This window comes from Pseudomonas sp. 18175, assembly GCF_050432925.1.
GTDB lineage: Bacteria > Pseudomonadota > Gammaproteobacteria > Pseudomonadales > Pseudomonadaceae > Aquipseudomonas.
The window spans coordinates 1-48355 of the sequence record NZ_JBKFTO010000037.1 but is presented as its reverse complement, the minus strand read 5'-3'; the positions used below and the strand labels follow the sequence as shown (position 1 = coordinate 48355).

General features: G+C 62.7%; 42 protein-coding genes and 2 pseudogenes. 35 read left to right on the top strand and 9 right to left on the bottom strand.

Annotation, left to right across the window (positions count from 1 at the left end):
* Nucleotides 1-426 precede the first annotated feature (426 nt).
* The 8 genes from ACLD1Y_RS30380 (at nucleotide 427) to ACLD1Y_RS30345 (ending at nucleotide 11134) form a co-directional block, all read left to right on the top strand.
* Nucleotides 427-1260 carry a class II aldolase/adducin family protein gene (locus ACLD1Y_RS30380; protein ID WP_429481340.1) on the top strand — a complete coding sequence of 278 codons (834 nt, stop codon included), beginning with the start codon at nucleotides 427-429 and terminating at the stop codon, nucleotides 1258-1260.
* Nucleotides 1261-1270: 10 nt separating this feature from the next.
* Nucleotides 1271-2227, top strand: a complete 957-nt coding sequence (locus tag ACLD1Y_RS30375) for an ABC transporter substrate-binding protein (RefSeq protein WP_429481339.1) — start codon at nucleotides 1271-1273, stop codon at nucleotides 2225-2227.
* A gap of 6 nt (nucleotides 2228-2233) precedes the next feature.
* Entirely contained in the window at nucleotides 2234-4678 is a 2445-nt protein-coding gene (locus ACLD1Y_RS30370; protein ID WP_429481338.1) for a TonB-dependent receptor plug domain-containing protein, read from the top strand.
* A 13-nt stretch (nucleotides 4679-4691) separates the two neighbouring features.
* Complete coding sequence (locus ACLD1Y_RS30365; protein WP_429481337.1) at nucleotides 4692-6035, top strand: LLM class flavin-dependent oxidoreductase; 1344 nt, start codon at nucleotides 4692-4694, stop codon at nucleotides 6033-6035.
* Entirely contained in the window at nucleotides 6032-7606 is a 1575-nt protein-coding gene (locus tag ACLD1Y_RS30360; RefSeq protein ID WP_429481336.1) for an ABC transporter substrate-binding protein, read from the top strand. The genes ACLD1Y_RS30365 and ACLD1Y_RS30360 overlap by 4 nt, the downstream gene beginning before the upstream one ends.
* Nucleotides 7603-8553: an ABC transporter permease gene (locus ACLD1Y_RS30355; RefSeq protein ID WP_429481335.1), complete on the top strand. Its 951-nt coding sequence runs from the start codon at nucleotides 7603-7605 to the stop codon at nucleotides 8551-8553. The genes ACLD1Y_RS30360 and ACLD1Y_RS30355 overlap by 4 nt, the downstream gene beginning before the upstream one ends.
* The gene (locus tag ACLD1Y_RS30350; RefSeq protein ID WP_429481334.1) at nucleotides 8550-9524 is read left to right on the top strand and encodes an ABC transporter permease; all 975 of its coding nucleotides are present in this window, start codon (nucleotides 8550-8552) and stop codon (nucleotides 9522-9524) included. Before ACLD1Y_RS30355 ends, ACLD1Y_RS30350 begins: the two co-directional genes overlap by 4 nt.
* Nucleotides 9521-11134, top strand: coding sequence for a dipeptide ABC transporter ATP-binding protein (locus ACLD1Y_RS30345; protein ID WP_429481333.1), 1614 nt, complete (start codon nucleotides 9521-9523; stop codon nucleotides 11132-11134). The genes ACLD1Y_RS30350 and ACLD1Y_RS30345 overlap by 4 nt, the downstream gene beginning before the upstream one ends.
* Before the next feature lie 150 nt (nucleotides 11135-11284).
* Here ACLD1Y_RS30345 and ACLD1Y_RS30340 read toward each other — a convergent pair whose 3' ends face one another.
* Both ACLD1Y_RS30340 and ACLD1Y_RS30335 read right to left on the bottom strand, forming a co-directional pair.
* The gene (locus tag ACLD1Y_RS30340) at nucleotides 11285-11770 is read right to left on the bottom strand and encodes a hypothetical protein (RefSeq protein WP_429481332.1); all 486 of its coding nucleotides are present in this window, start codon (nucleotides 11768-11770) and stop codon (nucleotides 11285-11287) included.
* Nucleotides 11767-12681 (bottom strand): NAD synthetase, encoded by a 915-nt coding sequence (locus tag ACLD1Y_RS30335; RefSeq protein ID WP_429481331.1) that lies wholly within the window; start codon nucleotides 12679-12681, stop codon nucleotides 11767-11769. Before ACLD1Y_RS30335 ends, ACLD1Y_RS30340 begins: the two co-directional genes overlap by 4 nt.
* 185 nt (nucleotides 12682-12866) lie before the next feature.
* Between ACLD1Y_RS30335 and ACLD1Y_RS30330 the strand changes: the two are divergent.
* Both ACLD1Y_RS30330 and ACLD1Y_RS30325 read left to right on the top strand, forming a co-directional pair.
* Nucleotides 12867-13145, top strand: a pseudogene (locus ACLD1Y_RS30330) (Hcp family type VI secretion system effector); the annotation flags it as partial.
* 171 nt (nucleotides 13146-13316) lie between these two features.
* Nucleotides 13317-13532: pseudogene (locus ACLD1Y_RS30325) on the top strand (type VI secretion system tube protein Hcp); the annotation flags it as partial.
* Between the two features lie 162 nt (nucleotides 13533-13694).
* On the opposite strand, the gene ACLD1Y_RS30320 reads toward ACLD1Y_RS30325, so the two are convergent.
* Both ACLD1Y_RS30320 and ACLD1Y_RS30315 read right to left on the bottom strand, forming a co-directional pair.
* Entirely contained in the window at nucleotides 13695-14516 is an 822-nt protein-coding gene (locus tag ACLD1Y_RS30320; RefSeq protein ID WP_429481330.1) for a 5'-nucleotidase, lipoprotein e(P4) family, read from the bottom strand.
* Between the two features lie 88 nt (nucleotides 14517-14604).
* Nucleotides 14605-15501: a LysR family transcriptional regulator gene (locus ACLD1Y_RS30315; RefSeq protein ID WP_429481329.1), complete on the bottom strand. Its 897-nt coding sequence runs from the start codon at nucleotides 15499-15501 to the stop codon at nucleotides 14605-14607.
* 350 nt (nucleotides 15502-15851) lie between these two features.
* Between ACLD1Y_RS30315 and ACLD1Y_RS30310 the strand changes: the two genes are divergently transcribed.
* From ACLD1Y_RS30310 to ACLD1Y_RS30255, 12 genes are all read left to right on the top strand, one after another.
* The gene (locus ACLD1Y_RS30310) at nucleotides 15852-18245 is read left to right on the top strand and encodes a TonB-dependent receptor plug domain-containing protein (protein ID WP_429481328.1); all 2394 of its coding nucleotides are present in this window, start codon (nucleotides 15852-15854) and stop codon (nucleotides 18243-18245) included.
* A complete protein-coding gene (locus ACLD1Y_RS30305; protein ID WP_429481327.1) occupies nucleotides 18239-19837 on the top strand; it encodes an ABC transporter substrate-binding protein/permease in 1599 nt (532 codons plus the stop codon). Before ACLD1Y_RS30310 ends, ACLD1Y_RS30305 begins: the two co-directional genes overlap by 7 nt.
* Nucleotides 19834-20514 carry an amino acid ABC transporter permease gene (locus ACLD1Y_RS30300; RefSeq protein WP_429481326.1) on the top strand — a complete coding sequence of 227 codons (681 nt, stop codon included), beginning with the start codon at nucleotides 19834-19836 and terminating at the stop codon, nucleotides 20512-20514. The genes ACLD1Y_RS30305 and ACLD1Y_RS30300 overlap by 4 nt, the downstream gene beginning before the upstream one ends.
* A gap of 3 nt (nucleotides 20515-20517) precedes the next feature.
* The gene (locus tag ACLD1Y_RS30295; RefSeq protein WP_429481325.1) at nucleotides 20518-21264 is read left to right on the top strand and encodes an amino acid ABC transporter ATP-binding protein; all 747 of its coding nucleotides are present in this window, start codon (nucleotides 20518-20520) and stop codon (nucleotides 21262-21264) included.
* Complete coding sequence (locus ACLD1Y_RS30290) at nucleotides 21261-22505, top strand: FAD-dependent oxidoreductase (RefSeq protein WP_429481324.1); 1245 nt, start codon at nucleotides 21261-21263, stop codon at nucleotides 22503-22505. Before ACLD1Y_RS30295 ends, ACLD1Y_RS30290 begins: the two co-directional genes overlap by 4 nt.
* Nucleotides 22502-23215, top strand: a complete 714-nt coding sequence (locus ACLD1Y_RS30285) for an SDR family NAD(P)-dependent oxidoreductase (protein ID WP_429481323.1) — start codon at nucleotides 22502-22504, stop codon at nucleotides 23213-23215. Before ACLD1Y_RS30290 ends, ACLD1Y_RS30285 begins: the two co-directional genes overlap by 4 nt.
* Nucleotides 23216-23217: 2 nt before the next feature.
* Nucleotides 23218-24582, top strand: a complete 1365-nt coding sequence (locus tag ACLD1Y_RS30280; RefSeq protein ID WP_429481322.1) for an MmgE/PrpD family protein — start codon at nucleotides 23218-23220, stop codon at nucleotides 24580-24582.
* Complete coding sequence (locus ACLD1Y_RS30275; protein ID WP_429481321.1) at nucleotides 24579-25790, top strand: dipeptidase; 1212 nt, start codon at nucleotides 24579-24581, stop codon at nucleotides 25788-25790. Before ACLD1Y_RS30280 ends, ACLD1Y_RS30275 begins: the two co-directional genes overlap by 4 nt.
* A 41-nt stretch (nucleotides 25791-25831) precedes the next feature.
* Nucleotides 25832-26563 carry a response regulator transcription factor gene (locus tag ACLD1Y_RS30270; protein WP_429481320.1) on the top strand — a complete coding sequence of 244 codons (732 nt, stop codon included), beginning with the start codon at nucleotides 25832-25834 and terminating at the stop codon, nucleotides 26561-26563.
* A complete protein-coding gene (locus ACLD1Y_RS30265) occupies nucleotides 26563-27906 on the top strand; it encodes a histidine kinase sensor domain-containing protein (protein WP_429481319.1) in 1344 nt (447 codons plus the stop codon). Before ACLD1Y_RS30270 ends, ACLD1Y_RS30265 begins: the two co-directional genes overlap by 1 nt.
* Before the next feature lie 97 nt (nucleotides 27907-28003).
* Nucleotides 28004-30226, top strand: coding sequence for a TonB-dependent siderophore receptor (locus ACLD1Y_RS30260; protein WP_429481318.1), 2223 nt, complete (start codon nucleotides 28004-28006; stop codon nucleotides 30224-30226).
* On the top strand, nucleotides 30226-31092 hold the full coding sequence (locus ACLD1Y_RS30255) for an alpha/beta hydrolase (RefSeq protein ID WP_429481317.1): 867 nt from the start codon (nucleotides 30226-30228) through the stop codon (nucleotides 31090-31092). The genes ACLD1Y_RS30260 and ACLD1Y_RS30255 overlap by 1 nt, the downstream gene beginning before the upstream one ends.
* A 153-nt stretch (nucleotides 31093-31245) precedes the next feature.
* Here the strand turns inward: ACLD1Y_RS30255 and ACLD1Y_RS30250 are convergent, their stop codons facing one another.
* Both ACLD1Y_RS30250 and ACLD1Y_RS30245 read right to left on the bottom strand, forming a co-directional pair.
* On the bottom strand, nucleotides 31246-31731 hold the full coding sequence (locus tag ACLD1Y_RS30250; RefSeq protein WP_429481316.1) for a DUF6392 family protein: 486 nt from the start codon (nucleotides 31729-31731) through the stop codon (nucleotides 31246-31248).
* A complete protein-coding gene (locus ACLD1Y_RS30245) occupies nucleotides 31728-33179 on the bottom strand; it encodes an S-type pyocin domain-containing protein (protein ID WP_429481315.1) in 1452 nt (483 codons plus the stop codon). Before ACLD1Y_RS30245 ends, ACLD1Y_RS30250 begins: the two co-directional genes overlap by 4 nt.
* A gap of 453 nt (nucleotides 33180-33632) precedes the next feature.
* Between ACLD1Y_RS30245 and ACLD1Y_RS30240 the strand changes: the two genes are divergently transcribed.
* Nucleotides 33633-33884, top strand: coding sequence for a DUF6124 family protein (locus ACLD1Y_RS30240; RefSeq protein ID WP_429481314.1), 252 nt, complete (start codon nucleotides 33633-33635; stop codon nucleotides 33882-33884).
* Nucleotides 33885-34025: 141 nt separating this feature from the next.
* Here the strand turns inward: ACLD1Y_RS30240 and ACLD1Y_RS30235 are convergent, their stop codons facing one another.
* From ACLD1Y_RS30235 to ACLD1Y_RS30225, 3 genes are all read right to left on the bottom strand, one after another.
* Nucleotides 34026-35357 carry an OprD family porin gene (locus tag ACLD1Y_RS30235; RefSeq protein WP_429481313.1) on the bottom strand — a complete coding sequence of 444 codons (1332 nt, stop codon included), beginning with the start codon at nucleotides 35355-35357 and terminating at the stop codon, nucleotides 34026-34028.
* A 63-nt stretch (nucleotides 35358-35420) separates the two neighbouring features.
* Complete coding sequence (locus ACLD1Y_RS30230) at nucleotides 35421-36953, bottom strand: MFS transporter (RefSeq protein ID WP_429481312.1); 1533 nt, start codon at nucleotides 36951-36953, stop codon at nucleotides 35421-35423.
* 10 nt (nucleotides 36954-36963) lie between these two features.
* The gene (locus tag ACLD1Y_RS30225; RefSeq protein WP_429481311.1) at nucleotides 36964-38172 is read right to left on the bottom strand and encodes an aspartate transaminase; all 1209 of its coding nucleotides are present in this window, start codon (nucleotides 38170-38172) and stop codon (nucleotides 36964-36966) included.
* 428 nt (nucleotides 38173-38600) lie between these two features.
* Between ACLD1Y_RS30225 and nac the strand changes: the two genes are divergently transcribed.
* From nac to ACLD1Y_RS30165, 12 genes are all read left to right on the top strand, one after another.
* Entirely contained in the window at nucleotides 38601-39506 is a 906-nt protein-coding gene (gene nac / locus ACLD1Y_RS30220; RefSeq protein ID WP_429481341.1) for a nitrogen assimilation transcriptional regulator NAC, read from the top strand.
* A 114-nt stretch (nucleotides 39507-39620) separates the two neighbouring features.
* Nucleotides 39621-40037: an acetyl-CoA carboxylase biotin carboxyl carrier protein gene (locus ACLD1Y_RS30215; RefSeq protein WP_429481310.1), complete on the top strand. Its 417-nt coding sequence runs from the start codon at nucleotides 39621-39623 to the stop codon at nucleotides 40035-40037.
* A 27-nt stretch (nucleotides 40038-40064) separates the two neighbouring features.
* Entirely contained in the window at nucleotides 40065-41417 is a 1353-nt protein-coding gene (gene accC, locus ACLD1Y_RS30210; RefSeq protein ID WP_429481309.1) for an acetyl-CoA carboxylase biotin carboxylase subunit, read from the top strand.
* The gene (gene pxpB / locus ACLD1Y_RS30205) at nucleotides 41414-42070 is read left to right on the top strand and encodes a 5-oxoprolinase subunit PxpB (protein ID WP_429481308.1); all 657 of its coding nucleotides are present in this window, start codon (nucleotides 41414-41416) and stop codon (nucleotides 42068-42070) included. Before accC ends, pxpB begins: the two co-directional genes overlap by 4 nt.
* A complete protein-coding gene (locus tag ACLD1Y_RS30200) occupies nucleotides 42067-43041 on the top strand; it encodes a biotin-dependent carboxyltransferase family protein (protein ID WP_429481307.1) in 975 nt (324 codons plus the stop codon). Before pxpB ends, ACLD1Y_RS30200 begins: the two co-directional genes overlap by 4 nt.
* Nucleotides 43038-43433 carry a hypothetical protein gene (locus ACLD1Y_RS30195; protein ID WP_429481306.1) on the top strand — a complete coding sequence of 132 codons (396 nt, stop codon included), beginning with the start codon at nucleotides 43038-43040 and terminating at the stop codon, nucleotides 43431-43433. Before ACLD1Y_RS30200 ends, ACLD1Y_RS30195 begins: the two co-directional genes overlap by 4 nt.
* A complete protein-coding gene (locus ACLD1Y_RS30190; protein WP_429481305.1) occupies nucleotides 43430-44203 on the top strand; it encodes a LamB/YcsF family protein in 774 nt (257 codons plus the stop codon). The genes ACLD1Y_RS30195 and ACLD1Y_RS30190 overlap by 4 nt, the downstream gene beginning before the upstream one ends.
* Before the next feature lie 93 nt (nucleotides 44204-44296).
* The gene (locus ACLD1Y_RS30185; protein ID WP_429481304.1) at nucleotides 44297-45049 is read left to right on the top strand and encodes an SDR family oxidoreductase; all 753 of its coding nucleotides are present in this window, start codon (nucleotides 44297-44299) and stop codon (nucleotides 45047-45049) included.
* Between the two features lie 110 nt (nucleotides 45050-45159).
* Nucleotides 45160-45861, top strand: coding sequence for an amino acid ABC transporter permease (locus ACLD1Y_RS30180; RefSeq protein WP_017737198.1), 702 nt, complete (start codon nucleotides 45160-45162; stop codon nucleotides 45859-45861).
* A gap of 6 nt (nucleotides 45862-45867) precedes the next feature.
* Nucleotides 45868-46611 carry an amino acid ABC transporter permease gene (locus ACLD1Y_RS30175; protein WP_429481303.1) on the top strand — a complete coding sequence of 248 codons (744 nt, stop codon included), beginning with the start codon at nucleotides 45868-45870 and terminating at the stop codon, nucleotides 46609-46611.
* 23 nt (nucleotides 46612-46634) lie between these two features.
* A complete protein-coding gene (locus tag ACLD1Y_RS30170; protein ID WP_193557565.1) occupies nucleotides 46635-47363 on the top strand; it encodes an amino acid ABC transporter ATP-binding protein in 729 nt (242 codons plus the stop codon).
* Nucleotides 47364-47421: 58 nt separating this feature from the next.
* Nucleotides 47422-48255 (top strand): ABC transporter substrate-binding protein, encoded by an 834-nt coding sequence (locus tag ACLD1Y_RS30165; RefSeq protein WP_017737201.1) that lies wholly within the window; start codon nucleotides 47422-47424, stop codon nucleotides 48253-48255.
* The last annotated feature ends 100 nt before the right edge of the window (nucleotides 48256-48355 follow it).

The following is a 48355-nucleotide window of genomic DNA, read 5'->3' as shown; positions in this document are numbered from 1 at the left end:
GGTTAGCCGTCCTGGGCCATGGATGGCCCATGACGGCGGCCCACGGATTCAAGCCTGCGTTCGGGCATGCCGAGCCTAGGCGAGGCACCGAGTGGTGGGGCAAGAGCCCTTTTGGTTACTTTTGGGGCTCTTTTCCAAAAGTGACCCGCCGTAAGGGCGGAACCATAAGCCGCCGTTACCCAAATAACGGATATGTACTCAGACCCCCCCATCACGAACAACCCCAATCTCAATTCACGCTAGTCTGGAAAATGCAATTCCCTGATCACCCAATAAATAAATATTAAAAAACCTGATTATTAGCATATGACTACAAAGCCTTTTACAGACGTTTCTTAGACGAATACCTTCCAGTACAGACAAGACCCGACCCCTCGCATGGTGGAGGTGAACACTCACTCAACCCAACTGCGAGGCGCCTACTGTATGAGCCATTCCACGCTGTTCCCCCAAACCATCTACACCTTGCCCTACGACAACAACCGCCTGGCCCTGGGCGCCGTGCCCAAACACGATGACCCCTTGCAAGAGCGCCTGGACCGTAAGCAAAAACTCGCCGCCGCCTATCGCCTGTTCGGTCGCCTGGGTTATGAGGTGGGCGTAGCGGGGCACTTCACCGCCCGTGACCCGATCCACCCCGAGCAATACTGGATCAACCCCCTCGGCGTGCCGTTCTCGCAAATCACCGTCTCCCACCTGCTGCGGGTCGACAGCCACGGCCAAGTGGTCGAGGGCGAAGGCCTGCTCAACACCAGTGCCCTGGAACTGCACCATGACCTGCAACAGGCGCGGCCGGAGGTGGTGGGCATCGCCCATTTGCACGGTTTTCATGGCCGGGTGTGGTCGTCGTTGGGCCGCTTGTTCGACCCCATCACCGCCGAGTCCGGCGCGTTCCTTGATGACCAAGTGATCTTCCCGCGCCACGCCCTGCGTACCGCCAGCGGCGCCCTGGAGCAAGATCGCAAAATCGTCGCCCAGGCCTTTGTCGAAACCTTCGCCCAGAACAACCTGCTGGTGTGGCAGAACCACGGCCTGTGGGTCACCGGCCAGACGGTGGAAAGCGCCGCCTGGCGTTTCATCCTCGCTGAAGACACCGCCCGTGTGCACCTGCTGGCGCACTCGGCCGGGGCGCCGCTGATTCCGGCGCCGGATGCGCTGGAAGGCGGTGTCGACAAGGCGCGCCACGAGTTCTTTGCCTGGCTCAACTTCCTGCCGCTGTGGGACCAGATCCGCACTGAAGAACCCGACCTGTTCAACTGAGGCACCCACCATGCACAGTCTTTCCCGACGGCAATTGCTGCTCGCCGGCGGCGTTCTCGTGGCCGGCTCCCTACTCGGAGCCCAGGCGCCAGAGCCGCTGCGGGTGTGGCGCTACAAGGGCACCGCCGCGTCGTTCCTCGCCGATGCCGGCCAGGCGGATACGCCGTACCCGGTGGAGTGGGTGGATGTCAGTGGCGGCAACCTGGTACTCGAAGCCTTGCGCAGCGGCCATCTGGACTACGCGTTCATGAGCGAAATCCCGCCGATTTTCGCCTCGATTGCCCAACTGCCGATTGCGCTGGTGGCGGTCTATCAGGGCGACAGGAACGACACCAGCCTGGTGGTGAAAAAGGACAGTGGCATCCGCACGGTCGCGGACCTCAAGGGCAAGACCATCAGCTATGTGCGCGCCACCAATACCCACTATTTCGTGTTGAACATGCTCGCGCAAAACGGCCTGTCCCTGGCTGATGTGACGGCGGTGCCGCTGCCGATGCAAGACGCGCTGACGGCCTTTCGCAACGGCCATGTGGACGCCATCGCCACCGGCGGCATCAGCGCGTTGCAGGCCACCAGCCTGATGGACGGCGAGCTGCTGGCGGATGTCAGCCGCTACTACTCCGGCAATTACGTGATTGCGACCACGCAACAGGTATTGGCCGACCCTCAACGCCGCAGCCAGGTAGGCGATTTTTTGCGGCGTGAGCAAGCCACCTGGGCCTGGGTCAATGCCCATCCCGAACGCTGGGCCGAGCGCAGTGAAGCGCTGACCGGCATCGACCGCGGGTTGTACCTGCGCCAGTTCCAGCAGCGCAGCCGCCCCGGCCGCCTGGTGGGCATCGATGCCGACACCATCCGTTCCCAGCAGCAGGTGGCCGACCTGTTCTACCAAAACCATTTGATCAGCCAGAGCGTCGATGCAACGCCGCTGTGGCGCGACGACTTCAACCCTATTCTGAACAGTTGACCTGCCATGAAACTCACTGCCTACCGTTCCACCTTGCAACTTGCGCCGCTGATGTTCGCTGGTTTCTCTATGCTGCCGGCCTATGCCGCGACCACCGATGACACCCTCGACACGGTGATCGTCACCGGCTCCCGGGGCAGCGAAGCGCGCACCGTCACCAGCAGCCCGGCGCCCATCGATGTGATCAGCGCCCAGCAACTGGAAAAAACCGGCGACAGCAGCCTGCGGGCGGCGTTGCAGAAAACCCTGCCGTCGTTTTCCCAGCGCCCGTCCGGCTCGTCCAACGACAGCATCGCCCGGCCCTACAGCCTGCGCGGCCTCAACGGTTCCAACGTGCTGGTGCTGGTCAACGGCAAGCGCCGCCACAACAGCGCGGTGATCAACCTCGATTCCACGGCGGCCTACGGCACCAACCCGGTGGACCTGGACATGATCCCGGTGAGCGCCATCGACCATATCGAAGTGCTGCGCGACGGTGCCTCGGCCCAGTACGGTTCGGATGCGATTGCCGGGGTGATCAATATCATCCTCAAGCAGAACGACCATGGCGGCTCGGCCAGCACCTCCTATGGCGAATACACCAAGGGCGACGGCGGCATCATTCGGCAAACCCTGAACAGCGGTTTTGCCTTGCCCAACGACGGCTTCTTCAATTTGTCCCTGGATGCCAAGTCCCAGCAGACCGCTGTACGTGCGCGGGACGCGACGGGTTCGTTCTACTACCGCCAGCCCGACGGCTCCGCCGACCCGCGAGAGGCCAACGACAAGGACGTGCAGAAAAACGGCCTGCCGAAAATCAAGGCGATCAACGTCGCCTACAACGCCGAACTGCCCCTGGACGATGTGACCCTGTACTCGTTCTCGACCCTCAGCAACCGCGACGCTCGGGGCGGGCAGAACTACCGCAGGCCCAACTCCACCAACATCATCCCGTCGATCTACCCGGACGGCACCGCGCCGTTCTACACCCTGCGCGAAACCGACTACCAAGTGGCCGCCGGCGGCAAGGGCAAGGTGGCCGAGTGGAACTGGGATTTAAGCTCCACCTTCGGCCGCGACAAGGGCGTGGCCGGTGCCGACGAGACCCTCAACGCCTCGCTGGGTCCGTCGAGCCCGACCCACTTCACCACCTACACCAACTACTTCGACCAGTGGACCAACAACCTCGACCTCACCCGCGCCTTCGACGTGGGCCTGAGCAAACCGCTGCAAATATCCGGCGGCCTTGAGCATCGGCATGAGCGCTACAAGACCGAGTCCGGCAACCCGCTGTCGTACATCAATGGCGGCTATATCTACCCCAGCGGCCCGTTGGCCGGGCAGCCTGGCGCCGTGGGCGCCCAGGGCGCGATTACCCTGACCCCGGAAGACGAAGGCCAGGCCAGCCGCAACAGCTACGCCAGCTATGTGGACGTGGGCGTCAACCCCACGGAAAAACTCTACGTCGGCGTGGCCGGGCGCTTTGAGCATTACGATGACGATTCCGGCAACACCCGCAGCGGCAAGCTCTCACTGCGCTACGACCTCACCCCGGAATTCGCCCTGCGCGGCACCCTGAGCAACGGCTTCCGTGCGCCGTCGCTGTCCCAGTCGGTGTATGCGCAAACCGCCAACCAGTACACCTCGGTCAATGGCGTGGCGCAGTTTGTCGAGGCCAAGTCGGTGCGGGTGGATTCGGTGCTGGGCCAGGCCCTGGGGGCCGAGGCGCTCAAGCCGGAGAAGTCGCGCAATATCAGCGTCGGGTTTGCCTGGAAGCCGCTGCCGGAAGCCAACGTGACCCTGGACGCCTACCAGATCGAGATCCGCGACCGCATCGCCCAGACCGGCTTTTTGTATGGCACCGGGGTTGACCAGATTCTGCAAGCCAACGGCTACCGGCCTGGCTATCGAGTGAAGTACTTCACCAACGCCGCCGACACCACCACCCGTGGCATCGATCTGGTCACCGACTACCGCGTCGATTACGGCGCCCTTGGCACGGTCAAATACGGGGTGGCCGCCAACTACAACAAAACCACCATCGACAGTATCAAGTCCACGCCAGCCTCGCTCACCTCGGCAGGCAGCAACCTGGTGCTGTTCGACCGCGTCGCTCAGGGTTACCTGACCGTGGCCAACCCCAAGACCAAGCTGATCCTCAGCGCCAACTGGAAGGTCGACAACTTCGACGTCAACGCCGGCCTCACGCGCTACGACAAGGTCATCGCCCGCGACGCCAACCCCGCCTACGACGTGACCTACGGCGCTAAATGGCTGACCGATCTTGAGGTGGCCTACAACTTCAGCAAAAACCTCAACCTGGCGGTGGGCGGCAACAACATCCTCAACGTGCGCGCCGACAACAACGCCTTCCCCCAAGGCGACGTCAACGGTTTTCCGAAGTTCGGCAGCATCTCGCCGTTCGATCCCTACGGCGCGTTCTGGTACACCCGCGCCACCTACACCTTCTGATGAGGACTGCGACATGAGCCAACAAGACCGCCAAATCCTGCTCGGCGCCTTCATCCCCAGTGCCGGCATCATGGGCTCGGCGTGGCGCCATCCGAGCGCGGCCAAGGACTCGTTCAGCGACTTCGGGCACTACCGCTGGATCGCCGAAAAGCTCGAAGCGGCGCGCTTTCATGCGCTGTTTTTCAACGACTCGGTCAACGTCGATCTCGACCCGCTGGCCCTGGCGCGCGGCCCCAACAGCGTGCGCTGGGACCCGCTGGTGTTGCTGCCGGCGCTGGCCTTGGCCACGCGACATATCGGCTTGATCGCCACCGCCAGCACCACCTACAACGAGCCGTATAACATTGCGCGCAAGTTCGCCAATATCGACCACCTGAGCGGCGGCCGAGTGGGCTGGAATTTGGTCACGTCGTTGGGCGGCGGCGAGAACTTCAACCGCGACGACCACATCCAGCACGCCGACCGCTACGAGCGTGCCGAGGAGTTCTACGACGTGGTCACCGGCCTGTGGGACAGCTGGGCCGACGATGCATTTATCCAGGACAAAGCCAGCGGGCAATGGCTGGACACCGACAAACTGCATGTGCTCAACCACCACGGCAAACACTTCCAGGTGCAAGGCCCGCTCAATGCCTCGCGCCCGGTGCAGGGCTATCCGGTGATTGCCCAGGCCGGTTCTTCCGATGCCGGTCGGCGATTGGCGGCGCGCGCCGGGGAGTTGATTTTCACCGCCCAGCATACGGTGGAGCAGGGCCTGGCGTTCTACCAGGAGATCAAGCAAACCGCCGCCGCGTTGGGGCGCAACCCCGAACACCTCAAAGTGCTGCCGGGGGTGTCCACGGTGATCGGCCGCACCCAGGCCGAAGCCCAGGCCAAATACGACCAGCTGCAGGAGCTGCAAGACCCCAAGGCCTTCCTCAGTTCCATCTCGCGCTTTACCAGCCTGGGTTTTGATCTGTCGGAGTTGCCGTTTGATTCCCTGGTGCCGCTGCCACCGGAGCACTTCGACACCAACACCCACAAGAGCCGGCAGAAACTGGTATTCGACCTGATCCGCCGCGAACGCCCCACGGTGCGCGAGCTGTTCAACAAACTCACCGCCGGTGGGCATCGCATCCTGATCGGCACGCCGCAAAGCGTGGCGGATGACTTCCAGGAATGGTTCGAAAGCGGCGCGGCCGATGGCTTCAATGTGATGTTTTCCGGGCTGCACCAGGGCGTGGCGGATTTTGCCGAGGGCGTGGTGCCCGAGTTGCAGCGCCGAGGGCTGTTCCGCACCGAATATCAGGGCCAGACCCTGCGGGAAAACCTGGGTTTGCCATTTATTGCCAACCGGCATCAGGGAGCGCGTGCATGAAGCAGCTTTCAGTCGCGTTGCTGGCGTTGCTCCTGGCGGCGTGCGGCGGGCCGTCCGAGCAAGCGCCTCAGGCAGATACCAGCCAACCCCTGAGCGGCGGTACCTTGCGCGTGGCCTTGGACGGCGACCCGCAATGCGTCGACCCACAGCAGGCGGGGAACAACACGGCGTTGAACGTGGGGCGCCAAGTGGTGGATTCGTTGACCGATCAAGACCCAGTCACCGGTGAAATCGTGCCGTGGCTGGCCGAGCGCTGGGACGTGGACGCCGACTCGCGGCGCTTCACCTTTGTGCTGCGCCAGGGCGCCACCTTCAGCGATGGCGCGGCGGTGGACTCGGCGGCGGTCAAGGCCAACCTGGAAGGCATCGTGGCCCTGGGCGCGCGTTCGATCCTGGGGTCAACCTACCTGGCAGGCCTGCAAAGCATCGATACGCCGGACACCCACACCGTGGTGGTGGCGTTCAAGCAACCCAACGCGCAATTCCTGCAAGCCACCTCCACCATGACCTTGGGCCTGTTGTCACCGGCCAACCTGGCGCTGCCTTCGGCGGATCGTTGCCAGGGCCAGTTGGTGGGCTCGGGGCCGTTTGTGCTCAAGTCGTTCGTGCATAACCAGAAGGTTTCCCTGGTACGCCGTGACGATTACGCCTGGGGTTCATCCCTGGCAGCGCACAAGGGCAAGGCGTGGTTGGACGGCATCGAGTTTTTGATCATCCCCGAATCCGGTGTGCGCCTGGGCAGCCTGGCCTCTGGGCAGATCGAGGTGAACACCAGCGTGGCGCCTCAGGATGAACCGAGCATCGAGGGCCAGGGCCTGGTGTTGTTGACCCGCGCCAACCCCGGTGTGGTGTTCAACCTGGCGCTGAACGAATCGACGCCTTTGTTCGCCGATATCAAGGTGCGCCAGGCGTTGAGCAAGGCGATTGATCGCGCCGAGTTGCAGCGCATTATTTCGCGCTATCAGAAACCGGCCACTGCGCTGCTCGCCACCAGTACGCCGCTGTACCGGGACTTTTCCACGCTGTTGGCGTATGACCCGGACGGCGCACGCAAACTGCTGGACGAAGCCGGTTGGCAGGTGGGCGCCGATGGGGTGCGGGTCAAGGACGGCAAGCGGTTGTCGTTTCGTCTGGACTACTGGCAGCAGACGCCGATCCTGGAACTGGTGCAGCAGCAATGGAAGGCCGTTGGCGTGGACTTTCAGCTGAATAAATCCACCATCAGCCAGGTCACGGCGCTCCAGGCGGCAGGGGATTTCAGTGTGCGCTTCCTCAACCTGACCCGCGCCGACCCGGATGTGTTGCGCACGGTGTATTACGCCCAGGGCTACAACATCAACCAGCGTCAACCGGGGGAGGTGGACCGGCTGTTGCGTGAGTCCTCCGAAACCCTCGACACCGCCAAGCGCCAAGTACTGATCGACCAGGCCAGCGAGTTGCTGTTGCGCGACGGCCACGCGATTGCCCTGGTGGAACTGGCAACCGTGCTGGCCCACGGCAAAAACGTGCAGGGCCTGCATTACGAAGCGTCGTCGCGGTTGCAGTTCTTCGACACCTGGTTGCAGCCATGAAGGGCGCGGCGTTCTACCTGTTGGCCAGGGCCGGGCAGGCGTCGCTGGTGTTGTGGGCGGCGTTCAGTTTGTCGTTTGTGATCCTGTACGCGCTGCCCAGCGACCCGGTGAGCATCATGCTCAACCAGAGTGGCGAGCAGACCACCGTCAACCAGCAGCAAGTGGCCGAGCTGCGGGCGCACTACCACCTGGATGAGCCGCTGGCGGTGCAGTACGGCATTGCCCTGTGGCATGCGCTGCAACTGGATTTTGGCGATTCGATCCAGAGTGGCCAGTCGGTGTCGGCGTCGCTGGCCGAGGCGTTGCCGAAGACGGCGGCGTTGGCACTGCTGTCGCTGGCGGTGTCGCTGGTGTTGGGGGTGGGGTTGGCGTTGCTGGCCAGCCTGACCCGCCAGCGTTGGTTGCGGGATTTATTGCTGGGCTTGCCGGCGGTGGCGGTGTCGTTGCCGACGTTCTGGGTGGGGCTGTTGCTGTTGCAGTGGTTTTCGTTTGGCTGGCACCTGTTCCCGGCCATGGGCAATCAGGGCTTGGCCTCGTTGGTGTTGCCGACGCTGACCTTGGCGATTCCCACCAGCGCGGTGATCGCCCAGGTGTTGTCGCGTTCCCTGGCGGCCACCTCGCGCCTGCCCTTTGTCGATGCGCTGCGGGCCAAGGGCTTGAGCCCGTTGCGGGTATTGCTGAGCCATGTGCTGCATAACGCGGTGACCCCGATCTTGAGCCTGAGCGGGGTGATTGTCGGCTCGTTGCTGGCCGGCTCGGTGGTCACCGAAACCGTGTTCTCCCGCGAAGGCATTGGCCGCTTGGCCCAAGGCGCAGTGAGCAGCCAGGACATTCCGGTGGTGCAGGGCGTGGTGGTGTTGGCCGCGCTGATTTTTATCGGCGTCAACCTGCTGGTGGACCTGCTGTATCCGTTACTCGACCCCCGTATTCGCGCAGGTGCCCGATGAGCTTAGCCTTGACCGCCGTGTTGCCACGGCCGCGTTATTTCACCCTGCTGCGGCGGCGGCCGTTGTTGCCGCTGGGGGTGTTGGTGTTGTTGCTGGTGCTCGGTTGGGCGCTGTGGCCGCAGCTGTTTACCCATTTCGACCCGTTGCTCGGCGTGCCCGCCAACGCATTGCAAAGCCCTTCGATGGCCCATTGGTTTGGCACCGATCACCTCGGCCGCGACCTCTACAGCCGTACGGTGTACGGCGCTGGCTTGTCGTTGCGCGCAACCTTGTTGGCGGTGTTGATCGCCTTGTTCAGCGGCATTGTATTGGGCGTGCTGGCCGGGTTTTTCGGCGGCTGGGTGGATGCCGTATTGATGCGCTTGGTGGAAGTGCTGATGGCCATCCCCGCGCTGTTGCTGGCGATGGCGGTGATCACCGTGCTGGGGTTTGGCACGCTGAATATCGCGCTGGCGGTGGGCTTGTCGTCGGTAGCTACCTTCGCCCGGCTGGTGCGCGGTGAAGTGCTGCNGCTGTTGCTGGCGATGGCGGTGATCACCGTGCTGGGGTTTGGCACGCTGAATATCGCGCTGGCGGTGGGCTTGTCGTCGGTAGCTACCTTCGCCCGGCTGGTGCGCGGTGAAGTGCTGCGCTGGCGCGCCAGCACCTTTGTCGAAGCGGCGTCGGCCTGCGGCGTGGGGCCGTGGAGGATTATCGTGCGGCACATCCTGCCCCATGCCAGCGCGCCGGTGCTGGCGTTGGCGGCACTGGAATTTGGCAGCGCCGTGCTGTCGGTGTCGGCCTTGAGTTTTCTCGGCTTTGGCGCGCCGCCGCCGCAACCGGAATGGGGTTTGCTGGTGGCCGAGGGGCGCAATTACATGATTGCTGCGTGGTGGTACACCAGCCTGCCGGGCCTGGTGGTGGCAGCGGTGGTGGTATCGGCCAATCAACTGGCGCGGGCGTTGCAACAGGATCAAGGAAGCAATCGATGAGCGAGCAGTATTTGCTGGCGGTGCGTGACCTGCGCATCGCCTACCACGGCCGCGACGGGCGTACCGAAGGCGTGGCCGGGATTGATTTTCAACTCAAGGCCGGGGAGATCCTGGCGATTGTCGGCGAGTCCGGCTCGGGTAAATCCACCACCGCTGCGGCGCTGGTGGGCTTGCTGGCGGGCAATGCGACGATTGAGTCCGGCAGCATTCGTTTGGCCGGGCAAGAACTGACCACGGCCAGCGAGCGCCAGTGGCAGAGTATTCGCGGGCGCACCGTGGGCTTTGTACCCCAAGACCCGGCGTTGTCCCTGGACCCGGTCAAGCGCATCGGCCAGCAGTTGGTGGAGGCGCTGACCTTGCACGGCGTGCCCAAGGCCCTGGCGCGCCAACGCAGCCTGGCGTTGCTGCGGGAAGTCGGGCTGGTGGAGGCCGAGCGTGTGGCGCGGGGTTATCCCCATCAGTTGTCGGGCGGTATGCGCCAGCGCGTGCTGATCGCCATCGCCCTGGCCAACGACCCGCCGCTGGTGATCGCCGACGAACCCACCAGCGCTCTGGATGTGGGGGTGCAGCGCCAGATTCTCGACCGCCTGCAATCCCTGGCCCGCGAGCGCGGCACGGCGGTGTTGTTGATCACCCACGACCTGGGGGTGGCGCTGGACCGGGCGGATCGGTTGTTGGTGATGCACCAGGGCCGCATCGTCGAGACCGGCCCGGCCCGCCAGGTGTTCCAGGCACCGCAGCACGCCTACACGCGGCAACTGCTCGCAGCGGCGCCGAGCCTGTTGGTGCAACAGCGGCGCCAGGCTAGCGCGGTGCAGGCCGAGGCGACGCCACTGCTGACGGTGCAAGGCTTGAGCAAAGACTTCTCCACCTGGCGCCAGCCGGGGGCTTTGGCGGTGGATGCGGTGTCATTCCACCTGCCACGCCACGGCACCACCAGCCTGGTGGGCGAGTCGGGCTCGGGCAAATCCACCACGGCGCGTTTGATCCTGGGGCTGGAGCGGTTGGACAGCGGCAGTGTGCTGTTTGACGGGCAAGACATCAGCCGAGTGTCGCGGCGCGATTGGCTGGCGCTGCGGCGGCGGATCCAGGTGGTCTATCAGAATCCCTATGCGTCGCTGAACCCACGGTTGAGCCTGGAGCAAATCATCAGCGAGCCGTTGCAGGCGTTTGATATCGGCGACGTGGCATGGCGGCGACAGCGCGCGGCGACTTTGCTGGAGCAGGTTGAGTTACCGGCGCGGTTGCTGGGCAGCCGGCCAGTGGAATTATCTGGTGGGCAACGCCAGCGCGTCGCCATTGCACGGGCGTTGGCGTTGGAACCGCAGCTATTGGTGCTGGATGAACCGCTGTCGGCGCTGGATGCGTCGATCCAGGGGCAGATCTTGAAACTGCTGGCGGATTTGCAGGAACGCTTGGGGTTGAGCTACCTGTTCATCTCCCACGACTTGGCGGTGGTGCGGCAGATTTCTGATCACGTGGTGGTGATGCGCACGGGCAGGGTGGTGGAGCAGGGGGATTGCGAGCGGATTTTCACCGCGCCGACTAGTGAGTACACGCGCAGTCTGTTGGCGGATATTCCGGGGCGGTTGTTGGAGGCATGCTGTTAACACTGTAGGAGCGAGCTTGCTCGCGAAAAACGTCAACGATAACGCGTGAAACCTGGCTGAACGTGGTGTATTCGAGTTCTTCGCGAGCAAGCTCGCTCCTACAGTTTGATCCTCATACGTCAGGTGGATAGCAGCGGCATTGAGGGAGGCTCACCACCACTTCCATTTGCCCTGTTTTTTCAGGGTGGTGATGAGGGCTTCGCGTTTGTGGCGGACTTCAAACATCGTTCGACGCATTTCCCGTTGGCGTTTGCTGTTCAGGCACAGCATTCCGATTAATGGGCTCAGGAGAGCCAGGCTAAACAGGGCGCGGTCGGGGTTATAAGTGATCGTTGGGATAACAGTCAGAAAATAACTCACGAACACACCCGCCTGTAGCCAAACCCACTTGGAGTAACCGTAAAGTACTGCGCTCTGCGCGACGCCGAATAGTGTGCAGGCTACTGCGCTGCTAGTGAAAAACATCCCCGTTGCAAATTCATCAGAGGCATCGGCGAAGTAGGTTAGGTTCATCAACGTGCCTGCCGTGCCGATTGAAAAGCACATGGCTAAAACCCCGCCAAACAACGCGAGTCGGTGACGAATCCAAAGCGGGCGCAGATCAACGATGTAGGGGGAGGCGCGGCGGTTTTTCATTCGCTGAGCTCCTCGTAGATCCCGACAGCCAGTATTCGGGTATTTCCTGAGATTATGCTGCTGGTGAGGCCTAGCCCGGCTGCGGCAACATCTTTGAGGTGCATGTGTGTGATGGGTTTTATTTGTGTCGCTTGAAAGCGCTTAGACAAATCTCCAGCGGCTTGCTTGAGCTTTAGTAGTTTTGGCGTCATTCGCGGGTCTTGGATTCTAAGTAGTTCATCCGTCAATTTGGCCCGCTCTTGGCGGCTTAACCCACGGAGTACTTCTCGAAGTGGTTTTCCTGTAGCCCTATTGGATAGGTTGATCACTCTAACGGTGGTCAATGCCGACGTACCTACCCCCAGTAGAGAAACGCCGTCCAGGGCGATCATCATCCCTTCGTACCACGCGTTATTGTCCAGGTAATCATTTCTCCGTGGATCCCAAACTTCGTTTACGGTTTGATTGACACCTGCGGCGCACTGGAACAAACCGGCTACGACAGCGGCAGTACCTATGAATGAGACGACAACACTAGCGCCAGCAGTAAATGGCATCAGCGCTATACCGCTGTAAACAACATGCCAGCTCAAGAGCGCCCCAGCACAGGTCAAAGTCGTCTTCGACGCCTCCGCCACCCACCCCGACTCCCGCGGTTCCTGCTCCAGCATCCGGTGAAACTCCACCGCCCCCACAGCCCGTGGCGCCTCACGCAACACCACCTTGATCGGCTGCACCCTGCACACCGGCTGAAAATCACGCAGCGTCACCACGGCGAAATCCCCATCGATATACACCACCCCCGCACCAATCAGCGCCGGGTCGGCATCGATGGCGGCAAACAATCGGCGCAGGTCGATGCTGCTTTCAATGCGTTGGCGCGTGGTGCGATGGGCCGAGGGGAATCCGTCCTTGAACAGAGCGCTGGTCATTCCTTAACTCCTGGTTTTTGGGAGTCGAAAGAGTAAAGACGCCGTGACGCAGATGAGTGTCGGAAGTTTCGCTTTCTCAAGACAGGTACTTCCCGATCCCGCCTTGGCGACTTGTTGACACCGTGTCAGATCGGGAAAAGTTCGCCCCGCGTCACTTCCGATGCATACCAGGACAGGGAGCCAACATGGCCGTCGATATGTTTTTGAAACTGGGCGATATCAAGGGTGAGTCACGGGACCAGGCCCATCGCGATGAGATTGATATCACCGAGTGGGCTTGGGGGCTGGCGCAGACCGGTTCCATGCACAGTGGTGGCGGCGGCGGGGCGGGCAAGGTCAATGTGGCCAACCTGAACCTGACCAAACCGTTGGATAAATCCAGCCCCAACCTGATGATGGCCTGCGCCAGCGGCAAGCATTACCCCGAGGCGCGGTTGGTGGTGCGCAAGGCCGGCGGGGCTAGCCCCAATGCCAGTCAGTTAAGGGTTAGAAAGAGTAAAAGCTAACCTGTGGCGAGGGAGCTTGCTCCCGCTGGACTGCGCAGCAGTCCCATCTTTGGGGCCGCTACGCGGCCCAGCGGGAGCAAGCTCCCTCGCCACACTGACGGTGTTTGCCCTTAACTGACTGGCATTAGGGCTAGCCCGGTGGAGTACCTGGTGATCACCTTGAAGGAGGTGATGGTGGTGTCCTACGGCACCGGCGCGCAACCGGGCGCCGATGTACTGCACGAGAGTATTTCCCTGAACTTCGCCACCGTCGAAGTCAGCTACCAGCCGCAAAAAGCCGATGGCGCCAAGGACGGTGGGCCGGTGAAGTTTGGGTGGAATATTCGGCAGAACGTGAAGGTTTGAGGTTTGTTGATCGTTCTCATGCGTGTCATGGGAGCGAATAGCACTTTTCCAACAGCGCCCAGAGAATACGCTCGCAGTCTGCTGGCGGATATTCCGGGGCGGTTGTTGGATATGTGCGAGCGGGTAACGCGGAGTCTGTAGTGAGCGTGGCAAGCCCGCTCCCTACAGCAACTGCAACACCTGCTGCTTAGCCTGACGCTTGCGCTCAAACGGCAGTGTGTCGTCATCCCCATACGGCGCGCTGTACCAGTTGCCATAGGTGGGGTTGGGCAGCAGGAACCAGCGCTGGCCCAGCCAGTTCAGATAGGGTTCCACCGCTTTGCGCTGGTCGGCGAGGGTGTTGTGTTCGGCCTGCACGAAATCCCCCAGGGAGTCGCCTGCCATCAACAACACACGGGCATGGCTGGCGATCCACTGGCGGCGGCAGGTCTTGCCATAGCCTGCGCTTTCGCAGTGGCCAGTGGGGGTGCTGGCGGCCAGGATCTGCTCATCGCTCTGAAGGGGGAAACCGCGCAGGCGCAGGTTTCTAGCGGTGGCCGCGACCTGGCTGTGCTCGCGGTTGGTCACGTAGTAGACCTTGATGCCTTTGTGCGCCGCCGCTTGCAGGAAGGCCACCGCACCGGGCAGGGCCTGGGCCTTGGCTTGCTCGACCCAGGTGTTCCAGCGCTCAAAGGAGTAGATCTGGTTGTTGACCACATCGCGGGCATTGAGCGGCACGTTGTCCAGCACCGTCTCGTCGATATCCACCACCACCGCAGGCGGCAGGCCATTGAGGTTGCGCGGGGCGAAGGGCAGGGCGTCCCAGGTTGGATCGGCCAGGGCCACGTCCAGTTGGCGGGTGGCGTTGGCGAACACTTGGTGGTAGATCAACTCGTGCTCGATGGAGGTTTGGGTCCAAAGCACGGCGTCGAGTTGGTCGTTGGCCGGTGGGGTCTGTTGGCAGCCGGCGAGCAGGCACAGGCTGGCGATGATCAGGGTGCGCATCAAGGGGCAGTCTCGGGTCAGGGGTGCAGGGTGATGCCCAGTCTACTGATAAAGACGGTGGGAGAGTGCGCAGAGCGCGGCTTCGGGTTTATGGGTAATTCCCCGCGACCCCGCGCAAATGCTCCATCACCAAATCCCGAAACAACAACGCCTGCGGCGACAGCGGCTTGAAGCTGTTATGAATCACCGAAATATTCACCGCCGCCGCACTCTCAAACCGGCGTATCACCAACGGCAGCAAATTGCCCGAAACCGCCAGCGCATCCACCACCGCAATCTCTCCACTGGCCAGGCTGAACAGGCTGGCAATCAACCCCGAACGCACCTGCAAGCCAATGTTCAACTGCGCCAATACGTCGCCATACACCTTCTCCTCATTGATGCCATACAACTCCTGCAACGGCACCGAAATCAGCCGATGGCCGATCAAGTCCGTCGGGCTGATGGACTCAAGCGCCGCCAACGGATGGGAAGGCGCCATGATGCACACCAACGGACAGCTATAGCGCGCATGCACGGTGATGCTCGGGTGATCGACTTCAAACGTGGTGATGCCGATATCGACGATCTTTTCCGCCACCACATCGGTCAGTGCGCCAGGCAGCGGCAGGATCACTTTGACGCTCAGGTCCGGGCGTTCCTTGACGGTTTGCGCCAGGCTCTGAGGCACCACGGACATGCCCAGGCTCGGGGACGCGGCGATGTACAGGTTGCCCTTGGACGGGTTGGCCAGTTCGCTGGACAGCTCGCGCACCCGCTCCACGTTGCGCCACAGCCGCTCGACTTCCTCGTACAGCTCCCGCGCTTCGCTGGTGGGCACCAGCCGGCCCTTGACCAGTTCGAACAATTTGGGGCCACCACGCTGCTGGGTGTGGCTGAGCATTTTGCTCACGGCGGACTGGGAGATATGCAACAACTCGGCGGCGCCTGCGATGCTGCCGGTGAGCATGATGGAACGGAAGACTTCCATCTGGCGAAGATTCATAAGTTAGAACACTCGGGTATTGCCTGTTAATAAAACCGAGCACTTATAGCCTGATCTTTTATCCCGCTCAATCACTAAACCTGCTTCAACTAGACCGTGTTCTTTTAACCATATAACCGCAGTGCCACATGAGTAAAAGTTAGTGTTGCCCGCTGTTTTTTCCATAGGTATGACCGCGCAGGGCAGGTAGATTGGGGCCCGTGTGACCTACCAGGCAAGCAATCACCACGCCACCGAATTGCCCCCTGGCCCACTCTTTTATCAACTTTTGAATACGACAAATGTTCAACAGCCACTGCCTCTGCGCCCGCGTCAGGGCGCGGTGCCGGCTGTTGGCTGGGGAATAAGGAATGATCAAGGGCTCGTTCAAGTTAAGCAGGCTGTCGCTCGCGGTATTGGGGGTTGTGGCCGGCATGCAGGCACAGGCAGCAGAAGACAGTGACACTGCCCCGCAGTTGAATGCGGTGGTGGTCACCGGCACCCGTTCGGAGAACCGCACGGTGCTGGAGTCGATGCAGCCGATCCAGGTGGTGTCCAGCAAGACCCTGCAAAGCACCGGCAGCAATGAGTTGTCCGAAGCCCTGTCGCGGTTGATCCCGTCCTTGAACTTCCCGCGCCCGGCCAGCTCCGGGTTTACCGGCATCATCCGCCCGGTGCAGATGCGCGGCTTGTCCCCTGACCAGGTACTGGTGCTGGTCAACGGCAAGCGCCGCCACACCAGCGCGTTCCTCAACACCAACGTGACCCAGGGCCGAGGCTCGGCACCGGTGGACCTGGGGGCGATTCCGCTGTCGGCCATCGACCATATCGAAGTGCTCGGCGACGGCGCCTCGGCCCGTTACGGTTCGGATGCGATTGCCGGGGTGATCAACGTCATCCTCAAGAAAGACGACGAGGGCGGCCAGGTCACCACCAGCTACGGCCAGTATGCCAAGGGCGACGGCATCCAGCGCCATGTGGACGCCGACACCGGCTTCAAGCTGGGCGAGCGCGGCAGTGCGCACCTGAGTTTCGATGGCAACAACAACGACTTCACTAACCGCGCCGGCCCCGATAACCGCAACCCCGGCGCGCCCGGTTATGGCAGCACCACCTACCGCCTGGGCGACCCGGATATCACCAACGGCAAGGTCATGCTCAACGCCGATTACGCCTTGAGCGACGACCTCACCGCCTATGGTTTTGCCGGCTACAACAAGTCCACCGGCGACACGTGGGACGCGTTCCGCAACGGCCGTGCCTCCACCTACGACCGCGCTGCCCACCCTGACGGCTACCTGCCGCGCCTGCATGCCGTGACCCAAGACCAATCGTTGGTGCTGGGCCTGCGCGGCCTGCTGGCGGATTGGAAGTGGGACGCCAGCGTCGATTACGGCCGCAACCAGATCGACTTGAGCAGCCGCGACACCCTCAACCGCTACCTGTACCGCGACACCGGCAACGCCCAGCAGAATTTCGACGACGGCAGCCTCACCAGCAGCCTCGCCGTGTACCAGTTGGACTTCAGCAACGAGCTGAACGTACCGGTGCTGAGCAACCCCTTGTCGGTGGCGTTCGGCCTGGAATACCAGCACCAGACCTATCAAGAAAGCAGCGGCGAAGCCAATTCCTATTACGGCACCGGCGCCGAAGGTTTCTCCGGCCTCAAGCCGAGCGACAGCGGCAGCTATCGCCGTGATGTGGTGGCCCAGTACCTCGACCTGGAAACCAACCTCACCGACAAATGGCGCGCGTCGGTGGCCGTGCGGCACGACGCCTATAACGACTTTGGCGGCGCCACCACCGGCTCGTTCTCCAGCCGTTATGATTTCAACCCAGTGGTGGCCGTGCGCGGCAGCCTGTCCACCGGCTACCGCGCACCGTCGTTGGCGCAGCAGCACTATTCGGCGACCACCAGCGCCCTCAACACCTCGATTAACGCCTACCAGGATCAGCTCACCGCCTCGGTGGACTCGCCAATCGCCCGTCTGTTAGGCGCCGAAGACTTGAAGGCGGAGAAGTCACGCAATATCAGCCTGGGCCTGGTGCTGCAACCCACCGATGATTTCAGCGCGACCCTGGACGTGTACCAGATCAGCATCAACGACCGGGTGACCCTGTCGAGCAACCTCAACGTGCAGACCGCCGCCGGCCAGGCCTATCTGGCGGCCAACGGCATTCCCACCGACCTGTACCAATCGGTGCGCTACTTCACCAACGCAGTCGACACCCAAACCCGTGGCGTCGACGTCACCGGCCAGCATCGCTACCGCTTCGACGATGGCGCGCGCCTCAACAGCACCGTGGGCTACAGCTACAGCAAGACCCGCGTCACCGATATCAAGGACAACCCCACCGCCCTGGCGCAAAGCGGCCTGAACCTGGACCGCATCGACCGTCGCGACCGCTATGGCGTGCTCACCGACAGCACGCCGCGCAGCAAACTGTCGTTCTCCACCGACTACAGCAAGGACAACTGGGGCCTGCACGCCAACCTGGTGCGCTACGGCAGCTTCCTCGCGGTGAGCAATACCGGCGCGGCCTACGACCAGCGTTTTGACGCCAAGTGGGTACTCGACCTGTCCACCAGCTACCGCTACACCGACTGGCTGTTCACCGTGGGCGGCGACAACGTCACCGACGCCTACCCAGACAAACGCAACAGCCTGAACAACCCCGGCCATCAGAACGTGAGCTACATCTCCTACTCACCCTTTGGCATGAACGGCGCGTTCTACTACCTCAAGGCGACGTATTCGTGGTGATAAGGCTGTGCAAGGCCTGGGTGGCTGCCAGCTTGCTGGCGGTTTCGCTGGGCGCTGTTGCCGAGGAGGGGACGGTGTTGCAACGCATCAGCGAACGCGGTGTGGTCAACGCCTGCACCAACGTGGAGAACCGTCCGTTCGCTTACCTCACGCCTTCGGGGCTGGCGGTGGGCTTTAATGCCGACCTGCTGGAAAACCTGCGCCAGTCCCTCAGCCAGCGCTTGGGCCGCGAGATCCGCGCGCAGACCATCCCCACCAGCGGCGCCAACCGCGTGCCGTTTGTGCAGCAGGGTAAGTGCGACGTGATCATCACCGGCTTCAGCGTGACCGAAGAACGCCAGCGCCTGGTGGACTTCATCTTTCCCGGCTTCTATGCCTCCGGCGCCGTGCTGCTGACCCGGGATGACCAAGCCGTGGCGAGCTGGGAAAGCCTGCGCGGGCAAACCCTGTGCAGCAGCCAGGGCTCGACCTACAACCAGAGCGTGGCCGAGCGTTATGGGGTAAACATCCTCGCGTTCGCCGGGCTGACCGAAAGCGCCCAGGCCCTGCGCGACGGGCGCTGCATCGGCCAGGTGATGGACGAGGCGGTGGCACACCTGCGCTTGCAGGACAGCCAGCAATGGCAGGGCTATCGCATCCAGTTGCCGGTGATTCTCGAAGCGCCCTGGAGCATGGCGGTGGCCAAGGGCGACCCGCAGTGGCGTGGCGTGCTGGAGCAACTGGCGTTGCAGTGGCGCCAGAGCGGCTTTTTGTATGAGCTGGAAAGCCGCTATGGCTTGCCCCACAAACATCCGCTGGGCCCAAGCGAAGCCGCCAGCGCGACACAAGACACGCAGAGCCTGCCGTACTTTTTGCAGCGCCTCACCGAGGGCTTTGCACGCCTCAATACCACCACCGGCTGGAATTTCCCGGTGTTCTATGACGGCTGGACCGCGCGCCAGTTTGCTTCGGGCATCGTCACCACCCTGCAACTGTCGGCCATCGGCATCTTCGGCTCATGCCTGATCGGCCTGTTTGGCGCCCTGGCGATGGGCGCATCACGGCCCTTGCGCTGGCTGGTGCGCGGCTACGTGGAACTGCTGCGCAACACGCCAAGCCTGGCCCAGTTGTACTTCATCTACTTTGGCGTCGGCGCCTTGTTGCGCGGCGGTTTGGAGGGCGGGGCGGCGCCGTGGTACGCCAACCCGTTCGGCCTGGCCGCGTTGTGCATCACCCTGCATTACGGTGCGTTTGCCGTGGAAATCGTGCGCGCCGGGCTGCTTGCGGTGCCCGCCAGCACCCGCGATGCGGCGCTGGCCCTGGGTTATGGGCGGGCGGCGCGGCTGTGGCACATCCAGTTGCCTCTGGCCCTGCGTGCTTGCTTGCCGGCGCTGGGCAACAACATGGTGCAGTTGATCAAGGGCAGTTCCATCGCCTACGCGGTGGCGGTGCCCGAGGTGCTGTACAGCGCCCAGGAAATCTGGAGCGAGCGCTACAACGTGGTGGAAATGATGCTGCTGGTGTTGCTCACCTATTTCATCGCCATCGCCGCGCTGGCCTGGGCGCTGCACCGCCTGGAACGGCGCCTGCACATCCCCGGAGGTGGCGCATGAACGAGGTGATTGCAGCCTTGCTGCCGTGGCTGCCGATGCTGCTCAAGGGCTTTGCGCTGAACCTGTGGATCGGTGCGCTGGCGATGTTGCTGGCCTGCATTGCCGGCGTATGCCTGGGCGCGTTGCAACGGGCCAAGGCGCGTTGGCTGCGGGTGGGCGCCAGGCTGGTGACCCAGTTGCTGCGCAACTCGCCGTGGCTGGTGGTGATGTTTTTCGTGATGCACCTGCTGCCCTACGAATGGCACGTCGCCGGTGTGGTGATCAGCCTGCCGGCGTGGCTCAAGGCGGTGTTGGCGCTGTCGTTGCCGGCCGCGGGCAATGCCTCGGAGATTGTGCGCGGCGCCTTGCAGTCGATCCCACGCACCCAGTGGGAAGCCGCCACGGCGTTGGGCTACAGCGCGGTTGGCCAGTTGCGTCATGTGATCTTGCCCCAGGCTCTGCGCCTGATGGTGCCGCCGGCATTGGGGTTGTATTGCGTGGTGACCATGTCCAGCGCGCTGGCCAGTTTGCTCGGCGTGGGGGAATTGCTCAGCGCCAGCCGCGAGATGCTTGCTGCCACCGCGCGCACCGACTTGCTGCTGCCGGTCTATGGCCTGGTGCTGGCGTTGTTCTTTGCCTACATCTTTCCGCTTTCACTGCTGGCCCGTTCCCTGGAACGGCGCCTGGCCTACAGGTAACCCATGACACGTATCCTGGAAAACCCCTTTATCGCCCTGCACGGGGTGCACAAGGCCTACGGCGACACACCGGTGCTCAAGGGCATCGACCTGGCGGTGGGGCGCGGTGAAGTGGTGTGCATCATCGGCCCGTCGGGGTCGGGCAAGTCCACGGTGCTGCGCTGCATCAACGCCTTGGCCGAGATCGATGGCGGTGAGATCCGCCTCGACGGCGCGCTGATCGGCAGCCCGCAGTTGCCATTGCAGCAACTGCGCCAGAGGGTCGGCATCGTGTTCCAGAGCTACAACTTGTTCCCCCATCGCACGGTGTTGCAGAACGTCAGCATGGCGCCGATCCAGGTGCTGGGGCGCGCGCGCAAACCTGTCGAGGACGAGGCCCGCGCACTGCTGCAACAGGTACGCCTGGGCGGCAAGGAGCAGGCGTATCCGGGGGAGTTGTCCGGCGGCCAGCAGCAACGCGTGGCGATTGCCCGTGGCCTGTGTATGCAGCCCCAAGTGATGCTGTTCGATGAGGTCACCGCCGCCCTCGACCCGGAAACCGTCAAGGAAGTGCTCGGCGTGATCCGCTCGATAGCCGCCGAAGGCATGACTTGCGTGCTGGTCACCCACGAGATGCGCTTTGCCCGCGAAGTGGCCGATTACGTGTACTTCATCGACCAGGGCGAGGTGGTGGAACACGCCACGGCCCAAGCGTTTTTCGACAGCCCACGGGATGCGCGCACCCGTGATTTTCTCGACAAAGTGCTATGAACCGCTTTTATGACGTGGCCGTGGTGGGCGGCGGCGCGGCGGGCATTGCCGCTGCGCTGGCGGCGGCCGAGTGTGGGCGCAGTGTGGTGTTGATCGAGGACTACGGGTTTTTCGGCGGCACGGCGACCATCTCCGGCGTGCAGTCTTATTGCGGTTTTCTCACCAGCGGCCCGACCCCGGAACGGGTGGTGGCGGGCATGGGCCAGCGCGTGCTGGATGCCTTGCAGGCGTTCGGGCACCCGGTGGACCCGGTGCTGCAAAGCTCGGGCAACTGGATCATCTTGCTCGACCCTGAACGCCTCAAAGTCGTGCTTGATCGCCTGGTGTTGGGCGCCGGTATCACGCCGCTGCTGCATTGCCGGGTGATCGCCACCGAAGGTGAACACGGCCATATCGACGCGCTACTGTGCAGCCACCCCGAAGGCAGTCTGCGCATCGAAGTGGGCAGCGTGGTGGACGCCACCGGCAACGCCAACGTGGCGGCGATGATCGCGCCCCACAGCATTCGCCCGCGTTTGCAGGCGGCCACGCTGACGGTGCGCATCGGCAATGTGGCGCCCGGCCACGCGCCGGATCGCGAGGCGTTGCACGCCGCCGTCATTGACTATCAACGCCGCACCCAACGCCATTTGGCGCGCAGCAATGGCGGCTATTTTGTGCCGTTGCCGTGGTCGGGCAGCTACTGGGCAATGATGATCGATGTGGACCTGGTCAACACCGACGCCCACTACTTGACCCGTGCCGAAATCGAAGCCCGCAGCATTGCCCATGACTACTTGGAGTCGCTGCGGCGCACGGTGCCCGGGTTTGAACGGGCGATCCTGGAAACCAGCGGGCCGCAACTGGGCATCCGTTCCACCCGCTGCGTCACCTCGCAACAGGACGTGCTGGCCGACGACGCCCTTAGTGCGCGCCAACGCGCCAACGGCATTGCCCGCTCCGGCTGGCCTTGCGAATTGCACCCCGGCAACGGCGTCACACACTACCGCGGCATCCCGCACCACGGCTGGTTTGACGTGCCGTTCGGCGCATTGATCCCCGAGGGCAGCGACAACCTGTGGCTGGCCGGCAGTTGCATTGGCGCCGACGACATCGCCTTCGGCTCGGTGCGGGTGATGGGCACCAGTTTTGCCACCGGGCATGCGGCGGGCGTATCAGCGGCGTTGTCCAGTCGCCTGGCCCAGCGCAGCGGGTTTGATGCGGTGAAACGGGTTTTACTCGAACAAGGAGCATTGCTATGAGCACACCTCGACGGGTGTTGGTGACCGGTGCGGGCAGCGGCATTGGCCAGGCGGTCGTGCAGGTATTTCTGGAGCAGGGCGCCGAAGTGATTGGCTGGGATGTGCTGGCTGACCCGGCGACGGGGTTTCCCATTACCGTGGTGGACGTGCGCGATGCCGACGCCCTCAAGCGCGCCGCCGCAGGCATCGAGCGCCTGGATGTGCTGGTGACCTGCGCCGGTATCGCCCGCCGCGCCTCGGCCATCGACATGCGCGCCGAAGACTGGCAAGCGGTGTTGCAAACCAACCTCAGCGGGGCGTTCTACAGCTGTCAGGCGGCGTTCCCTGCGCTGGCGGCGTCTGGCGCCGGGCTGATTGTGAATATCGCCTCGTTCATCGCCCACCGTTCCGGCCCCGGCCGCGCCAGTTATGCCGCCGCCAAGGCCGGTGTGGTGGCGATGACCGAAGTGCTGGCGCTGGATTTCGCCGCCGCCGGGGTGCGGGCGATTTCCGTCAGCCCCGGCTACACCCGCACCCGCATGGTCGGGGCCGCCATCGAAGCGGGGCGCCTCGACGAGCAACATCTTCTGGCAAGCATTCCCCTGGGGCGGCTTGCCGAACCACGGGAAATGGCACAGGCCATCGTGGCCCTCACCGGGCCGGCCTTTCACTACGCCAACGGCACGGACTTCGTGATCGACGGCGGCATCATGGCGCAAGGGGTTCAATAACCGTGGCAACGACGATAGACCGGCAGTGGGTCGCACGACATCTGCTCTTACTTGACGCTCCAATCCCCGACGCCGTGGCCGCGGCCCTCGGGCGGTTACTGGCCGACACCGTGGCGATTGCCGCGTACGCACGCCGGCATCAGGTGGGCGGCACCCGAATGGACAGCACGTTGGCGCAGTCCATCAGCCCTGGCTGTTCGGTGTGGGGTTCAAACCTGCGCACCGACCCGGCCCGCACCGCACTGCTCAACGGCACCGCCGCCGAGGCCCTGGATTTTCAGGAAGTGCTGATCAACCCGCGCAACAACGGGCATGCCGCGGTGGTGATCATCCCGGCGATGCTGGCGTTGGCCGAGCACCATGGGGTGGTCGGCGAGCGTTTGCTGCGCGCGCTGTGGATTGCTTTCGCGGCGAATATCTCCCTGGCCGAAGCCTTGGGGCGTGGTCATCGCAATGCCCAGGCGGGGTTTCGTACCACCTCGTTGATCGCCCCGGTGGCGGCGGCGCTGGGCTGTTCGGCGTTGCTCGATGATGACCTCGACCGCGTGTGCCACGGCACTGCGATTGCCGCCAGTTCGTTGAGTGCCGGGTTGCTCTCGGCGTTGTCGCCCAAGGTCGGCAGCTACAGCCAGGACAAGGATTTAGCCGTGGGCTTTTCGGCCCAGCACGCGGTGCAATCGGTGCTGTTGGCCCAGGCGGGCGCCACCGGGCCCGCTGGTTTCTTGACCGGCGAACATGGTTGGCTGGCCAGCTTTGGCTTTGATACCGCCCAGGTGGATTTCCTCTCGGGCAACCCGCAGGCCAAGAACCTCGACAGCTTCGCCATCAAGCCTTACCCAGCGTGTTTCGGCTGCCAGACCGCAATCCGCCTGGCCCTGGAGTTGCGCCAGCAAGTGCCGGCGGGGCAGGTGGTGAGCATTGTGGTGCGGGTCAATGGCGGCAGTGCGCGGTCGTTGTCCACCCGGGTGATCGAGAATGACCTGGCGGCGCGTTTCAGCCTGCCCTATGTGGTGGCCAGCGCCTTTGTGCGCGGGCGTGCGGCGCTGGAAGATTTTGAGGGCGAGGCGCTGCGGGATGAGTCGGTGTTGGCGTTCATGGCTCGGGTGCATATCGAAGCGAGTGCCGAGATGGACCAGCAACAGGCACGTAGCGGCGGGTTTCCGGCTGCGCTCAGGGTGCACGCGTTGACCGGGGAAGTGGCAGAGCTGGCGTACGACGGCCCTTATGCCGCGTTGGACCGAGGCGGGCGCGATGGCTTGTTGCAGACCAAGTTGCAGGCGCTGTGCGCGGCACCGTTTTTGGCGCGTTTGCAGGCCGTTGTAGAGGCGCCGTTGCAGGCCGAACGGCTGTTCGGGATGGGCGTGTGAGGTGGCTGGCGCTGGTGTTGAGCCTGGCCATCAGTGGTGCGCAGGCCGATGTCCGCGCGCTGCATGAGCGTTTGTTGGTGCTCGATAGCCATATGGACACACCTCGGCAATTGTCCCGCCCCGGCTGGAGCATTGTGCAGCGCCATGGTCCTGAGGATCTGTCCCAGGTCGACCTGCCGCGCATGCGCGAAGGGGGTTTGGACGGTGGTTTCTGGGCGGTGTACACGCCCCAGGGTAGTTACGACGAAGCCGGCATGGCGCGGGCCAGCGATCAGGGCTTGGCGATTCTGGCGCATATCCGCGACTTGTTGGTGCGCTATCCGGATGACTTTGCTCTGGCGCTGACCCCGCGAGACGCACCGCGCATCGCCGCCGAAGGCAAGCGCGTGGTGTATATCAGCATGGAAAATGCCGAGCCCTTGGCGTCCGATCCGGGGCTGTTGACCACCTACCAACGCCAGGGCTTGCGCATGCTCGGCCTGGTGCACAGCGCCAACAATCATGTCGCCGATTCGGCCACTGCCATCCCTCAGTGGCAAGGTTTGAGCCCGGTGGGCCATGAGCTGGTGCAGCGCGCCAATTGCCTGGGGGTGCTGTTGGATGCGTCCCATGCCTCCGATCAGGTGTTTGACCAACTGCTCGCCGAGTCCCGTGCGCCGATCATCGTTTCCCACTCCAGCAGCCGGGCGATCAACCCTCATCCGCGCAACCTCGACGATGCGCGCATGCGCCGTTTGGCCGCGAGTGGTGGGGTGATTTCGGTCAACACCTATGGCGGCTACCTGATCGCGCAGCCACCCAACCCGCAACGGGAAAAAGCCCTCAAGCCGCTGTTCGAACGTCTGCGCCTGATGCCTGCGCTGCAACCGGCGGCGTTTGCCGAGTTGTCGGCGCAGATTCGTGAAGTGCAGCAGCGTTACCCGATCCCCCAGGCGACCTTTGCCGACTTTATGCGCCACCTGCTGCACACGCTGGAGCAGGTAGGGCCGTTGCATGTGGGCATTGGTGCCGACTGGGACGGCGGCGGCGGGGTGCAGGGGCTGGAAGACGTGAGCCAGTTGCCGAAGATCACCGAGGCGCTGGTGCAGGCGGGCTATAGCGAGGCGGATATCGGCAACATCTGGAGCGGCAACCTGCTGCGGGTGCTGGGCGAGGCCCAGGCACGCGGGCGGCAGTTGCACGCCGAAGGGCAGTGCGACACTCGGTGAATATTGCGAAATGTTTCGCCGAATGCGAAACTGACGTAATTGTGAATACTTATCATCTGTCGCTACCCCCATTGCCCACCCCGCGCATTCTTATCATTGAGGATGACGTGGAACTGTGCACGCACCTGAGCAACCACTTGAGCGGTCGTGGGTTCAGCCTCAACAGCAGCCATCGCGGCGACGAAGGGCTGGAGCTGGCGCTGCATTCGCCGGTGGAACTGATCCTGCTGGACATCATGCTGCCCAATGAAAGCGGGCTGACGATTCTGTCGCGCTTGCGCCATGAGCGGGGCACGCCGGTGATTTTGATGTCGGCCCTGGGCGCCGAGCAGGACCGCATCACCGGGTTCAGCCAAGGCGCGGATGATTACCTGCCCAAGCCCTTCAGCCTGGCCGAACTGGATGTGCGCATCGACGCGTTGCTGCGCCGGGTGGCGATTGATTGCGGCACCCAAGCGCCGCCGTCCCGCGCCCCTCGCTCGGCGCTGGAGTTCGACAGCTACGCGCGGGACGTGCGCTTGAACGGCGCCGTCGCCGGGCTCACCTCCTCGGAATATCGCCTGTTGTGCACCCTCCACGAACACAGCGGCGAGGCGTTGAGCAAACCGTTCCTTTATCAACATGTGCTGCACCGGCCCTACACCCGCCTGGACCGTGGCCTGGATGTGCACGTGTGCAACCTGCGGCGTAAGTTGGCGGCCATTGACGTGCAGGGCATGCGTATCGACGCGGTGCGCTACCAGGGCTACGTGTTGATGTGCGAAGGCGCCTGATGCGCCGTCGTCACCCATTGCTGTGGAAAATGGCGGTGTTGCAAGTGTGCTTCTGCCTGCTGCTGGTGTGGCTGGTGTGGAGCTGGGGCTTGCAGGTGGAGCGCAATACCTACTTTCTGGAACAACCGGACCGTATCGTCTTGGCTGCCTATGCCGCCGAGGCCGAACAGGTCGCGGCCAGTGGCGACGCGCAAGCGGTGGAGCGCTGGCGCCTGGCGCTGGGGCAGCGCGAACATACCTGGGTCGCGGTGCTGGACGACTACCTGCGCAGCCTGGGCACCACGCCGCTGACCGCCGAGCAGGTCAGCCACCTGACGTTTATGCGCAAGCTCAGTTGGCCGATGAGCAAGCGCCTGGACGATGAATTGCCCTATGTGAGCATCGCCTTTCCCCAGCATCCGGAGCGCGGCCGCTTGGTGATGCAACTGCCCGAGCGCCTGTTGCCACCGGGGCTCACACCCTGGACCCATGTGTTTACCCACGGCGTGGTGCCGGTGCTGCTGGCGTTGGGCTTGGGATTGGTGCTGTATCGGCACCTGGTGCAACCCCTCAATGAGCTGCGTGTACGGGCCAACGCCCTGAGTTCGGGGGATTTGGCGCCCCTGGCCAGCAGCACCGTGACCCGTCGCCACGACGAGTTGGGCGAACTGGCCCGCGCCTACGAACACATGGCCGAGCGTTTGCGCCAGAACCTGCATCAACAGCGGCAGTTGCTACGCACCTTGTCCCATGAAATCCGCACGCCACTTGCACGCTTGACCATCGCCAGCGAAAGCGGCCTGCCCCGCGAGCAGTTGCAGCAACGCCTGTCGCGGGAAGTGGAAGAGATGCGCCGACTGGTGGACGACTCCCTCAACCTGGCCTGGCTCGACACCGAAAAACCGCGTTTGCAAGCCGAAAGTGTGGTGGTGGCGTCGGTATGGGAAGCGCTTGCCCAAGACGCCCATTTCGAAACCGGCTGGCCGCTGGAGCGGTTGGTGTGCGAACTGGACAGCCGCTGCCAACTGCAGGTGCACCTCAACAGCTTTGCCCAGGCCTTGGAAAATATCCTGCGCAATGCCATCCGCCATTCCCCGGAACACGGCGTGGTCTGCCTGAGCGGCTGGCGTGAAGGCGACTGTTGGTGGCTGGTGATCGAAGACCAGGGCCCTGGCGTTGCAGAGGATGATCTTGAACGCATCTTCGAAGCCTACCTGCGCCTGGATGGCACCGTAGGTGCCGGTTTTGGCCTGGGTTTGAGCATCGCCCGACGTGCCATCGAACTGCAGGGCGGCGAGTTGTGGGCCACCCGAGGCGCCCAGGGTTTACGCATGAACCTGCGCCTGCCGGCGGCAAATGTTTAGAAAGTTAAGTTTCTTTACTCGTTATTGCATCTGATTATCATCTGCGCTCTTTGATGGCCCGCCGCTATCGGTCGGGTTGACGTTTGGAGATCGCCCCATGTTCCGCTTGTCCTTGCTTGCCGTGAGTATTTGCAGCCTGCTGCCTATCAGCAGCTATGCCGCCGAGGCCGAAACGCCGGCGCAGATGGAGCTGCCCACCCAGACCGTATTGGGCACGGCTGAAGAAGAGATCAAGCAGATGCCCGGCGTGTCGATCATCACCGCCGAAGACATCAAGAAACGCCCACCGGCCAACGACCTGTCGGAGATCATCCGCACCATGCCGGGCGTCAACCTCACCGGCAACTCCAGCAGCGGCCAGCGTGGCAACAACCGCCAGATCGACATCCGTGGCATGGGCCCGGAAAACACCTTGATCCTGGTGGACGGTAAACCGGTCAGCAGCCGCAACTCGGTGCGCTACGGCTGGCGCGGAGAGCGTGACAGCCGTGGCGACACCAACTGGGTACCGGCCGACCAAGTGGAGCGCATCGAAGTCATCCGTGGCCCGGCCGCCGCCCGTTATGGCAACGGCGCGGCGGGTGGCGTGGTGAACATCATCACCAAGCAACCGGGCACCGAAACCCACGGCTCGGCCACGATCTACCACAACTTCGCCCAGCACAAAGACGAAGGCGAAACCGAGCGCATGAACTTCGGCCTCAACGGCCCGATCACCGATAACCTCAGCTACCGCGTGTACGGCAACATCGCCAAGACCAACGCCGACGATGCCGACATCAACAGCGGCCACGAGTCCACCCGCTACGGCACCCAGATCGGCACGCTGCCGGCGGGGCGCGAAGGCGTGCGCAACAAGGACGTCAACGGCCTGCTCAGCTGGAAAATGACCCCTGAGCAAACCCTCGACCTGGAGGCCGGTTTCAGCCGCCAGGGCAACATCTACACCGGCGACACCCAGAACACCAACAGCAATGCCAGCGTGAAAAGCATGCTCGGCCATGAGACCAACATCCTCTACCGCGAACACTACGCGCTGACCCACCGTGGCGAATGGGATTTGGGCACCAGCCTGGCCTACCTGCAATACGAAAAGACCCGTAACAGCCGCATCAACGAAGGCCTTGCGGGCGGCACCGAAGGCATCTTCGCCAACACCGATTTCTACACCACCACACTGCGCGACCTGACCGCCCACGGCGAAGTCAGCCTGCCGCTGCACGCGGGTTTCGAACAGGTACTGACCCTGGGCACCGAGTGGGTCGAGTCCAAGCTCGACGACCCGAGCGCCAACACCCAGACCACCACCGCAGGCGGCAGCGTGGCCGGGCTGACCAGCACCAACCGCAGCAGCACGTCGTCGTCGCGGATCTTCTCGGTGTTTGCCGAAGACAACATCGAGCTGCGCCCCGGCACGCGCCTGACCCCCGGCCTGCGCCTGGACCACCACGATATCGTCGGCGACAACTGGAGCCCGTCGTTGAACCTGTCCCAGGTGCTCACCGACACCCTGACCTTGAAGGCCGGCATCGCCCGTTCATACAAGGCGCCGAACCTGTATCAGCTCAACCCCAACTACCTGCTGTACAGCAACGGCCAGGGTTGCTACGGCTCGACCAAGAGTTGCTACCTGCAAGGCAACGCCGACCTTGAGGCAGAAACCAGCGTCAACAAAGAGCTGGGTATCGAGTACCGTAACGACGGCGTGGTCGCCGGGCTGACGTATTTCCGTAACGACTACAAGAACAAGATCGAATCCGGCCTGACCCCGGTCGGCACCGCCACCGGCGGCACTGGCACCACTGCCGGTGCCAACGTGTTCCAGTGGGAAAACGTGCCAAAGGCACTGGTCGAAGGGCTCGAAGGCAACCTCACCTTGCCGTTGGCCGAATCGTTGACCTGGACCAACAACTTCACCTACATGCTGCAATCGAAAAACAAACAGACCGGCGATGTGCTCTCGGTAACGCCGAAGTTCACCCTCAACTCCATGCTTGATTGGCAGGTGACCCAAGACCTGTCCCTGCAAGCGAACGTGGCCTGGTACGGCAAGCAAACCCCGAAAAAATACGACTACCACGGCAATCGCGTGACCGGTTCGGCCAACAACCAACTGTCGCCGTACGCCATTGCCGGTGTCAGCGGTACTTACGCCATCACCAAGAACCTGAGCCTTACCGCTGGCGTGGATAACGTCTTCGACAAACGCCTGTGGCGCGAAGGTAATGCCCAAGGCGTGAACAACATCGACGGCGCGGGCGCGGCTACTTACAACCAGTCCGGGCGCACCTTGTTCACCAGCCTGACGGCGTCGTTCTGATGCGCCGGGGGATTTTTTTGGCGCTGCTTTTTACGTCGTTCGTCTACGCCAAGCCGGCACCGGACCAGTTGATGGACGCCCCAGTGTTGCGCGAAGCCAGCGATTACAGTTTCAGCACCCTGGAACTGGACTCCGCCGACGGTGCACGGCACTACCGCATCTGGCTTGGCCGCCCGCTCAGCGTGAGCGCGGCCAACCCGGTCGCCTACCTGCTCGACGGCAACGCGGCCATGGCCGCACTGGACACGCAACTGCTCAACCGCCTGTCCCACAGCCCCACGCCGCCGGTGCTGGTGGCGGTCGGCTACGCCACACCGCTGCGCATTGAACGCACTGCGCGCACCTTCGACTACACGCCGCAGGTGGGCGAGGGCGAGCAACGCGACCCTCTGACCGACGTGGCCAGTGGCGGGGCGGAGCAGTTCCTGGATCTGCTTACCCAGCAAATCCGCCCGCTGATCAACCAACGCCTGGAAGAAAAACCCAAGCGCCAGGTGCTGTGGGGCCACTCCTACGGTGGGTTGTTGGTGCTGTACGCGCTGATGACCCGGCCGGACGCATTCGACGAATACGCCGCCGCCAGCCCGTCGCTGTGGTGGAACGGTGGGGTGATTCATGCCGATGGCTTAGCGCAGCGCCTCAAGGGTAAACACCCAACCTTGCTGATGATGCGCGGGGATGAGGAACCGGCGAGCCCGTCGATGCAGCATGGGCCGAAAGGGGATGGGGCAGCGAAGAAACTGTTGGGGGATTTGCAGCGAGTGCAAGGGTTGAAGGTGGAGTACCAGGCCTTTCCTGGTCTGGGTCACGGCCCGATGTTGCCGGCGTCGCTGCGCTATACGCTTGAACACCTAAGCCAGCCTTAACGCAGCTAATATCTGTAGGAGCGAGCTTGCTCGCGAAGAGCTCAAAAAGGAACGGCACCTATCCAGATTTCACGCCTTATCGTTGAGGTTTTTCGTGAGCAAACTCGCTACGACAAAAAGGCGTAGCAGCTCGGCATTGGGGAGTGCCAGCTGCTAATCAAGTTCGCCATCATTCAGAGCGAACGCAACCGTTTCTACTGTCAAATCGGAGCTGTAGCTGAATCCCACATGGGCACGGGGGTGGACATCCTCATGCAATCCATATGCATCCCAGCCGCCACTCTTTTTGCCACCGCTGCCCGGGATTGTGACTGAGCTAAGGGATTTGAAAGGCATTCCAAATTGGTTGCGGACGCTGGACTGAGTCATATGACGTTCAAAGGGTGACGGCAAGCTTCCGCAGTAGGCTGGACACCCATCATCCGTTTGAACGAGCGTTAATAAAATTTTCTCGAGTATTTTGTTTTCTTTCAGAAACCAGAGTTCCACTCCTTGAGCTGGATATTGAACCCATTCTTCGTTTTCCGAATGATCCAGCAACGGTGTAAGTGATTGATTGGGAACGACTCCTTCTTTAACCAAATCGTCGTGATTGCGACCCAAGTGTTTAACCCACGTATTAATTGCTGCGGCGTTCATTGATACCACCCTTGAGTCTGATTGATGTCATGCATCTGGCGTCGGACTGTCTCAATTTGCTCTGCGGAATATCCGTCTGACAATAGGTAAGGTTTTATCGCGGATAGGTTGCTGTCTACTGCTGCCCTCAGGTCATATGCATCCTGGGTCTGTCTGGCTTCGCTATTGCGTCCGCCGTATGTTTCGCTGTACTGACGGTGAGTGTGGGCAGGAATTGCCACACTGGCGGCATTTTTCAGGTACTCCTGAATTTTTCGCGCGCTCAGGTCGGGAGCGATCTCTTTCAACACACGTCTTAACGCAGCCTGCGAAGGCATGTGGTCAACATGTAAACCGTTTCTTGGTCGGCCGTCGAACGCACCATAGACATCAACCTCCAACGGCTTCACAGCCGGCTTGGCAAACACCAAATACAACGGCGCCACACCCGAATCAGCTGGAAACGTAATGATCGTATCCAGCCAGGTCAGGTCTTCTGCATCCCTACCGGGGTAGTGCGTTATGGCTGAGTCTTGGCCTGCCGCAATCGGATGAACGAGCAAGTTATCCAGCCGCTCCGATGCACCCGGATACGGGCTAGGCGCACTGACCACCGGCCCGTTATTCGGCGTCCAGATGATGCTGATGCCGTCCAGCACCGCCACCATTGCGCTCTTGTCCGTATTCCATCGGGCGTGTGCGACGGGCACCCGATCCGAGCCACTGCCCGGTTTCGTATGGATGCCGTAGATCCCTATTTCCCCCGTTTCATCCTGCCTAAACTGAAACCGCACTCGTGTGCTTGCGGACTGCATGTTCGCCAGCTGTTCAGGCGTGTAGAGGGTTGAATCTCCGATATCCCTTGGCAAAAAAGCCAACAGGACGAAGTTCACTGCGGCACTTGCACCCGCCACTCCGCGTACTGCCCAAGTGCCAAGTTCACTGCCCAGCGTTCCAGCAACACGCCCGACAGTGCCGGCAGCGCCTGTCGAAGCCAGCAGCGCAGTGGTACCAAAGTTGGACGCACGTTCCGTAGCCTGTCCCGCCGCCGTGGAACCCGCAGGCACCGAGACGCAGGACTTGGCAAATACACAAACGTCGGCAGATCGGCTCGTTACGGAGGGTGTGGAAAAATTGGAGGGCGGCGGGCTTGTCCGTGAGTTGGCGTCAGGTTGGGGCTGCCTTGTGAAGTCCTGGCATTTGAAGCGCTGGTTGGCGATGAGTGTCGGCGACGGTTTGCATTCACATAGACAAAGATCGCCCTCAAGCGCTGCTTCCTTACCGCCCCAGTGTTCGGCCAGATGAGGGCCGACGCAGACGATGACGCCCACAGTGCCGCAGGCCGGGCAAGAAACACGATCACCTGCCCTGGCGACCATTTCACCGCGAAACCTGGCGCGCTCCCAGCCGCTGATCACTTTGCCGCCTGCGGTGGTGGTCGCGCCGGTGGTGATGTTGTAGCGCTTCATCTGTGCCTTCCTTTTTAAGCGCGCAGCGAAGCTCAAACGCCAACAGGGCGTCGCATCGCTACCAAGGGAATCGCGCCGAAGTGGCGCCAGGAAGATGCTGCGCAAGGAAGGAAAACCAAACAACTGACCGTTCGGCTAGGTACCCAAAGAAACAGAAACGTCCGACAAGGTTTTGCGGCTGCCCCTAGGAACTTCGATCTCTAGTCTCCGAACACCGCTGAATACTCAGCGGTCGGGCGTCGCGGCCCGGATCCCTATGGACGCCTAGCGTCATCGTCTGCTTTCAGTTGGCGCTTTTTTATCGTCTACTGTGCGGCGCTATGGCGGCTGTGCGCGGGATACCTTCGGGTATGCCGGGTTTCCTGGGGACCGGTCCGCGAACCTGCGTACAGCTGCCACCCACTTCGCGTCGCGGCGATCAGTGGCAGCACCACTTTCCCTAGGAGCTTCACAATGATTAAACCCACTCCCAATCCCCCCATCCGTCTATTCACCGTGGTCGATGGCATCAGCAGCGAAGACCTGCTGGTCAACCTCACTGAAACACTCGCTTCGGCCAATGCGCTGAGCTGCGACCTGGCCTTTAATCTGGAAGGTGCAAAGCGCGAGGAGTTGCTGGGCATTGCGCAGTTAATTGAGTTGGCGCAGTTGCTTGCAGATCGGATGCATGACGGCGGCGACCAGACGAGCACTGCAAGTCGCTAACTACACAGCTCAAACTGTGGGAGCGGGCTTGCTCGCGAATGCGGTGGTTCAGTCAATAAATCTGTTGACTGACACACCGCATTCGCGAGCAAGCCCGCTCCCACATTTGATCTTCATTCGGGCTGAATGATGGGTTGAGTTTTACAAGATGTTGATCGGATAGCTGATGATCACCCGATGCTCATCACTGTCCCGCTGCGTCGTCACTTCGGTGCGCAACGACGCATGGCGCAACGCAATGCTCAAATTCTTCAGCGGCCCTTGCTGGATCACATAGCTCACGGTCAAGTTACGTTCCCACTCGCTTTTATCCCCCGTCGGGGTACGGATGTTCGAGCCGCTTTCGTACATGCCCATAAAGCTCAGGCCCGGTACGCCGACGGTGGCGAAGTCGTAGCCGTAGCGCACTTGCCAGGTGGTTTCACCGGCGCGTTGGAATTTGCCGATCATCGACTCGGTCATGAAGTACGCCGTGGAACCGTCACCCTGGTTCAACCACACCGCATCGCTGTCGCCGCTGACTTGTTGCAGGCCGGCGGCAATGGTGTGGCCATCGACCAGATAGGTGAACAACGCACTGCTCAGGCGGCTGTCGACTTTGCCTTTGGTCACGCCGTCGCCGTAGTAGCCGAGGGTGTAGTAGGCCGGGTCGTTGCTGTTGGCGCCGTCGGAGCGGTTGTCGAAGTGACGCAGGTCGGTACGCAGGGTGCCGGGGCCGACCTTCCAGTCGTATTTGAGGCCCAGGAAGTTCTGTTTGTAGAAGTCCTGCAAGTTGCCGTAGTAGTACTGCAAGGTCAGGTCTTTGGTGGGTTTGTAGTCCACACCGCCGTAGTAGAACTTATTGACGAACGTGCCGGTCACCGCGTTGTTGGCGCCGGGGATCGACATGCCCATCTGGTTGCTCGATCCACGGCCCTTCACGTGTTCGAGTTGGCCGAGGGTGAAGGTGAAGTTGTCCAGGTCCTTGGACTGCACCTGGCCGCCGTTGAAGGTCTGTTGCAGCATGCGATCGGTGGACATCACCACCGGCAGCATCGGTACCAGGGTGCCGTATTTCAGTTCGGTCTTGGCAAAGCGCGCCTTGGCGGTCAGGCCCAGGCTGCCGAACTCGTCCACGGCGCGGCCGTCATGGTCGGTGGGGAAGATGTTGCCGTTGAATGCGGTGCTTTCCGGGTTGTAGTGGCGGCCTTTGCCCGAGTCCAGGCGCACGCCGAACATGCCGATGGCATCCACGCCGAAGCCCACGGTGCCTTGGGTGAAACCCGACTCGAAGTTGGCGATAAACCCCTGGCCCCATTCCTGGGTGTAGTTGGGGTCGGCCGCGCCGCTGCGGTTGTCGGCGTTACTGAAGAAGTTGCGGGCCAGCACGTTGAGCTTGCTGTCTTCCACAAAACCTGCGGCGTAGCCCTGTTGGGCAATCATCAGGCCGCAAAGGCCGGCGAGTACTTTTGGTGCGCGATTGAAAAGCTCCATCGGTGTCATCCCCATGTGTGTTTGGTTTTTTTAGGGCAGTCAAAAGCGGCAGTGAAATGTTTCTTATTTTTCAGGAGCAACGGTGGCGGGCACGACATGCAGTCGCACCGGCGGCAAGCGGTACAGAATGAACAGGGCCAGCACGCCGATCCCGGCGCACAGCAACAGGCCCACGCCTACAGATTGAGCCAGCGCATCGCGGGCCAGGTTCAGCCAGGGCGAGGCCTCAAGATTGGAATGCAGCAGGGCTTGCGGGTCGGCGTATTGGGCAATGCCCTCGGCGTGATCGGCGGCGAGAAACACCCGCTGCAAGTTGGCGCTGTACAGCAGGTTGACCAGCACGCCCATGCCGGCAGTGCCGAGCAAACCGCCGACCAGGCGTAGGGATTGGGTCAGCGCGGTAGCAATCCCAAGAAACTGCCGCTCGGCCAACGTCTGGGTGAACACCGTGAGGTTGAGCAAGATGAACCCCAGCCCCAACCCCGCCAGCAGAATCAGCCCCAGCAGCACGTTAAACGACGCCCCACGCCCAACCACCGCCAACCCCAGGCACGCCAGCAGCAGCGCGACAAAACCGCCCAGGGGCAAATAGTTGGGGTTGCGCAAGCGGGTGACGATGCGGCTGTTGACGATGGCGCCGAGGGTGATGCTCAGCGCCAGCGGCGTAATCAGCAAACCGGCGTCCTGGGGCGAATACCCATAAGCGCCTTGCAGCAACAGCGGCAAGTAGAACAGCAGGGAAAACATGATCGCCCCGGCCGCTACCGACAACGTGAACAACAGACGCAGACTCGGCAGCCCCAATAACGCCGCCGGCAGCAGTGCGTGGGGGCAGCGCCGCTCCCAATGCCACAGCGCAATCACCGCCGCGATACAACCCACACCCAGTGCCGCACTCAACGCCAGGCTCGAATGCCCCAGCCACTCCACAAACAATTGCAGGCTGCCCAGGGCCAGGGCGATCAGCAGTGCACCGGGCCAGTCCAGGCGAATGCCTGTCCGGTGTTGCGGGCGATACCAAGGCAAGAAGCGCCAGGCAATCAACAGCGCCACGCAGCCCAACGGCAGGTTGATGTAGAACACCGAGCGCCAACCAAAGGCCCCGGTGAGGTAGCCACCCAAGCCCGGCCCGATGGCATTGACCACGCTGAACAGCGCGCTCAACAGCATCTGCCAGCGCAGGCGTTGGCGAGTATCGGGGAACAGCTCGGGGATGCAGGCAAACGCGGTGCCGATCAGCATGCCGCCGCCGATGCCTTGCAGTGCGCGGCCGATCACCAGCACCAGCATGTCATTGGCCAGCGCACAGACCAGGGAGGCCAGGGTGAAAATCAACGTAGCGGCCAGCACGAACGGCTTGCGCCCGTAGTAATCCCCCAGCCGCCCGAAAATCGGGATGGTGACAATCGACGCCAACAGATAACCGGTGGCGACCCAGGCATAGAGTTCAAAGCCGTTCAGCTCGGCGACGATGCTCGGCAACGCGTTGCCAATCACGGTCTGGTCCAGTGCCGAGAGCATCAGCACCAACGAGATGCCAATCATCGCCAACAAGGCTTGCTTGAAACTCAGGGGAGGGTGGGCCGCCACGGTCATTGCAGCGTCCTCAGCGCAACGCAGCGACGGCAGCGGCGATGCGCGCGCAGCCTTGGTCGAGGGTGCTGATATCGGTGGCAATCGACATACGGAAGAACGGCGCCAAGCCATAGGCCGTACCGGCGACCACCGCCACGCCCTGGCTTTCCAGCAGGTACATCACCACTTCGCTGTCGCTGTTGAGGGTTTTGCCGTCGGCGGTTTTTTTGCCCAGCAGGCCGCCGCAGTTCACGTGGAGGTAAAACGCGCCATCGGGCTTGCGGCAACTCAGGCCTGGGATCGCATTGAGCAGGTCCAGGCAGCGGTCGCGACGTTGCTGGTACACCTCGACGCTGTGCTTGACGAAGCTTTGGTCGCCGTTCAGGGCTTCCAGCGCAGCGGCCTGGCTCACCGAGCAGGCATTGCTGGTGGACTGCGATTGCAACGTCGCCATGGCGCCGATCAGGTCGGCGGGGCCGGCGGCGTAGCCGATGCGCCAGCCGGTCATGGCGTAGGTCTTGGACACGCCATTGACCACCAGGGTGCGGTCGTTCAGTGCCGGTTCAATGGCCAGGATGTGCGGGTTGTCCAGGCCTTCGTAGCGGATGTGCTCGTAGATGTCATCGGTCATCAGCAGCACATGGGGGTAGTCCAGCAGCACATCGGCCAGGGCGCGCAGTTCAGCGGCGCTGTAGCTGGCGCCGGTGGGGTTGCTCGGCGAGTTGAGCAGCAGCCAGCGGGTGCGTTCGGTGATGGCGCTGCGCAGTTGCGCCGGGGTCAGCTTGAAGCCTTCATGCTCCGGGCAGGCCAGGGTCACGGGCTCGCCTTCGCAGGCCAGCACCATGTCCGGGTAAGACACCCAGTACGGCGCCGGGATCAGCACTTCATCGCCAGCGCCCAAGGTGGCGGCGAAGGCGTTGAAGATCGCGCTCTTGGCGCCGCTGGTCACCAGTACTTGGCTGGCGCTGTAGCTCAGGCCGTTTTCGCGGGCGAGTTTGTCGACGATGGCTTGGCGCAGTTCCGGGGTGCCGGCGTTTTGGGTGTAGCGGGTTTCACCGCGTTCAATCGCGGCGCTGGCGGCCTGGCGGATGTTGGCGGGGGTGTCGAAGTCCGGCTCGCCCACCACCAGGTTGATGATGGACTGGCCTTGGCGACGCAGCTCGTTGGCGCGGTCGGACGCGGCGCTGCTGGGCGATGGTTTGATGCGTTGCACACGGGCGGCGATGCGGGAGGCAGTCACGGGGCGTTCCTCGTTGGTGGCGTTGACAGGGGCCACAGTACGAGGCGCGGGGGAAGGGCTCATAAGACGAGATCGTTCTGGGTTGATAGGCAGTGCTTATGGCTGGGGCTGCACCATGTGGGTGCGTCCAGCCGGGCGTGCGCCGCACAGGTGCTTGTTTGGGGGATTTGGGGCTAGCCATAGCAAAGGCTTATGGCTGGTTGTGGGGCTGGCCTGCCTTTTGCAAATCCCCCTGCTGTACGCAGATTTAATTGTAGTGAGCGGGCTCGCCCCGCGCTGGGTGGCGAAGCCGCCCCAACAAGACCGCCGCGCTGTGTCAGGTAAAACGCGGTAGCCGGATTTGGGGCGGCTTCGCCACCCAGCGCGGGGCGAGCCCGCTCACTACAGATGTCGTGTCAGCCACCGTCCCCCACATGAGCACCGCCCACTTGAACCTGCGCCGATTGAAGTACTTTGTGAAACTCGTCGACATCGGCAGCATGACCCAGGCCGCCGACGTGCTGCATGTGGCCCAACCGGCGCTGAGCCAACAACTGGCCACCCTCGAAGCCGAGTTGCAACAACAACTGCTGATCCGCACCAAGCGCGGCGTCACCCCCACCGAAGCCGGCAAGGTGCTCTACGGCCACGCGCAAATCATCCTGCGCCAGTGCGAGCAGGCGCAGAGCGATATCAACGCCACCGGCCACGCGCTGTCCGGGCAGGTGTCGGTGGGGTTGGCACCGGGTACGGCGGCGTCTACGTTGTCGTTGCCACTGCTGCGCACCGTGCGCGAACGCCACCCCGGCATCTTGCTGTACCTCAATGAGAATTTCGGCACCACCCTGAGCGAGCTGATCATGAACGGGCGCATGGACATGGCCGTGCTCTACGGCGGGCGCGAAGTGCATGGCTTGAGTTTTGTCTCGCTGCTACGCGAGCCGCTGTACCTGGTCAGTGCCGATCCGGCGCTGGTTGGCCGTGATGAGATCGCCCTGGCCGACCTGGCCGATATGGACATGCTGCTGCCGCGTCCTTACAACGTGATGCGCCGCATGGTCGACGAAGCCTTTCTGCGCATTGGCCTCAGTGCACGGGTGGTGGCCGAGATCGAGTCGTCCACCACGCTGACCGCGGCGGTGGCCGATCATTTCGGTTCCACCATCCTCCCCGAATCGTCGGCGCGGGTGCTGGCGCAAGAGCCTGCGGTGCAGATGTGCCGCATCGTCGAGCCCGAAGTGGAGGCGCCGCTGGCGTTGTGTTTGTCTGGGCATTTGCCGCTGTCGGTGCCGGCCCAGGCGGTCAAGGCGATCTTGCTGGAGCTGGTGGCGCAGATGCGTGGCAACCCGGTTTGAACGGTCATAAGGTCGGCTTATCACCCCAAAGCCAAAGCGTCTTGGCCGCTTTTAATGGGGCTCGGTAGATTGAGGTCATCTACTCAAGACACGTTCGACAGGCAGGGGCCACCTATGGATTCAGCACGTATTAAAGGGTTGATGGATTTGCTGGCCGAATCCGATCTGCTGGAGCTGAGCCTCACCGAAGGCGACAGCACATTGCGGCTCTTCAAGCAGGCGGGGCAGGGCGTTAGCACTGTTGCACCCGCGGTTGTGGCTGCACCGCCAAAAGCCGCAGCCACCACAGCAGCCGCTGCGATTGAGATCAAGGCCAGCCTCTATGGCGTGCTGCACCTGACGCCCGCCGTGGGTGAGCCGCCGTTCGTGACCGTGGGCCAAGCCATCGAAGCCGGCCAGACCGTGGCGGTGATCGAGGCGATGAAGATGTTCCACCCGGTCAAGGCCAAGGCCGCCGGCAAGCTTGTGCAGATCCTGGCCCAGGCCGGGGTGGAAGTCGAAGCCGGCCAGGCCCTGTTCCGCCTCGGTTGACCCCCATTTGTTATTCAGGTGAATTCAATGTTCGACAAAGTGCTGATCGCCAACCGTGGCGAAATCGCCCTGCGCATTCAGCGTGCCTGCCATGGCCTGGGTATCAAGACCGTGGCGGTGTACTCCGAAGCCGACCGCCACGCGCAGTATGTGCAAAACGCCGATGAGTCGCTGTGCATCGGCCCGGCCGCGCCTGGCCTGAGTTACCTCAACCAGAGCGCCTTGCTGTTTGCCGCCAAGGTCACCGGCGCCCAGGCCATTCACCCGGGCTACGGTTTTCTCTCGGAAAACGCTGGTTTCGCCGAACGCATCGAAGCCGCCGGCCTGACCTTTATCGGGCCCAGTGCCGCGTGCATTCGCACCATGGGCGACAAGGTGGCGGCCAAGCGCGCCATGCGTGAAGCCGGTGTGCCTTGCGTGCCAGGGCCGGATTCGACGATGCCGACCGACGACGCGAGCATCCTCGCCATCGCTGCCGACATCGGCTACCCGGTGATCGTCAAGGCCGCCGGCGGTGGTGGTGGGCGCGGCATGCGGGTGGTGCAGGAGGAGGCTGACTTGCTCGCCGCCATTGGCCTTACCCGTGAAGAAGCACGCTTGGCCTTCGGCAACCCGGAACTCTATATCGAGAAATTCCTCGGCCACCCGCGTCATGTGGAAATCCAGGTGCTGTGCGATGCCCACGGCCATGCGATCTGGCTCGGCTGCCGCGACTGCTCGCTGCAACGCCGCCACCAGAAAGTGTTGGAAGAAGCCCCGGCGCCGGGGATTGATCCGGCGTTGATCGCCAAGGTCGGCGAACGCTGCGCCGAGGCGTGTCGCCAGATCGGTTATCGCGGCGTCGGCACGTTTGAATTCCTCTATGAAGACGGCGAGTTCTTCTTTATCGAGATGAACACCCGTTTGCAGGTCGAGCACCCGGTCACGGAAATGACCACCGGCATCGACATCGTGCAGCAGCAACTGCGCATGGCCCGTGGCGAAGTGCTGAGCCTGCGCCAAGAGGATGTGCAGCTTAACGGCCACTCCCTGGAGTGCCGCATCAACGCCGAAGACCCGGCCACCTTCATGCCCACCCCCGGCCTGGTTACGCGCTGGGAAGTACCCGGCGGCTTTGGTGTGCGTGTGGACTCCCACGTCACCACCGGCTACCGCGTGCCGCCGTATTACGACTCGATGGTGGCCAAGGTCATCACCCACGGCGCCACCCGCGACGAGGCCATGGCCCGTATGCGCCTGGCCTTGCGTGAAATCGTGGTGGAAGGCATCAGCACCAATATTGCGCTGCACCGCGACATTCTCGAAGACCCGGCCTTTCAACAGGGCGGCGTTGATATTCACCACCTGGAGCGCTGGTTGCAGCAAAGGAGCCCGACATGAGCACCACCCCCCACATCAGCCTGTTGGGCTCCAGCGCCTTGTTGTTCGAAGCGCCTGGCGAGCTGGACCTGGCCCCGCAGCAACGCATCTGGAGCCTGGCCCTGCAAGCCGGCGAGTGGCCGGAAATCCACGAAGCCGTGCCGGGCATGAACAACCTGATGCTGACGTTTCTCAAGCCGCCGCGTGAACTGAACGCGCTGTGCGAACGCCTGCTGCACGCCTGGGAACAGAGCGAACCGTTGCCGTTGGAAGGCCGTATCGTCGAGCTGCCGGTGGTCTACGGCGGCGAATTCGGCCCGCATATGAACGATGTGATTGCCCACACCGGGCTGGATATCGAGACCATCGCCAACCTGCATTGCGAACCGCTGTACCCGGTGTATGCCCTGGGCAGCCACCCCGGTTATTGCTACCTCGGCGGCATGGATCAGCGCCTGGCCACGCCACGTCGGCAGGTGCCGGTGCTGAATATCGGCGCGGGCTCGGTGTCCATCGGCGGGGTGCAGACCGGCGTCTCCGCCTCGGCCGGCCCCAGCGGCTGGAACACCATTGGCCGTACCGAAATGTCATTTTTCGACCCGGCGCAAACCCCGCCGGCCATCCTGCGGCCGGGTGATTTCCTGCGCTTGCGCATCGAGAGGATCATTCGATGATCGAGATTCTATCGGCCACCGCCCTGGCCACCGTGCAGGACTTCGGCCGTTTCGGCAGCCTGGGTCAAGGCGTGGGCACATCGGGCGCCATGGACCACCTGGCCCTGGCCCTGGGCAACCTGCTGCTGGGCAACCCTGAAGATGCCGCTGCGATTGAAATACCCCTGTTCCCGTTTGAAGTACGCCTGGTGCAAGACTGCGCCTTTGCCGTGACCGGCGCCGCCTGCGACGCGACGTTGGACGGCCAGCCGTTGCCGCCGAACTGGGTGTATCAGGGCCGTGAAGGCCAGGTGCTGAACCTGGGTTATCCCACCTCCGGCAGCCGTGCCTATTTGTGCCTGGCCGGCGGGGTGGACGTGCCTTCGGTACTGGGGTCGCGCAGTACCCAATTGCGTGGCGAGTTTGGTGGCCTGGATGGCCGCGCCTTGCAACAGGGTGATCGGCTCGGCGCCCTACGCCCTGGTATCAGCCCGTTGCCGTTGGACTTTGGCGTGTTGGCGCCGAGCCTGGCGCTGCCGTTGCAGGTCGACGGCGTGCCCGCCATGCGTGTGCTGCCCGCCGCTGAATATGAGCGTTTCCAGGAGGCGTCCCGCGCCGCGTTTTGGGCCGGTGAGTGGAAGATCACCACCCAAAGCAATCGCTACGGCTATCGCATGGAAGGCCAAGCGCTGCTGCCCATCGCGCCGATGGAAATCCGCTCCCACGGCATCGTGCCCGGCGTGATCCAGGTGCCCCATGGCGGCCAGCCGATCATCCAAATGCGCGATGCCCAGCCAAGTGGCGGCTACCCCAAGTTTGGCAGCGTGATTGAGGCCGACTTGTGGCGCCTGGGCCAGGCGCCCATTGGCGGCAAGGTACGGTTTATCCAATGTACTTATGAGGAAGCGGTCGACGCGCTCGAATCGAATCGACGCTACCTGCAAGAAGTCAGCCGTCTGGTGGACCTGCACCGTCAAGGAGTAAAAGCATGACCCTCGAGGAGATTCGCCAACTGACGCTGTGGCTCAAGGAGCACCACCTGGCCGGTGCCGAAATGACCCGCCCTGGCGTGCACCTGACGCTCAAGCGCGGCGTGGCGGCCGTCAATGTCGCTGCGCCAGTTGCCGCTGTCGTGGTTGAAGACAAGGTGCTGCGCACCACCGGCCTGGGGCGCTTATTGCTGACCCATCCGCAACACAACGAACCGTTCGTGGCGGCGGGCGATCAGCTCACCGCCGGGCAACTGGTGGCCGTGCTGCAAGTGGGCGACCTGCTGCTGCCCCAGCGCAGCAGCGTTGCCGCACGCGTCATTGATGTACGCGTGCCCTGCGGCACCCTCGTCGGTTACGGCGAAGCCTTCCTGGGCCTGGAGCAACTGGCATGAAGATCGATCTGAACGCCGACCTCGGCGAAGGTTTTGGCCCATGGCGCATGGGCGAAGATGAAGCGCTGATGAGCTTGATCTCGTCGGCCAACGTTGCCTGCGGTTACCACGCCGGCGACCCGCTGATCATGGACACCACGGTGCGCCTGGCCAAGGCCGGAGGGATCGACCTGGGCGCCCATGTGGGCTTCCCCGACTTGATGGGCTTTGGCCGCCGCCAGATGAACATCGAGATCAAGGAACTGGCCACCTACGTGATCTACCAGCTCGGTGCCCTGGCCGGTATGGCCGCGGTGAATGGCCATCGCATGACCCACATGAGCTTCCACGGCGCCCTGGGCAATATGGCCGCCGCCGATGCCGCCCTGGCCGAGCCGCTGGTGCGGGCGGTGGCGGCGTTTGATCCGACGCTGATCATCAGTTCGTCCAGCAGCCGCGCCATCGAGGGCGCCGCCGACAAACACGGCCTGCGCGTGGCCACCACGTTCTTGGCCGACCGCGCCTATGACGATGACTGTTTGCTGGTGCCGCGCAAGATCGCAGGCTCGGTGATCAAGGAGCCTGCGGCGGTATTAAAACGCGTGCGCCAATTGCTGGAGGAGGGCACCGTCACGGCGCTCAGCGGCAAGGTGCTGAAGGTGCCGGCCCACTCGATCCTGCTGCACGGCGACACCCCTGGCGCGGTTGAACTTGCGCGCACCCTTCGCCAGGAAATCGAGCAACTGGGTGGGCAGATCACGCCGATTTCCCAGCTGCTGGCCGCGTCATAAGCAGGCCTTATCGCCACACAACCATTGCGTCTTGGTCCAGCGCCTGAAGGCTGGATAGAGTCGAACCATAACCCGTAGCACAAGGACCATCCCATGCCATTTTCCGACTACAAAACCGCGCTGGTCACCGGGGCTTCCTCCGGCATCGGCGCCGCCGTTGTCGAGCGTCTCTGCCAGGAAGGCGTCCAAGTGCATGCCCTGGCCCGCAGCGCCGACAAATTGCAGGAACTGGCCGCCAAGACCGGCTGCATTGCCCACGCCATCGACGTCACCGATATTGCCGGGCTGACCCGGTTGTTCGCTGAAAATACCTTCGACATCCTGGTCAACAACGCCGGTGTCGACAAACCCGGCTCCCTGCTCAAGGCCGACGCCGATGGCATCGACCTGTTGATCGACGTCAACCTGCGCGCCGTGCTGCACCTGGCGCGCCTGGCCTTGCCGGGCATGGTCGAGCGCGATTGCGGGCACATCATCAACATCAGCTCGATTGCGGCGGCCTACAACTTTGGCGGCAACTCCACGTACCACGCGACCAAGGCGGCGGTGAGCATGCTCTCGCGCCAGCTGCGCATTGATGCGTTCGGCAAGCGCGTGCGCGTTACCGAGATTTGCCCAGGTCGCGTGGCCACCGACATCTTTGCCCATGTGCACGGTGATTCCGAAGAGACCTACAAGCGCTTCGTCGAGGGCTTTGAGCTGCCTCAGGCAGAGGACATCGCCAACGCCATCGCCTTTGCGATTGCCGCGCCGATTGCGGTGAACGTCGGGCATATGGAAATCACCCCGACCTTGCAGGTGCCGGGCGGGCTCTCCACCGCGCGTCCCCAGGACTACCAGGGCTGAAAATCAGCCGCTTAAAACAGAACGGATCGATCCGTCAGCGCTGCATCCCGCCACGGCCCCGCCGGGTGATTTTTATTTCTGCCCTAGCCCAATGCCGATAGGGATTGACCATGAAGCAAGACTTCGATTTGGCCGCGATTCTGCAAGGTGAGTACGCCGAGCTGATCGTCAAGGGCATCGAAATGACCTTGCAGCTGGCGTTGTTCGCCTGGCTGCTGGCGATGATTCTGGCGCTGACGCTGGTCACGGTGCGCCTGACCGGCAACAAGCTGGCCGACCGCCTCGTGGCGGGGTATGTGTCGTACCACCGCAATGTGCCCACACTGGTGCAATTGATGCTGTGGTACTTCGGTGTGCCGACCCTGCTCAGCGAAAACGCCCAGCTGTGGCTGGCCAGCCACAACACCGAGTACCTGTTTTCGGTGATCGCCCTGGGCTTGTGCCAGGCCGCGTATTTCTGTGAGGACATGCGCAGCGGCCTGCGGGCGATTCCTGCCGGGCAGACCGAAGCGTCCCGCGCTCTTGGCCTGGGCTACGTGCGTTCGATGCGCTACGTGATCCTGCCCCAGGGCGTGCGTAACTGCCTGCCGTCGCTGATCAACCACACCGTGCTGTTGTTCAAGAACACCAGCCTGGCCATGGCGATCGGCGTGATGGAACTGACCTACGCCAGCCGCGAAGTGGAGAACTACACGTTCCGTACCTTCGAGTCGTACCTGGTGGCCACGGTGTTCTACCTGGTGTTTTCACTGCTGCTGATGGGCGCCGGGGCATTGCTTGCCCGGCACTTCAGCAAAGCCCTGGCGAGGTAGATGGCGATGTTCGATATCGTTGAAATCCTGCAGAACAACTGGACGCTGTTCCTGATCGGCCAATACCCCCACGGTCCTTTGGGTGGCCTGGCGAGCACCTTGATCCTGGCTGCATTGGCGTTGCTGTTGGCATTCCCGTTCGGGCTGTTGCTGGCGCTGGCGCGGGTGTCGCCGTGGAAGGGCTTGTACTGGGTGGCCACGGTGTGGGTCTACGTGCTGCGCGGTATTCCGTTGCTGATGGTGATCTTCTGGACCTACTTCCTGGTGCCGTTGCTGATCGGCCATAACATCACCGGCTTCATGACCATGCTGTGCACCCTGGTGATCTACCAGAGCGCGTACCTGTGCGAAATCATTCGCGGCGGCATCCAGGCGTTGCCTGGCGGGCAGTACGAAGCCTCCCGCGCCTTGGGCCTGGGCTATGTGCGCACCACGGTGTGGGTGATTCTGCCCCAGGCGTTGTACAACGCGCTGCCGAGCCTGATCAGCCAGTTCATCTCGATCATCAAGGAAACGTCCTTGGGCTACGTGATCAACGTGCAGGAAGTGACTTTTGCTGCGAACCAGGTCAACAACCAGTTGCTGACCAAGCCGTTCCAGGTGTTTTTCATCCTGGCGATCATCTACTACCTGCTGTGTTTCGGCCTGACCCGCCTGGCCGCTTGGGTAGAACAACGCATTGCGCGCAAGCGCCTGGGTAACGGCGGGCAAACCGTGCCTGGCGAGCCGTTGCTGGCCACCGATAATTGAAGAGGGCTGCGCTCATGCATCCAATGATCATGTTTTCGAAAATCAATAAATGGTACGGCGAGTACCAGGCGCTCACCGACATCACCGCCGAAGTGCAACCCGGTGAAGTGGTGGTGCTGTGCGGGCCTTCGGGGTCGGGCAAGTCCACCTTGATTCGCACGGTCAACCGCCTGGAAGACATCCAGAACGGCCAGATTCTGTTCGACGGCCAGGACGTGCACGGCACCGACGCCCAGATCAACCGCCTGCGCAGCCGCGTCGGTTTTGTGTTCCAGAGCTTCAACCTGTTCCCCCACCTCTCGGTGCTGGAAAACATCACCCTGGCACCCAACAAACTGCGCAACCTCAAGGGCGCCGCAGCCAAGCAAAAGGCCATGGAACTGCTCGACCGCGTGGGCCTGGCCCACAAGGCCGGGGCCTATCCTGCGCAGCTCTCCGGCGGCCAGCAACAGCGGGTGGCGATTGCCCGCGCCCTGGCGATGGAGCCGCCGGTGATGCTGTTCGACGAACCCACCAGCGCCCTCGACCCGGAAATGGTCGGTGAAGTGCTGAGTGTGATGAAAGGGTTGGCCAAGGACGGCATGACCATGATGTGCGTGACCCACGAGATGAACTTCGCCCGCGAAGTGGCCGACACCATCTGGTTTATGGACGCGGGGCAGATTCTGGAAAAGAGCACCCCCGACGCCTTCTTCACCCAGCCTTCGCACCCGCGAGCGCAACGCTTCATCGCCGACCTGCGGGCCCACTGAGCTGCGGCGGCTTGATTCCTTCTGCCATTTTGCTGGTTCAACTTTCTGGAGATTTCCCATGGGTATGAAGCATCTGTTTACTGCGTTGGCATTGGGTCCGTTGGCTGTGGCGTGCGCCCAGGCCGACCAATTGAGCGACATCCTGGCCAAGCAGTCCTTGAGTTGCGGCGTGTACGCCGACGTGCCGCCATTCTCCGCGCCAGACCCCAAGACCCGCGAACTGGTAGGCATGGACGTGGACCTGTGCAAAGCCCTGGCCAAGACCATGGGCGTTGCCCTGGAACTCAAGCCGCTGTCGGTTGAAGCGCGCATTCCAGAAGTGAAAATGGGCCGCGTCGATGTGATCTTCGCCAACCTGGCCTACACCAAGACCCGCGCTGAGCAGATCCAATTCAGCGACCCGTACTACATCGCCAAGGAAACCCTGGTGGTGCGCGCGGCAAACGCCGACCAGCCGAAAAGCTTCTTCAAGGACAAGCGCATCAGCTCGACCAAGGGCTCGACCTCCGAGCAGTCGATCCGCATCGCTGGCGCCACCCCGGTAACCTTCCAGGACACCGGCTCGGCCTACATGGCCTTGCAACAGAACAAGGTGGTGGGGTTGGTGACCAACACCATGACCGCGTTGAAACTGGTCAACCAGGCCAAGGCTGGCGGCGTTGAACTGGCGATTGCCAAGGAACCGATGGCGCTGGAACCGATTGGCGCGGGTATGCGTCGCGATGAACCGGCGTTTCTGGCCAAGGTGAATGAGTCGCTGATGGCGATGGAAAAAGCCGGCGAGATTGATGCGATCTGGGACCGTTGGATCGGGCCGAATACCGAGTACAAGATGGTGCGTGAAGACAAGGTGCAGAGCCTCAGCGCCCTGAAATTCGATCCCCTGCCATAAAGCGTTTCCGATTTCCACCTGATGTACGAAGCTCAAAATGTGGGAGCGGGCTTGCTCGCGAAGGCGGTGGGTCAGTCACAGTTGTGTTAACTGATCCACC

Excerpts from the sequence above, each read along its gene's own strand:
- ACLD1Y_RS30170 (WP_193557565.1), top strand. The coding sequence starts at position 46,635 with ATGATCATGTTTTCGAAAATCAATAAATGGTACGGCGAGTACCAGGCG.
- ACLD1Y_RS30200 (WP_429481307.1), top strand. The coding sequence starts at position 42,067 with ATGATCGAGATTCTATCGGCCACCGCCCTGGCCACCGTGCAGGACTTC.
- ACLD1Y_RS30315 (WP_429481329.1), bottom strand. The coding sequence starts at position 15,501 with ATGAATCTTCGCCAGATGGAAGTCTTCCGTTCCATCATGCTCACCGGC.
- ACLD1Y_RS30235 (WP_429481313.1), bottom strand. The coding sequence starts at position 35,357 with ATGGAGCTTTTCAATCGCGCACCAAAAGTACTCGCCGGCCTTTGCGGC.
- accC (WP_429481309.1), top strand. The coding sequence starts at position 40,065 with ATGTTCGACAAAGTGCTGATCGCCAACCGTGGCGAAATCGCCCTGCGC.
- ACLD1Y_RS30365 (WP_429481337.1), top strand. The coding sequence starts at position 4,692 with ATGAGCCAACAAGACCGCCAAATCCTGCTCGGCGCCTTCATCCCCAGT.
- ACLD1Y_RS30310 (WP_429481328.1), top strand. The coding sequence starts at position 15,852 with ATGATCAAGGGCTCGTTCAAGTTAAGCAGGCTGTCGCTCGCGGTATTG.
- pxpB (WP_429481308.1), top strand. The coding sequence starts at position 41,414 with ATGAGCACCACCCCCCACATCAGCCTGTTGGGCTCCAGCGCCTTGTTG.
- ACLD1Y_RS30355 (WP_429481335.1), top strand. The coding sequence starts at position 7,603 with ATGAAGGGCGCGGCGTTCTACCTGTTGGCCAGGGCCGGGCAGGCGTCG.
- ACLD1Y_RS30290 (WP_429481324.1), top strand. The coding sequence starts at position 21,261 with ATGAACCGCTTTTATGACGTGGCCGTGGTGGGCGGCGGCGCGGCGGGC.
- ACLD1Y_RS30190 (WP_429481305.1), top strand. The coding sequence starts at position 43,430 with ATGAAGATCGATCTGAACGCCGACCTCGGCGAAGGTTTTGGCCCATGG.
- ACLD1Y_RS30380 (WP_429481340.1), top strand. The coding sequence starts at position 427 with ATGAGCCATTCCACGCTGTTCCCCCAAACCATCTACACCTTGCCCTAC.
- ACLD1Y_RS30195 (WP_429481306.1), top strand. The coding sequence starts at position 43,038 with ATGACCCTCGAGGAGATTCGCCAACTGACGCTGTGGCTCAAGGAGCAC.
- ACLD1Y_RS30375 (WP_429481339.1), top strand. The coding sequence starts at position 1,271 with ATGCACAGTCTTTCCCGACGGCAATTGCTGCTCGCCGGCGGCGTTCTC.
- ACLD1Y_RS30165 (WP_017737201.1), top strand. The coding sequence starts at position 47,422 with ATGGGTATGAAGCATCTGTTTACTGCGTTGGCATTGGGTCCGTTGGCT.
- ACLD1Y_RS30335 (WP_429481331.1), bottom strand. The coding sequence starts at position 12,681 with ATGACCAGCGCTCTGTTCAAGGACGGATTCCCCTCGGCCCATCGCACC.
- ACLD1Y_RS30250 (WP_429481316.1), bottom strand. The coding sequence starts at position 31,731 with ATGAACGCCGCAGCAATTAATACGTGGGTTAAACACTTGGGTCGCAAT.
- ACLD1Y_RS30345 (WP_429481333.1), top strand. The coding sequence starts at position 9,521 with ATGAGCGAGCAGTATTTGCTGGCGGTGCGTGACCTGCGCATCGCCTAC.
- ACLD1Y_RS30260 (WP_429481318.1), top strand. The coding sequence starts at position 28,004 with ATGTTCCGCTTGTCCTTGCTTGCCGTGAGTATTTGCAGCCTGCTGCCT.
- ACLD1Y_RS30215 (WP_429481310.1), top strand. The coding sequence starts at position 39,621 with ATGGATTCAGCACGTATTAAAGGGTTGATGGATTTGCTGGCCGAATCC.
- ACLD1Y_RS30295 (WP_429481325.1), top strand. The coding sequence starts at position 20,518 with ATGACACGTATCCTGGAAAACCCCTTTATCGCCCTGCACGGGGTGCAC.
- ACLD1Y_RS30300 (WP_429481326.1), top strand. The coding sequence starts at position 19,834 with ATGAACGAGGTGATTGCAGCCTTGCTGCCGTGGCTGCCGATGCTGCTC.
- ACLD1Y_RS30240 (WP_429481314.1), top strand. The coding sequence starts at position 33,633 with ATGATTAAACCCACTCCCAATCCCCCCATCCGTCTATTCACCGTGGTC.
- ACLD1Y_RS30180 (WP_017737198.1), top strand. The coding sequence starts at position 45,160 with ATGAAGCAAGACTTCGATTTGGCCGCGATTCTGCAAGGTGAGTACGCC.
- ACLD1Y_RS30285 (WP_429481323.1), top strand. The coding sequence starts at position 22,502 with ATGAGCACACCTCGACGGGTGTTGGTGACCGGTGCGGGCAGCGGCATT.
- ACLD1Y_RS30230 (WP_429481312.1), bottom strand. The coding sequence starts at position 36,953 with ATGACCGTGGCGGCCCACCCTCCCCTGAGTTTCAAGCAAGCCTTGTTG.
- ACLD1Y_RS30255 (WP_429481317.1), top strand. The coding sequence starts at position 30,226 with ATGCGCCGGGGGATTTTTTTGGCGCTGCTTTTTACGTCGTTCGTCTAC.
- ACLD1Y_RS30175 (WP_429481303.1), top strand. The coding sequence starts at position 45,868 with ATGTTCGATATCGTTGAAATCCTGCAGAACAACTGGACGCTGTTCCTG.
- ACLD1Y_RS30245 (WP_429481315.1), bottom strand. The coding sequence starts at position 33,179 with ATGAAGCGCTACAACATCACCACCGGCGCGACCACCACCGCAGGCGGC.
- ACLD1Y_RS30340 (WP_429481332.1), bottom strand. The coding sequence starts at position 11,770 with ATGAAAAACCGCCGCGCCTCCCCCTACATCGTTGATCTGCGCCCGCTT.
- ACLD1Y_RS30370 (WP_429481338.1), top strand. The coding sequence starts at position 2,234 with ATGAAACTCACTGCCTACCGTTCCACCTTGCAACTTGCGCCGCTGATG.
- ACLD1Y_RS30185 (WP_429481304.1), top strand. The coding sequence starts at position 44,297 with ATGCCATTTTCCGACTACAAAACCGCGCTGGTCACCGGGGCTTCCTCC.
- ACLD1Y_RS30320 (WP_429481330.1), bottom strand. The coding sequence starts at position 14,516 with ATGCGCACCCTGATCATCGCCAGCCTGTGCCTGCTCGCCGGCTGCCAA.
- ACLD1Y_RS30360 (WP_429481336.1), top strand. The coding sequence starts at position 6,032 with ATGAAGCAGCTTTCAGTCGCGTTGCTGGCGTTGCTCCTGGCGGCGTGC.
- ACLD1Y_RS30265 (WP_429481319.1), top strand. The coding sequence starts at position 26,563 with ATGCGCCGTCGTCACCCATTGCTGTGGAAAATGGCGGTGTTGCAAGTG.